Source organism: Capnocytophaga canis (assembly GCF_043187445.1).
GTDB classification, from domain to species: Bacteria; Bacteroidota; Bacteroidia; order Flavobacteriales; family Flavobacteriaceae; genus Capnocytophaga; species Capnocytophaga canis.
Window position 1 is genome coordinate 1,470,857 of the sequence record NZ_CP171121.1, and the last position, 57,671, is coordinate 1,528,527.

Consider the following 57,671-nt stretch of genomic DNA (forward strand, 5'->3'; position numbering starts at 1 on the left):
TAGTAATCACTATTTACATAAACCGATAGATTAATTGTAATTTAAAAATATCGTTATATTTTATATAAGCATAGGAGTATTATTAATCTTTAAAAAATTCATGATTTATGAATTTTATATATAATATGCTCTTAAAAAATATTACTTTAAATCGCAAATAATACAAATACACTTTTATTTAGAATTTCGGAAATATTTTGTTTCAATATTTCGATTTAAAACCATCTAGTACAAAATCTAAACATGAAATAATCATATTTATTATCTTCTTGAATTATCAAATCTTATTTCAAAAAATAGTTCCACGTGGAACATTTTTTTTAAAAAAATACAATACTGTACCTGATTTTTATAAAGAATACAAAAACAAACCGTTTTAAAAGCTGATTCTGTATACAATTTCTTAATAAAATAACAATAATCAATTACAATACGAATAAATTATTAAATAAAATACATCTTATATTTTTAAAAACTGAATTTTATAACATATATACATTTATCATTTTATAAAATATTCTGATTTATATAAATAGTAATTAATAAAATTGTTCCACGTGGAACATTTTACAATAAAATACATCTACTATACTACTTTAAATTTTAGAAATGAAGTATTGCAATTTTATCAATCTCCGTAGAAATAAAGAAATAACAATATCTACATAAACATATATAAAAGCTACACACCAATATAACGAATCACTATTTTTTAGTATACAGTATTTTAGTACTTCTCAAGAAGTTTAATTAATATAATTAGTTTATTATAGAAAAATAAAAAGAATAATAACAATGTTCCACGTGGAACATATTATGATGAATTATAGTAAAACTAAAAAATATACATAAAAATACCATAACTATTTGATTATTAATAATATACAATAAAATATAAAGATTTTTTAGAAAAAATATATTTTCTAAATCAATAAATAGTACCTTTGTGAGTTAATAGGTTTAATTTAAAATGAATATTCTAAAAGTCAAAGATTACAGTGTTTCAGAAGAAGAATTTCAGTTAATTTACAATCCGGAATTGCAACTTTTTAAAACCTCCCCTACTCCTGAAAATCTTGCTAAGTACTACGAAAGTCAAGAGTATATTTCACATACGGATAGTAAAAAAACGTGGTTTGACAAGTTATATCAGTATGTAAAAATAATAAACTTGCGGAGTAAAATTAATGTGATTTCAGATTATAAAAACGAAAATATACGCTTATTAGATATAGGTGCAGGAACAGCAGATTTTATTTTAGCTTGTAAAAAGATTAAAAAATGGAATGTTGATGGCATCGAACCTAATGAAAAAGCTCGAAAATTAGCAATGCAAAAGGGAATAAATTTATTTGAAAACTACGATTCATTTGAAGAAAATTCATTTGATGTAGTTACTCTTTGGCATGTGTTAGAACATATTCCTGATTTGGAAAAGCAAATCAACCTTATAAACTTACTACTAAAAGAAAATGGAATTTTAATAATAGCTGTACCTAATTTCAATTCATGGGATGCAAAACACTATAAGAATTTCTGGGCAGCATATGACGTACCTCGCCATTTGTGGCATTTCTCAAAAACAAGTATTCAAAAAATTTTCACTGCAAAAGGCTTCGAATTGCTGAAAATAAAACCAATGCTTTACGATTCCTTTTACGTATCAATACTTTCAGAAAAATACAAAACAGGAAAGAAAAATTTTATCAAAGGTTTTTTGAATGGATTATATTCAAATTATTACGGAATGACCAAAAATGAGTATTCTTCACACATTTATATACTCAAAAAATGCAAAAAATCATTTTAAAGCTATTTTATAGCATTTCAGTATACAAAAGGTATATTCATATCACTTTTAAAAGAAAATGAATTTTTGATAGGTTTCTGAAAGTCGATTTTTATAGAAAAAATCTATAATTTTAGAATTTATTATAATTAAAATCTATAGTATAAAAATTTTAATCATTTTTCGTTCATATCAAAAAAAAGACGATTTTTAAAAATAAGAAAGGCTCAGAAAATTCCGAGCCTTTTTAAAGAACGCAATAATTAGGATTTTCAATTTCTATCATCTCTCATTATTTTCCAGATCATCGGTTCTTCTATCTATATCTAACAATAGCTTATAGCAAAAAAGAAATTCAAAACTTTATGAAATAAAAAAGCGAGGACTTTCTTAACTCTTATTTATTTTTAGGAAGCCTCTGGTAAGCCAATAACATATAAATAAGAGAAAAAAGCCCACGCCATATAGCGTGAGCGTTTTTGCTACTTATCCTAATGTATTGTTGAATTTACCAGATTCTCCTAAAATAGAATAGTAAGCTAACGCTTTTATGTACCGTAATTGAGGTGCATAGATAGCATTTTTTTTGAAAATACACAAATTATTTTCAAGTATATTTCAAATAAGAAAAAATGCTACCAAAAATTTAGTGTTTTGACAGCATTTTTTGTTTTATAACATCAGTAATGTGGTTTAAAAAATCACTGATTTTCAGTAAATATTTCGTTTAATTTTTCTTTGCTCTCTGGAAAAATACCTTGTGCCAACAAAAAAACTCCAAAGACTAATAAAATGATACTTATCGTTCTTTTAATTTTATAGATGTGAAAAGCAGTAAGTTTATTTTTTAATTGTTTTGCTATCAATATTTTAAGAATATCTATTATAAAATAAATTACTACAATAGAAGTAAAAAACACTAAAATTCTATTAGTATCCATATCCAATTGAGGAGCAAATACGATGATAATTCCAAGCCAAAAACCGAGTACACCAATATTTATGAAATTCAACAAAAATCCTTTCATGAAAAGAGCTAAATAATTCACTCTCTTGATAGACAAGTTATTATCCGTACTCTCTATTTTATTTTTTTGATGAAAATCTTTTTTGAGTTTTATATAAGAAATTAATCCATAGGAAATCATAATGAGCCCACCGATAATAAACAAAAGTGGGTCATCTTTCACTCGCTGAAGCAAACCACTGGTAGTAAAATAAGCAACCAAAATAAAAACTATATCAGCCAAAATGACGCCTCCATCAAAAGCTACAGCAGCTCTAAATCCCTTAGTTATAGCCGTTTCCAGCAAAACAAAGAAAACAGGACCAATGGTAAAAGCTAATATCACACCCAAAGGCAAAGCAAGTAATACATCTGAAAACATTTAATTTTTTGAGAATTATTTTTGATTAGCTCCTTGAAAATCAAGGAAAAACATTTTAACATACAAAACGACTAACAAAAATAAAGAAAAAAGAAGAAAAAGCAAAAAAATAAGGGAAAAACTTTGTAGCTTCTCCCCTATTCCATTTCGAATTATTCAACTTTATTCAGACTTCGTTTGTATTTATACAAAACGTAAAGAAAAATTAAATTTCCTACCAAATATCCCATCAAAACATAGATATTCCCCACCAATTGGTCTGGAAAAATGAACCAAATCAAAAAGGTAGCCAAGTAGAATATCAAAAAAGACAATCCAAATTTCTTTCTTATCAACTCATTTCTTGTTTCCATAATGGTAAAAATTAATTATTGAAATTCAAGTGAATATATCTAAAATGACGATACACTCGCAAAATTATAACAAAAAAATTCAAATAACAAAATTTTTATACATATTTCTGAAAAAAAAACTATAAAATTCTGATTCATATATTTTTAAATAACGAACTCAATTTTATAAACAGATTCATTTACCAAATTTTTAAGTAATTTTTCGTCATAAAAATTAAGTCGTAAACTTTCCGATGCCGTTGATAACCTAATGGAAACCAATCTTCTACGTTTTTGAAAATACGATTGTTTTATTTTTACTTCCTGAATTTTATCTACTTGTAAATAGGTGGTTGTCAAATCCCAAATACCACTTTTGAGTATAATAAAATCATCTTTCAGGAAAAGTTTTTCATTTCTGTATGAAATATAAATGAGCAACAAAACAACAAAAAATAGAAATATTGGAATATAAGTAAAATGCAATATATCAATAAAATACATAGTTAAAATAATCATCAAAAGAGCAAAAAACAAATACATTGCCCGAATGATAACTTTCCGAAAACTTGGGCGATAAAATTCTTTTACTTCTTCAAAATCCTTATCGTATATAAATCGAAATAATTTTCTCATTTCCAAAGCATTGATACCAGGAATCAGTAAACCTTGTGTCTTTTTCTCTTTGTTTTTGGAAGAATCAATCTGTGAAATTCGTACCTCAAACAAATTCATCAACTTTTGAAAATAATTCTGCTGAAAATGAATCATCTGCACTTTTTTCGGCGGAACTGCTACAATGTGTGAGTTTAAAAGTCCGTATGAAGCTAACAATCGGTTGTTTTTAATTTCTATTTTGTAATTATAATACGTTAATAATGTGCGAATTAAATTAAAAACAATAACAAAAAGTATCAAAATAAACAAGAAAAAAATCCAAAAAAATGTGGCTGAAATTGTATTTGAAAATTCAGATATTTGATTGAAAAAATCGGAACGTTTTTCGTAAAATATATCAGTAATAAAATCAATTATCTGATATGAAAAAGCAAACATTAACGACAATGTGTATAAATAATTTTGTGTAATTCCAATTTTAAATAAAGTTAAAATACTTATTCTCAGTGAAGTAAAATTTTCATTTGTTTCTAAATTTTCATCAGTAACTCTATCTTTTCTAATTTCGGAAAGAATTTGCTTTTCTGTCAAAATATCCTTGATAACCAAAGCCTTATGATAATCTATACCATTAATCGATATTTCTACTTTATCACTTCCTGCCGTGTCTATATCCACTTTGTAAAGTCCTACAATTTTATGTATAAACTTCTGATTTAGATGTACTTCGTGAATTTTATCAAATTTAACCACCGTTTCCGATTTGTTCAACCAACCTTCACGGATAATCAATTCATCTCCAATAATTTGATACGAGAAATATTTGTATTTTATATATTGAAAAATGAAGATAAAAACACTGATTACTAAAAATATACCTAAAAAAATTAAGAAAAATTGAAATTTATCATCAGAATTATTCCCTTTTTTGAAAAGAAATATGGCGAAAACTCCCCAAAAGATTTTGAAATTACTCCAAAAAGCTTTTACCAAAGCCAACCAAAAAGCCTTTTGTGAAAGTTTATTCGGAATTGAAAAATCATAATTCATCTGATTCATTTTCAATAGCTTCTATACGATTTAACAAAAAACTCTTCCAGCGTTCAGCTTCCTGTAAAGACAATCCAGGGATAGAAATATCACCATTGGAAGAAGCCGTATACAGACATAAAGTAGCCATTCCCAAGCGTTTAGCATACCAACCCTGCTTGATAGTAATGTGTTGCAAACGAACATAAGGAATTATCTGTGTTGCCTGAAAAACAATGCCAGATTTATAAATAGCATCGTGCTGACGAAAAGCATATTTTTTATATTTATAACTTATTGAAATATAAATTATTAAAAATAAAAAAATTAGAAAAACAGCAGCAAAAATGTAGTATTTTTCTACCGTATCGAAAATGAAAAATATTCCCAATAAAAATGCTAATCCAATCACTCCAAAAATAAAAGCATTCATCCGAGCTATTTTTTTATAGTCGGAATGTAGATTAGTTAATGATATTTGCTCATAATCAGGAATTTGGTTGATAGTTACTAAATCGTTCATAAGTAAATTTTTTCAGAAAGTAAAGACAAAGGTAAAAAAAATTGCGAGATTATCGTAAAATCTCGCAATTTTTATTATTTATTTTTTAGATAATAATTCTTTGAGAATCAAATCAAAATTATCTGATTTAATAAAATTTTGTTTCTTTTTATTAACTTGAATAACTGTTAAAAATCCCATTTCAGACAAAAGTTTTAAATCAGTTCGTGCAGTGTAATTAGAAACCTGAAATCTTGATTCTACTTCTTTGATAGTCATTATTCTGTCTGAATCATCATTGAATATTTTTAAAATTTCTGCCATTCGCTCATTAACACCATCTATTTTCAAAAATTGAGCAGATTGCATCACTTGTCTCTGTTTTTTAGCAATATATTGCTTCAATTCCTCAAAAGATTTTTCCATTGCCTTTATGTGATAAGTTATAAAATAACTTAAATCATTATTATCTATTTCGGTATATAAGTATGCCTTTTCATATTGATTTTTCGTATTTTTTATTACCTTTGAGATGGTGAGATATTCTGTAAGCCAATACCCTTTTTTTAGCATATACCAATAGAAAATAGCTCTTGCGGTTCGTCCGTTTCCGTCAACAAAAGGATGAATCCACCCTAACATAAAATGTAAAATACAAGCCTTCAAAATAGGATGAATGAAATTTTTATCCTCTTTATTAAAAAAAGTAAACAAATCATCAAGTAAATTAGGAATTTCTGTAAAAAAAGGAGGTGTATGAACTACTTCAGAGTTAGAATAATTGACCACGTAAATATCATTAGTATCTCTTAATTTTCCTTCATACAATTCATTATCTAATGTATCGTTTGTTAACAACTTATGCAGGTACAAAAAATTTTCTAATGAAATTTCTTGTTCCTTATTGGAAACGATATACTTCATAGCCAAAAAGTTATTAAAAATCATCTGTTCAGATTTATTTTTTGGTTTTTTCTGTTGCTGAATCATTTCCTTTGCTTTTTGTCGGGTGGTATTAGCTCCCTCCATTTGGCTACTTGAAATGGATTCTTCAATAAGCGAAGAAATAATAAATTTATTTTTATCGGTATCGGCTATACCTATGTTACTACCCAATATTCCACCAAAATACATATCAAAAAAATGCAAATTTTTTTGTATGTAATCAGTAATAACATACGAAAATTGATAGTTTCCAAATTTTACAAATTTCGACTTGATAAAACGATGTCTCTTGACAAGCTCCCAAAGTTTTTCAGCCGGTAAATTTGTCTTTTTATATTTTACTTTGTCCCAATACAGATAATCGTCTTGTATTTTTTGTAAAATATCTTCATTTTCAGCCTTTAACATTAAATAGATTATTTCTATATCTGTGTTTTCTACATCAAAAAAAGGTGGTTTCTCTAACATAATCTGCCTTTAATAAAGTACAAAAATAATAAAAATTGCGAGATTATCGTAAAATCTCGCAATTTTTATTATTAATTAATTCCTTAGTCAAAAAACTTACTGCACCAACTCAAAATCCAATTGTTTTTTGAGTAAATCAGTATTTTTAACGCGTACAACTACTTCATCTCCAAGTTGATACATATTTTTGGTAACCTCCCCTACCAAAGCGTATTGCTTCTCATCGAAAATATAATAATCGTCCTTAATATCACGGGTTCTGACCAAACCTTCGCATTTGTTTTCCACAATTTCCACATAAATTCCCCATTCGGTAACGCCCGAAATAACACCCGCAAAATGCTGATTCTTATGATTTTCCATATATTTCACCTGCATATACTTAATCGAATCACGCTCGGCAGACGAAGCCAAATTCTCCATTTGGGAAGAATGTTTGCATTTCGTTTCGTAAAGTTCCTGTTTTTCAGAAGGTTGATTGTCCAAATACTTCTGCAACAATCGGTGTACCATCACATCAGGATAACGACGAATGGGCGAAGTAAAATGCGTATAGAAATCAAACGCCAAACCATAATGACCAATATTATCCGTTGAATATGAGGCTTTTGCCATAGAACGAATGGCAAGTGTATCCACCAAATTCTGTTCCTTTTTGCCTTTTACTTCTTCCAAAAGCGAATTCAGCGAGTGGGTAATGCTTTTCTTATCCTTCATATTGATGCCATAACCGAAACGAGAAATCACGCCATTGAGCTGCATCAATTTTTCGTCATCAGGCTCATCGTGAACACGATACACAAAAGTTTTTTTCTGTTTGGCGATGAATTCGGCTACTTTTCGGTTTGCCAAAAGCATAAATTCTTCAATGAGTTTGTTGGCATCTTTACTTTCTTTGAAATATACGTGCGTTGGATTATCGTTTTCATCTAAATGGAATTTTACTTCAATTTTGTCAAAAGAAATCGCTCCTAATCGCATTCGTTTGGTACGCAGTTTTTTAGCCAAATCGTCCATAAGTAAAATGGCTTGAACTACATCTTTTGGAACAGAATAACTTCCTTCTTTACGAATTGAAATTTCAGAAGGCATTTGAAAATCAGATATTTCTACTTTTTCTTGCTTCTCTCCTACTCCTGCAAAATTTTCGATGATTTCTTGAGCTTCCTCATACGCAAAACGATGGCCGGAAAGCGTTACAGTTCGTCCGAACCACGTGTTTAAAATTTCCGCCTTTTTGTTCATCTCAAAAACCGCTGAAAATGTGTACTTTTCTTCATTCGGACGTAACGAACACGCAAAATTAGAAAGCACTTCGGGAAGCATCGGCACTACTCTATCCACCAAATACACGGAAGTGGCTCGATTGTAGGCTTCTTCATCTAAAATAGTTCCTTCTTGGACATAATGCGACACGTCGGCAATGTGTACGCCAATTTCGTAATTTCCGTTTTCCAAAATTTGGAACGAAAGTGCATCATCAAAATCTTTGGCATCTTTCGGATCAATAGTGAAAGTCAGCACGTTACGCATATCACGGCGTTTGGCAATTTCCTCAGCGGTGATGGAGGTATCCAATTGTTTTGCAAAGGCTTCCACTTCGTGCGGAAACTCGTAAGGCAAACCATATTCTGCCAAAATGGAATGCATTTCGGTGGATTGTTCACCAGGTTTTCCAAGAATTTGCTCAATCACCCCGAAAGGCGAATTGGATTTTCCTTCCCATTTTTCGATACGAACGATGACTTTATCGCCGTTTTCAGCTCCGTTAATGTCATTTTTCGACACAAAAATATCAGTGTACATTCGGTGGTCGGTTGGCAAGACGAAAGCAAAATTTTTCTGCATTTGTACCACACCCACAAAACGCATTTTTTTGCGTTCAATAATTTTTGTAACCTCGCCTTCCAATTTATTTCCTTTTCGGAATCGAGGAAAAATATAAACTTCCACCAAATCCCCGTGAAGAGCTTTGTTGAGCATATTGGAAGGAACAAACACATCTGTTTCTAACTCATCTACAATAACATAGGCATTTCCTCGAGAGGTAATATCTACCGTTCCTGTATAGTAATTCTGACTTGGAATGGCTTTGTATTTTCCGCGTTCAACTTCAAGGATTTTCTTTTTTTCTTTGAGTTGTACTAATCTTTTTATGAGTAGATTACGTCCGGAAGCATCAGTAATGTTCAATTTTGCTGCAATTTGTTTGTAGTTAAAACTCTCATTCTGATTGGTTTCCAATACGGAAAAAATACCTTTTGTAAGGTCGTGTTTTTTAGCTTTAGCTGTTTTCTTTTTTTGTTTAGACATAAATAATCAATAATTTTGCTCTTTATAAAATTACGTTCTGTGTTTTAAACAGAATTGATTCCAAAGATAAAAATAAAAATAGAAACTACAATTTTGAAGTTATCTTTAACATATTCTGAATTTTATTTTTTTTTGATGTTTTCAACAATTCAATTTAAAGAATAAAAAAATATTTTTTTTAAATAAAAAATGGGTTATTATTATTATCCTGTTGAAATGCTGAAAAAATAAAATATCTAATATTTGCTTTTTCGAGTATTAGTAGTTTATAAATAGTTATTAACAACTTTTATTTATTTAATTATATTTAAAATCAGCTATTTATATATTATTGTTAATAACTCATTTTTGAAATAAACAACCTTTTTTTGATAAGTTTCAGATTCAAAAATTGTTGATAACTATAGGAAAAGTATGCATATTTTTTCTACAAATAAATTTGTTTTTTTGGGTGGTATAGCTGTATATACAACTTGTGCAAAAAAGCAAATTTTATAATTGATTTTTGTTCTAAAAGTTATTCACATTTAAGAATTTTTTAGCTCTTTCATTATCAATGTTTTTTGAAAAATGACTAACAATTCTATTAAAATCTGTTGAAAGGCTCATTTTTACAGATTTCTTTTCCAATTACTATTTATTAATCAATATGATGCACATTATTTAGCAGAAGAAATAACATCATTTGTGAAGTAAACCCGATAAGCCAACCTATCAATGAACTCAAAAGTGTTTGTGCGGTCAAGTACATACGTGAAGAGGCTACAAAACCACTGATAATTACCCATAAAATGATCAGGTATGTTAAATCCATTTGGTAAAAAATACTTAGAAATACCGTAAAACCTGTAATTCCGCCGATTAGAGTGGTGAAAATACTAATTATAAATTTAAAAAAATGTAATAAAACTACTAAAAAACAGCTTATAGAGAGTTGCATCATATAAAAATACAACATTGGAAAAGAATCTAATGTGGTGATTTTTAGAGCTATGACTAATAAAATACTTATGTATCCGTAGAGCATCCATTTTCTGTTTTCATTTTCAATTTTGAAAGGAGATTTTATCCAATTAAACATATAAATGATTGCATATACTAATGTGGGAGCTACCAAAGAAACGGAAACCAACATTGTCCACATGGATTTAATTTCATCAGCAGGTTGATAGATGGAAGTAGTAAGGAAAAAAATAATACTTCCATATGCTGGAAACCATATCGGGTGGAACAAAAAAGAAACCACCGTTGCAAAATATTTCATTGATTGTAAATTTTTGGTGTAAAATTAGAAAATTTTATTTTGTTTACGAAACTTCGTTAAACATATCTTTGGCTTCGTTCAAAATTTTTACGGGATGAGTTGTTTTAGTGAGTGATGGTTAGTAATTAGGGAATATGTGGTCAGTGGTTGGTGATATATGTTTTTGTATTTGAAATAAGTTAAGAAATGGATAAACGTTAATTATTAGTTAAATTTCAGTATTAAAAACCATCTAAAATTAATTCTTTTTAGCAAAAAATGACCGTTCATACACGATTTTGAACCGTTCATGCATTTTGTTAACAAAAGTTAATATATTTCTCTTTTTAGTGAATTTTTATATCATGATAGGGTGAACAATTTTTCAGTCTGTTAGGTTTATGTCTTTTGGTACTTTGCCAAAGTTTTTAAGACTTTGGCAAAGTACTTTTGAAAATAATCTTAGGACGAGACAATCAGTTCTTAATTGTTAATTCGTCATTAACAACCACATCTTTTCCGTTGATGTTCAGTTGTAAAGATGTTCCTTCGAGCGAAAGTTTTGTTTCTTTTGGTGACACTGAAACTTTAAGGATTTGTCCTCGGAAATTCACTTTAAACGAATAACTTTTCCATTGCGATGGAATTTGCGGATTCAGATGTAACATTCCGTTTCGCATACGCAAACCGCCAAAGCCTTCCACGATGCTCATCCACGTTCCTGCCATTGAGGTAATGTGCAATCCTTCGTGAACTTCTTTGTTGTAATCGTCCAAATCGAGGCGAGAAGTACGCAAATAGAACGTGTAAGCGTGTTCCATTCTTCCCAAAGAAGCCGCCAAAATGCTATGTACGCACGGAGAAAGTGACGATTCGTGTACCGTGAAAGGTTCGTAAAAATCGTAATGACGAGCCAATTCTTCCTTCGTGAAATGGTCTTCAAAGAAATAGAATCCTTGCAATGTATCAGCTTGTTTGATGTAAGGTGAACGCAAAATCCTGTCCCACGACCAATGCTGATTGATAGGACGTTCTTTTTTATCCAACTCTGCCACTGTGATGAGTTCTTTATCCAAAAAGCCATCTTGTTGCAGATAAATATTCAATTCTTCCGAATACGGATAATACATATTTTCGGCAACCGCTAACCATTGCTCTATTTCGTTTTCGGAAAGATTGGTTTTCTTCCAAACTCGCTCAAAATCATCACTATAAGAAGTTTTCACTTTATCCAAACATTCCTTAGCATATTTGATACACCATTGAGCGATGTAGTTCGTATAGAAATTGTTATTGATATTATTTTCGTATTCATTAGGCCCTGTTACTCCGAGAATTACGTATTTATTCTTATCCTTTGAAAAGGTCGCTCTTTGGTGCCAGAAACGTGCAATTCCGATAAGTACTTCCAAGCCCATTTCAGGAACGTACGCAAAGTCATTCGTGTAACGCACATAATTGTAAATCGCAAACGCAATAGCTCCGTTGCGGTGGATTTCCTCAAAGGTGATTTCCCATTCGTTATGACATTCTTCGCCATTCATCGTTACCATTGGGTAGAGTGCTGCTCCGTTTTTGAAACCTAATTTTTCAGCATTTTCGATAGCTTTCCCCAATTGGTCATATCTATATTTCAACAAATTACGAGCCACTTCGGCGTTTTTAGTCGCCATATAGAAAGGCAAACAATAGGCTTCGGTATCCCAATAGGTACTTCCTCCATATTTTTCACCTGTAAATCCTTTCGGACCAATATTCAAACGAGCATCTTTACCCGAATACGTTTGATTCAATTGGAAAATATTGAAACGAATTGCTTGTTGTGCTTTTACATCGCCTTCGATAGTGATATCCGCCATTTGCCAAACCTCAGCCCAATCTTCTTTCTGTTTTTTCAATAATTCGTTGAAGCCTAAAGCAGTAATTTTCAGCAATAATTGTTCCGTTTCTTCAATCAATTTTTCTTTCGGGTGATTAAATGAAGTTACATATCCTGCGTACTTTTCAAATTGAGCGGTTTGATTCTTCTCTGCCGAAGTTTCATATACGAAACCGATGTAGTTCTCTTTTTGATTTACCTTTTGAATGTTAGAAACTACGCCATTTACTTCCAACCGATTTTCCATAAAGGTACAAACACGAAAGGCTGTCTTCTTGGTTTCCGCTACGATAAAACCTCTGTTTCCTACTTGCTTGACATCGAGTGTATTCCAGAATTTTTCTTCCCAGTTTGTATCGTGATTTTCAATAGAGCTATCCAAATACGACTCAAACGTAATAGTAGCTTTTTCGGTAAGAGAAGTAACCTCATAACGAATTACACCCACTTCATCGTATTGCAATGAAAGAAAACGAGTTACGTTGACCTGAATTTCCATTCCGCTTGGGAGTGTCGCCACAAACGAACGCGTGTAAACACCCTCTTTCATATTTAGTACGCGTTTGAAATTTCTGACCGATTTGCACGTATTCAAATCCAATTCCTCTCCGTTGACTTTCACACGAATACCTATCCAACTTGGAGCGTTTAACACTTTGGCAAAATACTCCGGATAGCCGTTTTTCCACCAACCTACTTTGGTTTTGTCGGGATAATAGATACCTCCGATATAACTTCCTTGAAAGGTTTTTCCTGAGTAATGTTCCTCGAAATTAGCACGTTGCCCCATCGCTCCGTTACCCAAACTGAACAAACTCTCGGACTGCATAACGCGGTCTTTTTCAAATCCTTCTTCTATGATGCACCAATTATCCGGCACGATATAATCTTGATTCATTCTATGTATGATTTTATTTTTTTAATATTGTAAAAAAGATGACTATAATTTATTATTTTCCACTACTTCTATCAATTATGGAATGATAATTTTTTGAGAAATAAATCTGTGTTTATCCCAAATCAAATACCATAATGTATTCCTCCTCGTTTTCTTTAACAATACGAAAACCCATTTTTAAGTACATTTCGGAGGCGTAATTAGCTTTTTGTACCGAAAGAGAGGCTTTTTTATAACCTTCGGTTGCGAGTTTATCCAACAAATATCTAAACAATTTTGTTCCAATTCCTTGACTTCGATATTCCGAATAAAGCGAAATAGAAAGTGAGGGCGTTTGGTCGTCAATATGTCCGTAATCGTTGATAATTCTTGCCCACGCCGCACCAATTATCCGTTCCGAAGCTGTTGCTACTACGGCTACATCACCTTTTTGTGAGCCAAAATCAGCAAAATAGATGCGTAGTTCGGGGTGAAAGACAATGTCACGCGGTGGCGGTGCAACGCCTTCAGGTAAAAATATGGCTTCGTACAAAAAATCCTGCAATAATGAATACTCACTCGGATTCATCGGACGTATATTTATTACTTCTTCCATAAAAATAAATATTTTATTATTTTCTATTTAGAAATAATCATCACAAACGTACATTCACAAAATTTCTAAACAAAACTCATTAAGCACAATATTATTTTTTATCAGTTATGAAGTCATAATTTGCTAAACGATGTTACTTTCTATCTGTTATGAAGTCATAACTTACCAAACGATGTTACTTTCTATCAATTATGAACTCATAATTTGCAAAACGATGTTACTTTCTATCTGTTATGAACTCATAATTTGCCAAACGATATTACTTTCTGTCAATTATGAAATCATTATTTAGCAGAAGGAAAAGAAACTTATCATTTCCTTATTGATTTAAAATCGCATCAAAACCAGAAAAAACCTCATCGGCTTGATGTAGCACGTCTGCACTTCCAATTCCGATAGCTTTCATTCCTGCCGTTTTGGCCGCTTGAACTCCTGCTTCCGAATCTTCAAAAACCACGCAATCTTCATTTTGCACACCTAATTTTTGAGCTGCAATCACAAAAACTTCGGGGTCGGGTTTGGCTTTGCTAACGTCATTTCCATCAACAATGGCATCAAAATACGAAATGATTCCGAGCTTTTGCAAAATCGGACGAGCATTTTTACTTGCCGATCCCAAAGCAATCTTTATATTTTTTTGCTTCGCCTGTTCCAAAAATGTTTTTACCCCAGGTAAGATATCGTTTTCGTTCATTTGAGCTACGTAGCTTAAATAGTCTTCATTTTTACGTGTTGCTAACTCGTTAAATTTTTCTTCGGAAACAGAAACACCTGCCCAATTCAATATTTTTTGAAGCGAATCAACACGGCTTACGCCCTTAAGCTGTTCGTTGAGTTCGTGTGTGAGTTCAAACCCAAATTCTTGTCCAATTTTCTTCCACGCTATAAAGTGAAATTTTGCTGTATCGACAATAACGCCATCTAAATCAAATATATATGCTTTCATTTTAAGTATAAATTTAAAAGTTTTAAGAAACAAGTACCGAGTTACAAGGATAAAGTATAAAGTACAAAAAAACAAGTTACAAGTACTATCTGCTAATTGCTAATCACTATTTGCTAACTACTAACCACTATTTACTAATCACTAATCCCTATTGCCTATTTTCTATTGCCTACTTTATAGAATCTTTCACTCCAAGAGTCAAAAATCCTGATAAAATCATCGCTACACCTCCTACAACTAACGCATATACAGGTTCGTTGTTAAACAAATTGTGTACGATAACTCCCAAAATTGTTGCGGCAACTATCTGTGGAAGTACAATAAAAAAGTTAAATACCCCCATATAATACCCCATTTTATCCGAAGGCAATGCCCCAGAAAGAATTGCGTACGGCATTGAAAGGATACTCGCCCAAGCAATTCCTACACCAACCATCGAAACGATAAGCATATTCGGGTCACTTATAAAATACACCGAAATAAGCCCTAATCCTCCCAATAACAAGCAGATAAAGTGAGCAACCTTACGGCTAGTAGCTTTTGCCAAAACAGGGAGTAAAAATGCCACCAATGCCGCTACCCCGTTGTACACAGCGAAAAGCAACGTAACCCAATCTGCCCCTTCGTTGTACAAAGGTGATGAAGTATCCGTAGTTCCATAGATACGCCCCGTTACTGTTGCCGTAGTGTAAATCCACATTGCAAAAAGCGAAAACCACGAAAAGAACTGAACCAAAGCCAGTTGCTTCATCGTTTTGGGCATATAAAGCATATCGGTAGTGATAGAAATAAAGCCATTCTCTTTCACCTTTCTTTTATGTAAATAAGACGTAAATAAGAACGAAAATCCTAACATTGCCAGTCCGATAGCCAAAATGTACAACTCTTTTTCCATTTTGAAAAAATAAAGAAAAACTGTTGAAATAACCCCCACAACAGCAAAAATTGCTCCGTAAAAGTTTAGTTTTTTTGCTTTTTCTTCAGAAGAAACTTCGTTTTTGTAGGTATTGACATCTTTTTTTTCAAAGGCTTCCAGCTCGGCAGGAGAATATTCTTTAGAAGAGAAAACCGTCCATAGTACGGCCACCAGAAAAACGATAGCTCCTGCATAGAATGACCATTTTACCGAATCGGGAATGACCCCTTCGGGAGCTGTATTGCTGATTCCCAGATAATTCGTATAAATATAAGGCAAGGCTGAACCTACCACCGCTCCCACTCCGATGAAGAAACTTTGCATTGCGAATCCAGTAGTACGCTGTTCATCAGGCAGATTATCCCCTACGAAAGCACGGAAAGGTTCCATTGAAATATTGATGGAGGCATCCATAATCCAGAGCGTTCCAGCGGCAATCCACAATGAAGGCGAATTCGGCATAATACACAATGCGATAGAAGAGAGAATCGCACCGATTAAAAAATACGGACGACGGCGACCCAATCGCGTCCACGTTCGATCGCTCATATATCCAATAATAGGCTGAATAATTAGCCCAGTAACGGGAGCAGCAATCCACAAAATTGGGATATCTTCAACTTTGGCTCCTAACGTTTCAAAAATACGAGATGTATTGGCATTCTGTAAGGCAAACCCAAATTGGATACCCAAAAAACCAAAACTCATATTCCATATTTCCCAAAAACTTAATCTTCGTTTTTCCATTGTGAAAAAAATGTTTACTTATGAAGTTAATTACGGAGATAATTGCAAATTACGAATTTAAAATTACGATTTACGAATATTTCCCGTAATTTGTAATTAATCTCTTACAGAGTCAATTACGAATTTGAAATTACGACTTACGAACATTTCTGGTAATTTGTAATTAACCTCTTACAGAGTCAATTACGAATTTAAAATTACGATTTACGAATATTCCCCGTAATTCGTAATTAACTATCGTAATTTGTAATTAATCTCTTACAGAGTCAATTACGAATTTAAAATTACGATTTACGAACATTCCCCGTAATTCGTAATTAACTATCGTAATTTGTAATTAACCTCTTACAGAGTCAATTACGAATTTAAAATTACGATTTACGAATATTCCCCGTAATTTGTAATTAACCATCGTAATTTGTAATTAAACTCTAATATAGTTTTTTTGAGAAGTATGAATTGTTGAGGCAAATGTAATAGTTTTTTTATGGATACACAAAAATAAACCACATTTTTTCTTTCAAAAGTTGTATTTCACCAATGTGCCTATTTTTTTAGTTTAAAAAGAATGATTATTCGGTGTAATTTTTCAGAAAGTATAGCACTACATCTTGTTTATAAAAAGGGAATTTTGACATTTGATTTTATACGGTTTAATCTTGATATTCTATTTCTATTCCAAAGTTAAAGCATTGTTCACGGATTTCGCTATAAAACATCTCTCTCCACGTATTACAATATTTGTCGAAATCATAACTGTATTCACGAAATTTAGATGATTTTCTAATAGCAACCGCATCAAATCGTGGAGGGTTTATTCGTTTTGCTATATAAAATTCGGTAGCATAGACCGAAACCATCACACAAATTCCTTCTTTTGGAAATTCAAGAATCATGGACTTATCCACTTCAATTTCAACACGTTCACCAACTCGTTTACCTACCACCCAATCTTCTGTTCGGATTTTTTCATTTGGTAGATTAGCTATTGTATCATAACTCATTAAATTAACACGAAATGGAATATATAGCGTATCTCCTTCTATTTGTTTATCACGAGATTCTAAAATAATTTTTTTTATAAAGGCTTTTTTATTAGGTTTTTCATTTGGTATATATACAGCTTTCGATTCATACACCGTTGGAAGAAATGAATATTCAATGCGATTTGAACCATGTGTGTAAATCAATTGTATATCAGCTTTTTCCATAATTGTATTCAAAAGTGATTTTTCTGGCAACAATGTTTTTCTCTTTCGCTTTTTAGGGCTTGAAACTTCCACTTCACTCAATACAAAGGTATTTTCTTCTAATACGATTTGTTTATTTTCTGGGAGTTCAATCCTTTTTAAGGTTTTTGTTTGAAAAGAAATATGCTGAATTTCTAATTTTTCAAACGGTTTTTGTGGTATATTAAACTTCCCTTTTTCATCTGAATAGGCAAAAAATACATCATCTAAGAATAAATGAGCATAAGAAACAGCAATCCCTTGTTTGTCCAAAAGCGTGTATTCTTGTGAAAAACTGATGTTTACGAAAATTAAAAACAAAAGATAGATTTTTTTCATACGGTTTATTTTTCGGTTTCTATATCCATACAGAAAATGTAAGGTTGTTTTTCCCAACGTACCTTGCTATGGATATTCCTGCTTAGGAATGATTTTTTTCCACCTTTGGAAGGTTCCATTTTTAATGTTGGTACAGGCTCTATTACCGAACCGCTACGGGTGTAATACAAATTTTTGTCATAATATGATTTGTCCAAGGTTTCCAAAACCACATAAATTCCCTCTTTTGGCATTGTGATGTTTTCGTTGCTAATGTCAATAATTGTCCATTTTTTGTTATCTTTCCTACGAATGACCTCACTTTGGAAAATGACTTTATAGGGCAAACTCGTTAGCGTATCCACCGAATGTAAATTGGCTTTAAAAGGTTGATATTTTAATCCTTTAACTCCATTAAAATCAGCTAATCTGTATTTTAATTTTGTGATTTTCTTTCTTTTATTTTTAAAGGTCGCAGGAATGAACGTTACCGCATAGCTATTCATGTTGAGGTTTGTGCTAAACCCAAATGGTAGCCATTCTTTTTTTTCATTGTGAGTTACTGTAACATCGTCCAGTTTGTAAACTTTTCTTTCCAAAAAATATTTCTTTTCTGACACATTTTCGATTTGAAAATCAATATACCCTAAATGGGTGAAAATCAACTTGGTTTTGGATAAACTACTTGGAATCTGCAAGTTAAAATATCCATTTTCATCGGTTTTGGCGGTGGCGATGTTTTTTCCATCGACTTGAAGCAATACATAAGTATCGGCTATTGGTTGCCCATTTTTCTTGTCCAACACTTGAGTTTGAGCGTTAATATTTGGAAAAATAGCGATTAGAAAAATTGTTAATATATATTTCATTGTTAAACTTCTTATTTTTACTTATTCCAACAATTCCTCCAACTCTTTTTGAATTTCTTGTGAATCAGGTTGTGGAGCGTTTTTGTGTACTAACTTTCCTTGTTTGTCGAAAAGCAAATAACGTGGTATGGAACGCAGATTCAACTCTTTATAAAAATTAGCTTTTGGATAATTCACTGCAAACAGATTATTTCCGTCTATTGCCAATTGTTCTTCGGCTACTACTTTTTGCCATTTGTCAAAATCTGTGTCAATGGAAATATAAACAAAAACCACTTTATCACCATATTTGTGATGCAATTTTTTAGAAAAAGGCATTTGTTTTCGACAGGGGATACACCAACTCGCCCAAAAATCCACGTACACTACTTTCCCTTGATTGGCTTCTAAAAGTTTAGATAGAGTGGTTGTTTGTTTTTGATAATCAATGAAATGTATGTTATTTTTATCTGTAATTAACTCATCAAAATCAAGTAAAAAACTATTTTTTAATTCTGTGATTAGCAACGAATCTTTTGTGACCTTATTGAATTTATCCAATCGAAGTTTAATGTCAGTAAATGAGGTTTTATGTTGCATATTTTTTAAAGACTCATAAAGCAAAAACTCTTTTACGTTTTCTCCGTAGAAATTAGAATCGTAAACCGCATCAAACATAGACAAAGGTTCATAGAACACCTCATAATCACTTGATGTGAGTTTAATGGTAAATTTCTTTGCTGTAAAAGATTTTACATAAGATTGGTAAGCTCTAATTCCTATAATTGAATCGTGTTTTAGATGACTTTCATCATTGATGTCAATATTTTTTGTTTTATGTGAATAGAAATAAGACAATTTTCTTGCATCATAAATAAAAGAGGTTACCAGATTTTGAGCAAATAAAGAATCTAATTTTCGTTCGTTTTCTACTAAGCGTAAACTATCCTTTAAGTGATTTGCTTTTCTTTGTTGTTTATCATTTGAAAACATTACTTGTATGTCAATAGAATCTTTAACATAAATCGGTTCTATATCACCTTGTAAGGCATTTTTGCTTTGATAATATTCTTTGATGTTACGTAAATTTGAAAAATCAACAACAAGTGTATCTCCTGCTTTTAAGTAATAGGTATTACTTATAAAAGGTGAATGTGTTACCTTAGCAATCATTACTTTACTTTCGTTAGTTATTGATATTGTATCTGAATCACCTTTAAAATTTGTATATTTTTGCCTGATAAATGAATTAGGATTAATCACTTCAACAGGAGCATCCAAAGTCAATGTGTAATGGTATTTACTAAAATAATATTTTTCTGTTGGATGAAATTTTTTTAGAATTAAAACTGAACTATTTGTTTTAATTTGTTCCGCAATGGAATTGTTTTGATCACTACAAGAAATTAATATTATCAACGAAATAAATACAATAAATTTTTTCATAAATATAAATTTTAGGAAAAAGCTATTTATATTTTTTTGAGTTCCATACTTAACTACATATCAAATTTCTATGATAGACAGGCTCGGTGTCAATCATTCGTTTGATGAGGTTGTTGAATATATTATTTTTGGATTCAGAACGATTAATTTGGTATGAAAATTCAGTCAAATATCTATCCATATTGAAATCTGAAACTCGGCAATAAATGGCTCTCAACCAACTTTTTACTTGGTATATTATGGTATGTAAAATAGGAAAATTCATCCCTTTATTACTCGGTATTTGTTTGATATTGAAATCTTTAATAGGTCTGTAACCTTTCCAATCATCAGTGGTTACTTGGGCTGATTTGTCAATATATTTATTAAAAATAGTTCGCAATAATTTAGCAGAATAATCTTCTATTTTGTTGGCATATAATCGTTTAACCTTTCTGTCATCGGTCAGTTCGATCCCACAAACTATCTTCTTTTTCTTTGAGTCGTAGCTTTGTCCTTGTTTGCCTTCTTCTTTTCCTCCACTTGAACTTTACCTTTCATTTTATGTAATTCATTGGATTTCATCGCTTCACGAACTTTGTGCATAAACAATTGAGCCGTATCTTCGGTAATTGCGTAACGAACAGACATTTGTAATACAGTGGTTGCACGCATTTGACTTCGTCGAATCTTCGATTTCAAAACAAATAAAAAAGCATTACGAAGTCCGAATTTTACTTTGTGAAAAAGTGTTCCTGCCGTAGGGCTTTCTGTATCAGAACGAATGTTACAAGTTCTTGAAAAATCCTTACGAATTTAGCTTTTTGTATGCCCACATCTACGACATACGAAGCCTTTTTCCCACTTGCAATGAGCTAAATATTTTTCACAATCCAAGTCAGTTTTGAAGCGTTAAGGGAATTCTAAAAGATTTTGACCTTTAAAAATTTCCATAACTAACTGATTTTATGAGTTACAAAAATATGAAAATATAGAGGAACTCAAAAAGTTTTTTTCAAAAAACCTTAAATTTGATTGTCTAACAAACATTTCAAATTAAAAAGCGAAATCCTTGTTGAGTTTATTTTGAGAAAATAAAAACAAAATATTTCCATAAAAAACATCTGATTTTACTGACTTTTGTCAGTAAATTTCGAAAAGTTATCCACACTCCATCGTTTTCGTTTCGGTTTATTTCGTCAAGAAATTTTTCGTAACAAAAAAAGTTGTAGTTTTACAGCCGAGAAGTAAAAATTGTTATATAAAATCGTTTAACTATTAAAGAAATATTTATGAAATCGTTAAAACTACGTATTTTGCTTTTGTTTCTTTTCGTTTCTGTAGGGATGTATGCTCAACAAATCGTAAAAGGAACTGTCAAAGACGCAACCACAGGCGATCCGCTGTTGGGAGTTACGGTAGTCGTTAAAGGGACTTCACGTGGAACAGCTACCGACTTTGACGGAAATTATGAATTGAAAGCCGATCGTGGCGAAGTATTGGTCTTCTCCTCCATAGGTTTTAGAAGTCGAGAAATTACCGTGAACGGAACTGTTTTAAACGTAACGCTCCAAGAAGATGCTCAACAACTCGATGACGTTGTAGTTATTGGTTACGGTGTTGCTAAGAAAAAAGATGTTACCGGTTCGGTAAATTTGGTAAATGAGAAAGATTTTAACAAAGCACCGGCGGTAAATGCCGATCAATTGTTGCAGGGTAAAGTAGCAGGAGTACAAATGACCTCAGCAGGGGGTGCTGTAGGTGAGGGGCAAACCATCCGTGTACGTGGTAATGGTTCGTTATCCTTATCTTCAAATCCGCTTATTGTAATTGATGGCGTGCCTATGAATGACGGAGGCGTTGGAGGATCACGTAGTATCTTTAATTTGGTAAACCCTGAAGATATTGAAAGTATGACGGTACTTAAAGACGCTTCATCAACAGCTATTTTCGGATCACGTGCCGCCAATGGGGTAATTATGATTACCACTAAAAAAGGAAAAGCAGGTCAGGATATGAAAATCAATTTCAATACGAGCTTATCTTTACAAAACGTAAGTGATTATGTAGATGTGATGAGCGCTTCTCAGTACAGAGACCTCATTACAAGCACCGGAAAAGCCAATCTGATAGCTCGTTTAGGAACGGCTGATACCCATTGGCAAAAACAAATCTATCAGACAGCACCAATGAGTAACAGCACTTTGAGTGTTTCGGCAGGTGGGGTAGTGCCTTACCGTGTTTCTGTGGGGCATTCGTATGCCGATGGCGTACTTCGTACCGATAACTTCCAACGTACTACTGCCAAAGTAACATTGACACCAAGTTTGTTGGACAATCACCTAAAATTAGAGCTGAATGCTAACGGAACATTTATGAAAAACCGCTTTGCTGAAAAGGGTGCTATTGGTGCAGCCGTAGGCTATGACCCAACCAAACCGGTTTATGACCCAACTTCACGTTATGCAGGTTATAGTGCGTGGTCAGACTCGGCAACAGGGCTTCTCGGAGGTTTAGCCCCGCTTAACCCAATGGCGATGTTATTCCTTACTGATGACAACTCCAAAGTGTATAACTTCATCGGAAATTTAAAAGCCGATTACAAATTACCTTTCTTTCCTGAGATAATCGCTACGGTGAATGTAGGGTTAGACCACAGCAACGGTAAAGGTGATAGAATCATCGACCCTCGCTATCCCAATTCGTCAAGCAACTTTGCAGGAAATCATAAAGTTTATGATAACAAAACCACTAACAAGTTATTCGATGCTTATTTGAATTACAACAAGGAGGTAAATAATCACAACATCGGTTTGATGGTAGGGCATTCTTATCAATCTTTTGAATTTGACAATCACGAAACCTTTTATGAAACCTTTGTGAATCCGGGGGATAATAAAGAAACACCAAAAATTGATAAGAGCAAAAACGTGTTGATGTCATTCTTTGGTCGTGCCAATTACAGCTACAAAGATAAATATTTGCTCACAGCAACACTTCGTGCTGATGCCTCATCTAAATTAGCAAAAGAGCATCGTTGGGGATATTTCCCATCGGTAGCATTGGCGTGGAACATCGCTAATGAGAATTTCCTAAAAGAAAATGAAACGGTTAATGAGTTGAAATTACGTTTAGGATATGGTGAAGTGGGTAACGTTAACGGATTAGGAGATTATATTTTCTTAACCAACTATACACGTAGTACAAACGGAGCTTCTTATCAGTTTGGCGATAACTTCTACCAAACCTACCGACCAAGTGTAGTAAACACCGACTTGCGTTGGGAAATCGGTAATACGATCAATGCAGGTATTGATTTTGGTTTTTGGCAAAATCGCTTAACAGGAACTATTGATGTATATCGTAAACTGACCAAAGATTTGATTGCACCAAGCACTGTGGATGCCTTCACCAATTTCGGTAACGAAGTAAAAGCGAACATCGGTAATATGGAAAACCGAGGAATTGAGTTCGGCATTGGTTACACGCCTTTCCGTACCGATGATTTCCGTTGGACAATCAATTACAATGTTGCCTACAACGAAAATACATTGAAGAAACTTCCGAAAGTAGAAGACGTTGGAGGTGTCTCAGGAGGAACTGATAATGAAGTTCAACGCCACCAAGAGGGGCAAACTCCATTTGCATTCTTCGTATTCCAACAAGTGTATGATGCTAATGGTAAGCCTATTGAAAACGTATTCGTTGATAGAAACAGCGATGGAGTTATCAATAACGACGACCGCTACTTGTACAAATCACCATTTGCTCCTGTAACAATGGGATTAACGATGGATTTCAACTACAAAAATTGGGATTTGAACATTATTACACGTGCCAATATCGGTAACTATGTGTACAACAACACGCAATCTTCTTTAAGTCAGTTTGAAACAGCTGTTGATGGACAGTACTTGCGTAACTTAATATCAAATTATAACGACACCAAGTTCACAAAACTTAGCGGATTGGGTGTAATAAGTGATTATTTTGTAGAGAATGCTTCCTTCTTTAAGTTGGATAACATCACTTTAGGATACACATTCCCAACTACAAAATACAATATTCGCCTGTACGGAACAATGCAAAATGTATTGACGCTTACTAAGTACAAAGGCTTAGACCCTGAGGTATTTGGAGGAATTGATACAAACTTCTATCCTCGTCCGAAAACCTATTTGGTAGGTTTGAGCGTGAATTTTTAGTCAAAATACAACGAATAAAATTTTTGAAAAATGAAAAGATATACCACATATAAGATATTCGGATTGGCTTTAGCCTTGTCGCTAACGGGCTGTATGAAAGACCTTGATCAGTCGCCTATTGACCCCGATAGCTTTACACAAGTGCAAGTGTTTGCCAATCCAACAGAAGCCAAAAGTGCTTTGGCTAAGGTCTATGCCTCCTATGCCTTAACCGGACAACAAGGACCTCAAGGACAGAGTGATATAACAGGAATAGATGAAGGATATTCACAATTTTCTCGGCTTTATTTCGCCGCTCAAGAGCTTACTACAGAAACCGCTGTAGTGGGGTGGGCTGACCAAACCATTAGAGATTTCCACGCGTTATCTTGGTCTTCTTCCGATATGTTTCTTAACGGATTGTACAACCGCTTGGGGCAACAAATTTCCTTTGCCAATTCATTTATTACCAATGCAGAAGCGTTAAGCTCCGATGCTCAGGTGAGAACATTCATTGCTGAGGCTCGTTTCTTACGTGCCTATTCGTACTATTGCTTGATGGATTTGTTCGCCAACGTGCCATTAGCTACCAAAGTACAAGCTACTTTACCTACGCAAAGCAACCGTCAGGAAATATTCCAATTTGTAGAAAGCGAATTGAAAGCCATTGAGGGCGAGTTGAAAGCTACCAAATCCAACGAGTACGGTCGTGTAGATGCTGCCGCTGCACAAGCACTATTGAGCCGTTTGTATCTGAATGCAAAAACGTGGGTAGGCACCGAGCGTTATGCTGATTGTGTGGCGTATGCCGAAAAAGTAATCAACTCAGGATATGCCTTGCATAATGATTACAGACAATTGTTTATGGCAGATAACGATACCAACGGAGCTCAAAACGAATTTATTTTTGTGTTGAACTACGATGGCATCCAAGCCAATACGTGGGGAGGTGTTACTAACTTGTTGCTTGGGTCTATCGTAGGCTCAATGAAACCGGAGAATTACGGAGTTGTCGAGGGTTGGAACGGATACAGAACAACCAAAGAATTTGTCTCTAAATTTGAGACCAAAACCACCAATGCCAACGGAGAGCCAACAGCGTGGAACGACCAACGAGCAATGTTTTATACCGATGGGCAGTCCTACGAAATCAGCGATATTAGTAAATTCACCGAAGGTTATGCACTGCCTAAGTTTACCAATCGTACTTCAAAAGGAGGCAAAGGAAAAGACCCGTCAGGGAAACACCCTGATACAGATTTGCCTATCATTCGTTTGGCAGAGATTTATTTGAACTATGCTGAGGCTGTAGTACGTGGCGGAGGTGGAAGCAAAGCAACTGCGGTAGGCTATGTAAATCAACTACGCACACGTGCAGGAGCAACCCCTATTACCGAAGCAGAACTTACCGCCGATTTTATCTTAGATGAACGTGCTCGTGAGTTGTATTGGGAAGGATTGCGTCGTACCGATTTGATTCGCTACGGAAAATTCACCACAGCCGACTATCTATGGACATTCAAAGGAGGCGCCATCACAGGGGTAGGTACAGGTGAGCACAGAAATATCTTCCCCATACCGGCAAGTGTACTATTGGCAAATCCGAACTTAAAACAAAACACGGGATATTAATTGTAAAAATAAATGGGTATGAAAAATATATTCAAAGCAGGGACATTATTCGGGCTGCTATTTGTCGCCACATCGTGTGAGAAAGATGAAGAGAAAGCGGTGCTTAATGCCGAAGCTAAAATAGAAATGAGCTTGTCTGCCAATACGTTGGCTTTGGACAAAGAGAAAGGAAGTGAAACAGCACTTAGCGTTTCGTGGGAAACGCAACAGCTGAACCTAAATTTGGGGCATTCGTACAGCATTTTGTTGGAAAGCAACGGAAAAAGCAAAGAGGTATCCGTAACCAAATCGCCATATAGTTTTTCTCACGTTGAACTTAACAAAATTTTACTTGCCAACTTAGAGCTTGCCGCAGGAACAGAGGCAGAAGTAAAAGTAACGCTTAAAGATGCCATTAGTAATACGTATAGTATTCCTACCCAAGCAAAAACGATTAAAATAACACCTTATGCTGACCTTATCGAGCCCACTGAATGGGGTATTGTAGGACACGCAACACCTAATGGGTGGGATGGTCCCGATCTTCCATTTTGGAAAAACCCGACCAATAGCAATGAAAGGATAGCTTATGTGGCTTTGAAAGACGGCGAAATCAAATTCCGTAAAAACAATGCTTGGGCAGAAAATTATGGTGATGACGGGAAAAATGGAAGTCTTGAAAACGGAGGGGCTAACATTCCTGTTACTGCAGGGATATACAAAATCGTTTGGAACATTAACGAAAACACCTACACCATTGAGAAATATACGTGGGGAATTATTGGACACGGAGCCAAAGGATGGGGAGATAACGATGATATTCCATTAGAATATGACGGAACTACCAATACTTGGAAGAAAACAGTTACCCTTGTCAATGGTGAAATAAAATTTCGCTTGAATAATGCTTGGGATACTAACTACGGAGATGATAAAGCTGATGGCGTATTAGAAGCCGGAGGGGCTAACATTCCCGTTACCGCAGGAACATATACCATTACGGTCGATTTCTCAGTAACACCGCCTACATATTCCATCAAATAGGTTTTATAATGACAAACTTCGACTCTTAGGCTAAGCAATTTTGTTAATACGCAGGGCAGAGAGTCGAAGTTTTTTTATACGATGAGGAAGAGGTAATATGTTAAAAATCAGGTAAATGTTTGCTTTGTGTTTTAAAAATATGTAACTTCGGGGTCTGTATGTAATGTTTATGTCTTTCTAAATCCTGAGATTTTATCTTTTTGTAAGGATACAAATCTATAAAATCAGACAGATTTGCATTTTTGTAAGGGTACAAAAGCACAAAATCGGTGGGTTTTACTCTGTTGTAAGCCAACAAGGGTATAAAATCGGGCAGATTTCCGCTTTTGTAAGGGTACAAAAACATAAAATCGGTAGGTTTTGTACTATTGTAATAAATAAAAAGAGAAAAATTACTTTAAAAAGAACAGAAGTAGAAGACAAATTATATAAACTTACCTATAAACATCAAGTAAAAACATAAAAAAATATAAAAATATGATTTCGAAGCATAATTTATCAAGAGTTCGCCTGATGGAATTTGCCCAAGTGATGGCGAATGTAAAAAACTTTTTAGAGAAAGAAGACCTTGCTAATTTGGAACTTACGGCTATTAAAACGGATTTTGACCGAGATTTTAATGCCTTTGAAGCCTCGTTAAAGCCCGTACGAAAGAGCGAGTACACGCAACGAATCACCGAATTGGACAATCAGCGCGATATACTACTGATGGGCTACATTGGGCATTGTAAGTTATTTGTGAATTTTCCGGTGAAAGAGAAAGCTGAAGCTGCTAAAAAATTGGTACTAATCAACGAAAAATATGGTAAATCACCACAGAAGCAATCCTTCCGTGAAGAAACGGCTATCATTCGTAATCTGCTCGATGATTTAGCCGCTACTCAAGTAAAAGCTATGGTAACGCTCATCGGAGCCGAGCAATGGATTGAGCAACTTGCACAAGTTAATGAAGCCTTTGCTTCACTTCACACCGACCGCACCCAAGAGCAAGGAGCCGTTGAGGTGGGCAAAACTCAAACCACTCGTGCCCAAATGCAAACAACATTTACCAAACTTATTACTCTAATCAATGGTTTGACCATCGTAAAAGGAATACAAGCATATCAAAATTTGGTAAATTCTATCAATGAAGAGATAAAAAAAGTAACTCAATAGTCAAGGGAAAAGTTTCAAGTTTCAAGAATCAAGGATAAAGTTAAAAGGATAAAGGATAAAGTTTCAAGTTCCAAGTTCCAAGTTCCAAGTTTCAAGTTTCAAGTTCCAAGTTTCAAGAAACAAGGAAAAAGTAACAAGGGGCAAGAACCGTAATTCGTAATTTGTAACTCGTAATTCGTAATTGATTCTCGTAATTCGTAATTGATTCTCGTAATTCGTAATTTGTAACTCGTAATTCGTAATTGATTCTCGTAATTCGTAATTTGTAACTCGTAATTCGTAATTGATTTCATACTTATGAAAAAAAATATTTTAACAATGGTTTTCGTTAGTCTGCTACTGTTTCAATGCGGTAAAAAGGATAATAACGATGCTCCCACACCGCCACAGGAGGTTACTCCGCTGAATCTCTCGGCAATGGATAACGGCAATCGGGTAATGATGCAGACTTTTTATTGGGATGTAGAACCTCGTGGCGATTGGTGGAATTTGACAGCTACCAAACTCACCGATTGGAAAGCTAATGGCGTAAACCGAATTTGGTTGCCACCTGCCACCAAGGGGCAATCAGGAGGGTATTCAATGGGGTATGACCCGTCGGATTACTTTGATTTTGGCGAATATAACCAACACGGCACCGTAGAGACCCGTTTTGGCTCGCGTGCCGAATTGGAAAATCTAATAAAAAAAGCCCACGACAACGGCTTAGAAGTTATCGCCGATATGGTATTGGGGCATAATTCAGGAGGTGGATTGGAACATAACATCACGCGTGGGAAAGACACTTACACGATGTTCAACGAGCAACACGGCAATGCTTCGGGAAAATTCAACCGCAGTCATTTGGATTTTCATCCGAACGATTACCATTGTTGCGACGAAGCCGCTGATTTCTTTTCGGAACAAGACCTTTGCCATCATAAGGAATATGTACAGAATTGGCTTTGGAAATCGGATGAGTCTGTAGCGAAATACTATAAAAACACGATGAAATTCGACGGATGGCGTTTTGACTATGTTAAAAGTTTTGGCGCTTGGGTAGTAAAAGATTGGATGGCTTCGGTAGGAGGTTTTGCCGTAGGAGAATATTGGGACGGCGACGCTCAAAAGCTCAAAAATTGGGTAGATGAAAGCGGAGGAGTTCCGGCTTTTGACTTTGCGTGTTTCTATAAATTGGAACAGGCTTTGGACAAAAATGATATGCGACACTTAATGGGCAACCAAATGCTTCGAACCATCTATCCTGATAAGGCGGTTACTTTCGTTGCTAATCACGATACCGAGAAAGACAAAAATCTTGATAATGTAATCAGTAAAGAACGAAAACTCTTGGCGTATGCCTATATGCTCACCCATAGCGGCTATCCAACTATTTTTATTTCGGATTACGAAAATGATGAGTTCAAAGCTAAAATACAGAATCTGTTACTCATTCACCGTAGTTTAGCCGTAGGCGAGGAGAAATTCTATTTGGCTTCCGATACCGAATTTATTGATTTCCGTTTAGGCGATGAAAACAGCCCCGGATTGATGCTTTTCCTCAACAGTGGAAATGCCCCTGCTACGCGTACCATTCCTACACATTGGAAAAACAAAACTTTGATAGATTATACCCAACAGAGTGCCACACGTCCTGTCACCGATGCTAACGGAAAGGTAACCATCACGGTGGGAGCAAATAGCTATGGGGTTTGGTCAATTTCAAAATAATTACGGATTTCGATTTTTAAATTACAAATTTCGAATTACAAATTACGAAAGTTAGAGCCGTAATTCGTAATTAATTCTCGTAATTCGTAATTGGTTCTCGTAATTCGTAATTGGTTCCGTAATTCGTAATTGGTTCCGTAATTCGTAATTGGTTCCGTAATTCGTAATTGGTTCTCGTAATTCGTAATTGAATCCGTAATTCGTAATTGAATCCGTAATTCGTAATTGAATCCGTAATTCGTAATTGATTCTCGTAATTCGTAATTGATTCTCGTAATTCGTAATTAATCTCGTAATTCGTAATTAATTCTCGTAATTCGTAATTAATTTAAGTGTTAAGATGAGGAAAGACAATATCATTCAAGAGAAAACGTTTGCTTTTGCAGTTCGGATTGTGAATGTATATCGTTACATGGTTTCAGAACATAATGAACGGGTTTTATCCAAACAATTGTTGAGGTGTGGCACATCGATTGGGGCAAATGTTGAAGAAGCAATTGGAGCACAGTCTGATAAAGATTTTTGGAAGTGTTGTAAAAAGTATGATACCTTTAATAAAATGGATATTTCTGTCAGGCTGAGCGTAGTCGAAGCCCTGTAATTACGAGGCTTCGACTACGCTCAGCCTGACAATCAAAACTACCATCATACTTTTTATAACACAACCAGATTTTTTATCAAAGATAAGTATTGCTTATAAAGAAACTCGAGAAACGATATATTGGCTACGATTATTAGAAGCAACCGATTTTCTCACAGAAGAACAAAGTATCAGTTTACTAAACGACGCCAAAGAAATAGCTAAAATCATTGGAAAAATACAAATAACAATTAAAAATAAACTAAAAGCATAATAATGAATTGCGAATTTTAAATTACAAATTTCGAATTACGAATTACGAAAGTTAGAGCCGTAATTCGTAATTGATTACCGTAGTTCATAATTAAATAAAAAAAGTTGTAATGAAAAAAATATCTATTATCCTTTGTTGCCTTTTGGGGTGGCAATCTCAAGCACAAAACACACAAATTTCGCCTGATGGTAATGTAAAAGTTACCTTTGAGCTAAATCCGTCAGGAAAACCTTTTTATAAGATTTGGTACAAGAATCAGGAAGTAATCAAGCAAAGTTATATGGGCTTGGAGCTTAAAAACACTACTGATTTAATTGCTGATTTTAAGGTTATTAAGGAAGAAAAATCTACTTTTGATGAAACGTGGCAACCTGTTTGGGGCGAAGAAAGCCATATTCGTAATCATTATAACGAGCTTTTGGTGTCGCTTCATCAAAAGACTTCAGATCGTTTTATGAATATTCGTTTTCGAGTGTATAATGATGGTGTAGGTTTCCGTTATGAGTTTCCTGAGCAGAAGCATCTGACCTATTTTACGGTGGTAGAGGAATGGACGGAGTTTGCAATGACGGGCGACCACACAGCGTGGTGGATAGTAGGCGATTACGATACCCAAGAGTACGACTATACCGAGTCAAAACTCTCTCAGATACGCCTATTAAATCAAGGAGCCATCAATCATAACGCCTCACAAACACCGTTTTCACGCACAGGAGTGCAAACTTCTCTAATGATGAAAACTGATAGCGGACTTTATATCAATCTACACGAAGCAGCTTTGGTAGATTACTCGTGTATGCACTTGAACCTCAATGATTCTAATTTCGTGTTCCAATCGCATTTGACTCCCGATGCTACGGGCGATAAAGCGCATCTACAAGCTCCTTGCCACACCCCTTGGCGTACCATTATGGTTAGTGATGATGCTCGTAATATTTTGGCTTCACGACTGATTTTGAATCTAAATGACCCTTGTGCGTACGAAGACACTTCGTGGATAAAACCTGTGAAATACATCGGTGTTTGGTGGGAAATGATTTCAGGAAAATCTTCGTGGGCATACACCGATGAGTTACCTTCTATTCAACTTGATAAAGTAGATTATACAAAATTAAAGACTAACGGAAAACACGCCGCAAATAACCAAAACGTACGTAAGTACATCGACTTTGCAGCACAACACGGCTTCGACCAAGTGTTAGTAGAAGGTTGGAATGTAGGTTGGGAAGATTGGTTTGGACATAAAAAGGATTACGTGTTTGATTTTGTAACTCCTTATCCTGATTTTGACCTCAAAGCCTTGAACGAATATGCCCATTCCAAAGGAGTAAAACTGATGATGCATCACGAAACCTCTTCTTCTGTAAGAAATTACGAACGACATATGCATAAAGCGTATCAGCTTATGAATGACTACGGTTATAATGCTGTAAAGAGTGGCTATGTAGGTGATATTGTGCCACGAGGCGAACATCATTATGGGCAATGGCTTGTAAATCATTATTTGTATGCCGTAACCGAGGCAGCTAAATACAAAATTATGGTTAACGCACACGAGGCAGTGCGTCCTACGGGGCTTTGTCGTACTTATCCGAACCTTATCGGAAATGAGTCGGCTCGTGGAACCGAATTTGAATCTTTCGGAGGAAATAAACCCTTCCATACCACCATACTTCCGTTTACACGTTTGCAAGGCGGGCCAATGGATTACACTCCAGGAATTTTTGAAACCCAAATTTGGAACGTAAATCCTGACAACGGAAGCTATGCACGTAGTACCTTGGCAAAGCAATTGGCTCTATACCTCACAATGTATAGTCCGCTACAAATGGCAGCTGATTTGCCTGAAAATTACAGTAAATATTTAGATGCCTTTCAATTTATTAAAGACGTTCCTGTAGATTGGCAAAAAAGTATCTATTTAGAGGCAGAACCTGGCAGATATATTACCGTGGCTCGTAAAGATAAGCATAGTAACGATTGGTACATCGGTTGCACAGCCAATGAAAACGGGCATACATCGAAACTAAAACTCAATTTCTTAGATAAAAACAAGAAATATGAAGCCACCATCTATGCCGATGCCAAAAACGCACACTATAAAAACAATCCTAAAGCGTACACTATTACCAAAAGAAAAGTAGATGCCAACACCACTCTTACCCTCGTAGCTAAAGAAGGCGGTGGGTATGCTGTGAGTATCAAGGAAATCAAATAGACTTACTACCAAGTATGAATTACGAATTTCAAATTACGAATTAGAAAGACGTGATGACATAAAAAACAATCGGGGCAATATAATTCTGCTGAATGTAAAATCCATAGAATTGTAGGTTGTGTTATAAAAAGTATGATGGTAGTTTTGATTGTCAGGCTGAGCGTAGTCGAAGCCCTGTAATTACGAGGCTTCGACTACGCTCAGCCTGACAGAAATATCCACTTTATTAAAGGTATCATACTTTTCACAACACTTCCGAATTGTATTGTCCCGATTGTATATAAAAGAACGTAAGTTGTTTTAAATCAACTATTCTTCTTCTTCGTTTAATTCATCTTCATCAAAAGAGTCATCATCGGAGTTTTGAGTTTCTATATCTGCTTTTGATTTCCCCTTTTTTCCTTTTTTAGGAATAATTTCATCATTATTTTTCAGGAACTCTTTGATTTTATTCTCCAGTTCTTCGGTCAGTTCAGGATTGTCTTTCAGTAGAGTTTTTACAGTATCCCGCCCTTGTCCAAGTTTTGTACCTTGGTAACTGAACCAAGAACCGCTTTTGGTGATGATGTCAGCATCTACACCAATATCAATAATTTCCCCTATTTTTGAAATTCCTTCCCCGAAAATGATGTCGAACTCAGCAGATTTAAACGGAGGAGCAACTTTGTTTTTAACTACCTTAACGCGGGTACGATTTCCGACTATCTCACCATTTGAATCCTTGATGCCTCCTCCACCCGCTTTACGGATGTCCAAACGAACAGAGGCATAAAACTTCAATGCATTCCCCCCTGTTGTGGTTTCTGGATTTCCGAATGTGATTCCAATTTTGTCACGTAATTGGTTGATAAATATTACAATACAATTTGCTTTATTAATACTTCCTGTAATTTTTCGCAATGCCTGTGACATCAATCGAGCGTGAACTCCCATCTTAGAGTCTCCCATATCGCCTTCGATCTCACTTTTCGGTGTTAAAGCAGCGACTGAATCCACTACGATCAGGTCTACCGCATTCGAACGAATTAACGCATCGGCTATTTCCAAAGCCTGTTCACCGTGGTCAGGCTGTGAAACAATCAGATTATTGATGTCTACTCCCAATTTCTGAGCGTAAATACGGTCAAAAGCGTGTTCTGCATCAATAAATGCAGCTGTTCCCCCAGCTTTCTGTACTTCTGCAATAGCGTGTAGCGTTAAAGTGGTTTTACCAGACGATTCAGGCCCAAAAATCTCAATAACTCGCCCTTTTGGATATCCTCCAACACCTAAAGCAACATCCAAACCTACGGAACCTGTCGAGAAAGTTTCAATCTCCTCAATAGGAGCATTTCCCAATTGCATCACTGCCCCTTTCCCGAAGGTTTTATCTAATTTTTCAAGTGTCAGTTTCAAAGCATTTGCTTTTGCTTCTGCTGCACTCAATTCCTTTGTATCTTTCTTTGCCATATTTATATATTTTCTTACAAACTGCTAATATACGTTTTATTTTTATTACGCAAAAACATATTAAAAAAATTACGAATTACAAATTACGAATTACAAATTATGAAAGCTATAAGCGTAATTCGTAATTTGAAATTGGTAATTTTACTTACAAGATTGATTTCGTTCCTGATGGAATTTTAAAAGGAAAATTTACTTTTTCATTCAAACGAATGCTTTTAAATGATAGTTCTATTTCGGTTTTTTGTAATTCTCCATCCACCATTCTTCGTACGTTGATTTTAATAGTATCAGGAAACAAGACATTGTCTACTTTCTGATATGTATAAGTCACTTCAGATTTTTCTTTTGGATTCTCAGTATTTGTAATTTCAAGGAAACCAATGCGATATGTTTTCGGAGTGATTCCGTAAATGGTTTTTAGGGTGTTTATGTTTTCGGACTGTAAAATATAGTTTTGAGAATCAATAAGTATTATTTTAGTGTTTGAAGTATCTTGATCATAGATATATTGTCCCAATAGCAATCGTTGTAAGTTTTCAAAATTCACTTCAAAACCTAACAAATCGCTGATATGTGAAAAATCGCCATCAAAGTGTGTATTTTCTAAGCGGTTGTAGTAACTCGCTTTTTCGGGAGTGACAAAAACTTTAGCAACTCCCAAAGGAGCTGAAAACCAAATAGCTTTATCTTTTTGCATACGAAAACTCAAAGCGGGGAGCGATGACATATTTCCTTCACTACCGTGAGCCAAAGAAATACTGCCGTTCACTGTAACGAATTTAGGAAAGGCATTACTATGATGTTGAATCAGGGTTCCGACCTTCATTTTTCGGTCAACTTCACCTGCTGAAACGGTACTTTTCTTTGATTTACAAGCAAAAGTCAATAGACCTAATGCTACTAAAAAAACTATTTTTCTCATTCGTATTTATTTTTTACCAGTACTTCCGAAGCCTCCTGTACCACGAATTGTTTCCGAAAGTTCTTGAACCTCAGTAAGTGTTGCTTTTTCATATTTAGCAAAAACCATTTGTGCAATGCGTTCGCCGTTTTCAATTACGAAAGGCTCATTGGAAAGATTTACCAAGATAACTCCAATTTCTCCTCGATAATCCGAATCAATGGTTCCTGGAGCGTTCAAAACCGTGATACCGTGTTTGGCGGCAAGTCCGCTTCGCGGGCGGATTTGTGCTTCGTATCCTTTTGGCAATTCTAAAAACAATCCTGTTTTCACAATCACTCGTTCCAGTGGAAGTATTGTGATAGGAGTGGTTACAAAAGCGTGAATGTCCATTCCTGCAGCTTCTTCCGTCTGATAATTTGGCAATGGATTGTTTGATATGTTTTTTATGTTTACATTCATGTGGTTTAATGTTTTAAACTAAAGGCAAAGGTACAGTTTTATTTTGATTACTTATACAAAGAATCGTTACTAAAAACACATACTATGTTAAAAAAATGCATATTTTTTCATGTCATAACTAATTGATATTCTTTTCTTTCTTAGGATGTATTTTTTAAAAAGATAAAAAAAAGAAAATAGCTTTGTATCAAAACGAAAAAAATTGTACCTTTACGCCTCGAATTATAATTAATCAAACAGCTTATGAAATTAAAATTTTTAACATTGTTCGCGTTTGTGTTCAGTTGGTGTTTAACACTTTCTGCACAAATGGTGTCAGTAAAAGGAACCGTTACTGACGAGGGTAAAGTGCCACTACCAGGCGTAAGTGTTTTGATCAAAAACACTACTCGTGGAGTAGCTACCGATTTTGATGGTAAGTACGAAATCAAAGCAAATCGAGGAGATGTGCTTGTATTCAGTTACTTAGGCTTCGTAACACAAGAAAAAACAGTGGGAGCAGGTAGTTCACAGACTATCAACGTATTACTTGTTGAAGAAGCAGAGCAGCTTGGAGAAGTTGTAGTTACGGCCTTGGGGGTTAATAAACAGGCCCGTTCGGTTGGATATGCAACCACCAAAGTTGCAACCGCAGAGATTGAGAGGCTAAACGTTATCAACCCAGTAAACGCTCTACAAGGAAAGGTGGCAGGGGTTGCCATCAATACTACAGGTGCCTCAGGGGTAACATCAAGTGCAGGGATCACCATTCGTGGGGCGAAGTCGCTCGACAAAAACAACTCTCCCATCTTCGTAATTGATGGAATGATCATCCAAGAACGTTTAACAAGTCCTACCGATGGAACTGACTGGGGGTCTCAATTAAAAAATTTGAATCCTGCTGATTATGAAAGTATTACTGTACTAAAAGGAGCTGCCGCTACCGCTCTTTATGGGTCGCGTGGAGCTAATGGTGCTATCGTAATTGTTTCAAAAGGAGGTAAATTTGGAAAACAAGGGTTGGGAGTTGAGTTTTCTCAATCCATTGAAACAGCAAATATTTATCGCTCTCCTATGAAACTTCAAAACGTTTACGGAGCAGGACATCCTCTGAACGGATATGAGGGCGGTTTTTTAGGCGATGGCTCCCTACAAAACACTCCCAATAGCTTCGGTCCTAAAATGGAGGGGCAACTCGTAAATCAGTATATGCCAGGTGGACAACAAACTCCTTTTGTTGCACATCCTGACAACTGGCAAACCTTATACCAAAATCCGTTTAATCAGACCTATAACGTAGCTATCAATGGCGGAAGTGAAAATTCATCATTCCGTTTGTCATACTCCTATATGGATAATAATGGAGTTTTTAAGCGTAATAACTTCAATCGTAATACCGTTGCTTTTAGAGGTTTGATGAAATTAAACGACATTTTTTCAATGGAAGCAGGGGTTAACTACGCTTTTTCAAAAGCACAAAACGGAGCTAACCAAGGAGGTTGGGATTGGGACAATAACCTGTCTATGTTAAGCACCTTATGGACACCACGTAACTTTGATATGGATGCTTTCGTAGAAAACTATCGTGATAAAGAAACCCAAGCCGTTGAAACAGAAACGCCTTGGGGCAGATTGAGAGGATATCTACACAGACGAGATTTAAATCTAAATCAAAGAAACGAAAATTCATTACTGACCAATCTGACTCTACGAGCGAACATTGCTCCTTGGCTAACTGCCAGTGTAAAAGGGAATTACAACTATTATGGTATTTCAAAGATGGAAAAATGGTATGGAGCAGGAGCTTTTTATGGACCTACAAAAACAGGAGGATACTCCCGAGGGGGTGAGGTTTATGGTTCCTATAACTTCTTAGGTATGCTGCAATCCAATGATAATAAAATCAATATTGCAGGAGAAGAAATTACCTTAGACGCTATCGTTGCCACCGAACTATATGGCAATTTAGAATCTCACTCTTGGCATAAAGCAACAAAAGGCGGATTGGTAGTTCCTGCTTTGTTTGCCTTTTCGAACTCGGCGGAAACTATTATTCCTACATTCGGATACACCCCCGCTAACAATAAAGTATTCGGGGTTTCAGGAATCTTAAATTTGGGATGGCGCGATCAACTATTTTTGGAAGTTACAGGGCGTAATGATTGGCTTTCTTCTTTAACGTACCCGAACTATATGATAGGCGGGAAAAATAATTATTCGGTGTTCTATCCATCAGTAAACTCTTCGTGGGTTTTTACCGAAACTTTCCAAATGCCTGATTGGTTCTCGTTCGGAAAAATAAGAGCTTCTTGGGCAGAGGTAGGTATGGGAACAGGTGCTTATGCTACATCCAAAGGATACGGAATTTTTAGACAAGAGTCACAGTTCGATGCTCAAAGAAACAGCGTATTGGTTGCCCGACCCAATTTAGGAACAGCTTGGAATAACGATTTGAAACCTGAAATTCAGAGTTCCATAGAGTTAGGTACTGATTTACGTTTCTTTAACGAACGGCTGAATGTTGATTTTGCTTATTACAAAACCAATACACGAAACCAAATTTTGTCGGTAGGAGCTTCTATTGAATCGGGTGCATCTACACAGCTAATCAATGCAGGAAATATTCAAAATCAGGGAATTGAGCTTCAAATTGAAGGTACTCCAATAAAAACAGATAATTTTAGATGGACCATTGGAACTAATATCACCAAAAACAAAGGAAAAATCATAGATCTTCACCCCAATGTAAAAGAATGGCAATTGATGTGGCAATATGATGGAGGTCCAGAAATTTGGGCATATGAAGGTGGTGATTATGGTGTACTTGCTACATCGTACAACTCGCCTTATGGTTCTTCAATATACCGCTTTAATAACCCCGATAATGCTAACGACCCGCGTAACGGAAAACCTGTCATCTATTACAGAGGTGCAGGAGGTTCTCCTAATAAAGCATATGTTTATTCATACGTAACCAACAATCAGAAAGGTATTAAAGATCGTGTTGTATTGGGGAAAGTGGAAGCCGATTTCTATTTGAATATTAATACTTCTATTGCTTATAAAAACTTTGATTTGTATGCGTTGATTGATGGACGTTTTGGAGGAAATTTTCATTCAAATGCTTCTGTATATGCTACTGGTGCAGGAGCGTTAGAATCCACTCTACAAGGGCGTGATGCCGAACACGGAGGGTTGCCACGCGTTAATTACAAAGGAGAAACTGTATATGATGCGATCAATTTAGATGCCGTTTTTGATGAAGATGTTAAGGCACCTTTGGCTAGTGATCCAAACCAAAGAATTGATGTAGGAGGGCTTACTTATCGAGAGGCTCTTGATAAGGGTATAGCTCCTATGATGGCAACTACACACTATGCATACAATATGGGTTGGGGGTCACCCAATGAGTTGCATCTACAAGAAAACACTTGGTTGATGCTTCGTGAGATTTCGGTGGGCTACCGTTTTGATGATGAAGTATGCAAAAAATTAGGTGCGAATTATTTGCGCGTAGGTTTAACGGCTCGTAATTTAGGAGTTTTGATGTCTAAGTTACGCGATGGGCTAAATCCTGAATCTATTTCAAGTAACAATCCGTTAACACCTATGGTTTTGGGAGGCGTTCCCTATTCAAGAACGTTTTCGTTTAATTTAACCGCTAGATTCTAAAAAAGTATAAAAATGAGAACCATAAGAAATATATTTACTGGGGTATTTGTTGCTACAATACTCACGGGGTGTTTGAAAGATTTTCAAGAATTAAACACCAATAATGAAGAATTGACCTCTGTTGATCCTCGCAATGTGTTTACAGGGGCTACGGAGAATTTCAATAACAGCACACGTGCTCACCTATTGAATAAATATGATGGTGTGTTACAAATTATGCAGTATATTGTGTCATCGTCAGGAGGTCGTGAAGGGCTTTATTTTGAGTCTTCTGCAACAAATCGCCCTTCCATTTTTACGCCCTACTATGATGATTATTACCGAACTATTGGGTTGAATTTAAGGTATTTAACAAATACCGTTATTCCTAACAATACGGAAAAAACCAAGTATCAAAATTTGGCAGCCATCGCTAACATCTTGGAGGTGTATGAGGCTTGGTTGGTTTTTGATGTGAATGGTGCAGCACCTTATCATCAGGCTTTTATGAGAAGTACTCACGATATTGTAAAGCCTAAATATGATTTATACCAAAAAGGTATTGACGGAGAACCTATGTATAAATTCTTCGATAAGAAAGTCAAAGAAAATGTGGCTGTTCTGCAAAGTAAATTGAAAGACCAACACGAATTGGGTAACAATGATTATTTCTATAAAGGAAACATTGATAACTGGATAAAATTTGGTAATACGTTACGTATTAAAATGGCACAGCGTGTTGAGTTGGCAGATACGGAGTTCTATAAAAAAACGATTGACGATGCTTTGGCTAGTGCAGGGGGGATTATCGCTAACAATGATGAATCGTGTGTGTATAACCATCCAAATGACCATAATAACAACACCGATGATATGCAAAAATTGACCTCAGAGTATTGTGCTTCAAGGGCTTTTGTTAATTTCTTAAAAGCATACGATGACCCTCGTTTGCCTTTGCTTATTCGTAGAAACGGATTTGGTTTAGGGAATAATAACAAAATAAATGACGACAATGCTAAATCATTAGAAAAGCATTTCCCTGATTATCCAACGAAATACCCTAAATTCTCAGAGCGGTATTTTGGGATTTCAGCAAATCCTGATAGTTCAAGTACAGCTTGGTCAAGACATTCTTATTTTGAGTTTAAATACAAAAATGACGCAGGAGTAGATGTTGTATTAAACATACGTCATAATAGCCAAATCGAAAGTCGATTTTACATAAAAAACGGAGGAAAAGTATCTCACTCGATAACCGCTCGTGACAAAGAAGACGCCAAATATGATGCACCACAAACCAGTATCAGTTTGTTTACACCTCTAATCACTTATTCTGAAACTTGCTTTATGATGGCTGAAATTGCCCACAAAGCAGGAGGAGCAAAAGGCGGAAAAACTGATTTGGATTGGTTTAAAGAGGGAATCAGAGCCTCAATGCAACAATACCAAACTTGGGCTACAAAAATGGCAGTTCCTTCGGCGATGAATGCCGATAGTGATAACTATAATCCTATCACAGAAGATAAGATTAATGCCTATTTGGCTCGACCTGAATTTCAATCGGTTACACTCGAAAAAATCATCTCGCAACAATGGGTAAATCTATTTATGAGACCTGAAGAAATGTGGGCTACATGGAAACGTACAGGCTTACCTGCTTTTAAAGAAGACCCTGTACCAACCCAAGGTGTTGCCTATTTCGAAAAAGTAACCAAAGCAGGAAGTGATTTGGTAATACCCAGACGAGGAGTTTTACCTACACCCAATACCGAGAATATTGATAATTTCAATGCGACTGTTGAGGAACTCAAAAAGGACCCTGCCTATGGTGCACAAGAAAACCACACCGAAGGAAGAATATGGTGGGATAAAAAACAATAAAATTTTTAAAACGTAATTACAAAAAAACTGTTCGATTTTTTTCGAGCAGTTTTTTTTTACTTGTATTTAATGTAATTGTACTTGTACTTGGAGGTTGAATCTAAGATTAACTGTGATAAAAAAAATTTGGAAGAAAACGAAAAAATAACTACCTTTCGCCTGTCTATTAGTAAATTCAAAAATATGTATAAAAGAATCATTCCCTTAGGATGTGTGCTTTTGGCAGTATCTTGTTCTGAAAAGGTTAAAGAACAAGAAGTTAAGATTAACTATCCACAAACCAAAAAGGTAGATACCGTTGATGTTTATTTCGATACAAAAATTGAGGATCCTTACCGTTGGCTCGAAGATGATCGCAGTGAAGAGACTGCCAATTGGGTAAAGGCTCAGAATGAGGTTACCTTTGGTTATTTAGAGAAAATACCATATAGAAAAACGATTAAGCAACGTTTAGAAAAACTTTGGAACTATGAGAAAGTTGGAGCTCCGTTCCAAGAGGGAGATTATATCTATTACTACAAAAATGACGGACTTCAAAACCAAAGTGTTCTTTATCGCAAGGATAAAGACGGCAAAGAAGAAGTTTTCTTGAATCCTAATGAGTTTTCAAAAGATGGAACAACTTCTTTGGCAAATCTTAGTTTTACTGAAGATGGAACACTTCTAGCGTACCAAATTTCCGAAGGAGGTAGTGATTGGCGAAAACTTATCGTCATGAATGCTGTAACTCGGGAAATTATTGGTGACACCTTGGTGGATGTAAAATTCAGTGGCATTTCTTGGAATGGAAAAGAGGGATTCTATTATTCAAGTTATGACAAACCCAAAGGAAGTGAGCTCTCAGCGAAGACCGATACACATAAACTGTTTTACCATAAACTAAATACACCACAAAAGGAAGATAAACTTATTTTTGGTGGCACTGCAGACCAAAAATACCGTTATATTTCTGGCTATGTGTCTGATGATGGGAACTATTTGTTCGTGTCTGGAGCAAATTCAACTTCAGGGAACAAATTGTTTGTTAAAGATTTAAAAAATCCAAAATCGACTTTTGTAGCAATTACTGAAAATTTCGATAATGATACCCAAGTAATTAACAACAAGGGTTCAAAACTTTATTTGGTTACAAACTTAAATGCTCCTAACAAACGTTTGGTAAGTGTGGATATTTCTGATCCAAAACCTGAGAATTGGAAAGATATCATCCCAGAAATTGATAATGTACTATCAGTTTCATTAGCAGGAGATTATATCTTCGCTCGTTATATTGTAGATGCAGTTTCTAAAGTAAAACAATATGATTATGAAGGAAAACTTATCCGTGAGATAAAATTGCCAGGTGTGGGTTCAGCAGGAGGATTCAACGCTAAAAAAGATGAAAAAGAAACTTATTTTTCTTTCACAAACTACAACACACCAGGTAAAATTTATAAAATGAATTTAGATTCAGGAGATTATCAATTATACTGGGAGCCTAAAATAGACTTTAATTCCGATAATTTCGAATCCAAGCAAGTGTTTTATATCTCCAAAGATGGTACAAAAGTTCCGATGATTATCACCTATAAGAAAGGAATCAAACTTGACGGGAAAAATCCTACCATACTGTACGGTTACGGAGGATTCAATGTAAGTTTAACACCTAATTTCAATATTTCCAATGCCGTATGGCTTGAAAATGGAGGAGTTTATGCTGTTGCCAATTTGCGTGGAGGTGGTGAATATGGAAAAAAATGGCATGATGCAGGAACCAAAATGCAGAAACAAAATGTGTTTGACGATTTTATAGCTGCAGCTAACTATTTAATTACCGAGCAGTATACATCAGCTAATCATTTAGCAATCAGTGGAGGTTCAAACGGAGGGTTGCTAGTAGGAGCAACCATGACTCAACGTCCAGATTTGTTTCGAGTAGCATTACCAGCGGTAGGTGTGTTAGATATGTTGCGTTACCATACCTTTACTGCAGGGGCAGGTTGGGCATATGATTATGGAACAGCAAATGACAGCAAAGAAATGTTTGATTATTTAAGAAGCTATTCACCAGTGCATAACGTTAAATCAGGAGTGGAATATCCAGCCACTATGGTCACTACCGGTGATCATGATGATCGCGTGGTACCAGCACACAGCTACAAGTTCGCAGCAGAGCTACAAGCTAAACAAAAAGGGACAAACCCAGTACTTATTCGCATTGAAACCAACGCAGGACATGGTGCGGGAACTCCTGTTAGTAAAATCATTGAACAAGCAGCTGATGTACAGTCCTTCATTCTGTGGAATGTTGGAGTGAAAGATATCAAATCAGTGGGGAATTAACTCTAAATATAATACTAGAGAACCATAAAACTTCCTCTTTAGGATCGTTTTTAGAAGATTTTTTTCTGAAAAGGGAGTTTTATCCTAATGGATAAATAGTTAAAAAACAATTTTTGAATCTGTAAAAATAACGTATTTTTTTCGTATAAATACAATATAAAAAAAATATATTTTTTTTGAAAATAGATATTATAATTGGTGATTTGACTAAAGAAAATATGATATTTCTTAAATAAATACTTTTTTTTGGTGTAAAGTAGATATTATTAAACATTTGTAAATATAGTGTTAAACTTCAAATTCAACATTCAATAAACTAAAAATAATGTTGTGAGTTTGAAAATTATTGTCTACGTTTGCAGTCCAAACTGTAAAGTTAATTTAAACAATGTTTATGGCAAGAAGATTATTAATAATGTTAACGATACTCACCTTAGTCTATTCCTGCAAACGTGGAGGAGGAGATCATAAAGGAGAGCTTGTTGGCGTTAAAGGAAAAAGTTGGAAACAACCGAGACCTTATGGAATGACCTTGGTTCCAAGTGGTTCTTTTATTATGGGTAGCTCTGACGATGATAAAACAGGTAGTCTAAATGCACCTGTTAAGACTGTGAGTGTTGGGTCTTTCTATATGGACGAAACTGAGATTACAAATAGTGAATATCGTCAGTTTGTCAATTGGGTTCGCGATTCTATCATTAGAACAAATCTCGCCGAATTAGCAGATCAAGTAGGTCAAACGCAAGGTAATGGGGGTGTTGGTGAGTACGCATATCTAAATACAAATACAGAAAACATGAATGCGTATCAGCAATATATGTATAACACATATGGAGACCAGCAGACAAAGAAACTTAATAGAAAAGTACAATTGATTTGGGATACAAACAAGTTTCCCGATGAGTACTATTCAGAAGTTATGGATAAAATGTACCTCCCGATAGAGGAGTCTTATAACGGAAAGCGTATCATGGATGTTGAGAAATTCGTATTCAAATATCAATGGTTGGATATGGAAAAATCAGCTCGTGCAAAAGGAAATCGTAAAGATTTTGTCAAGGAAGAACTAGTCAAGGTATATCCTGACACAACAGTTTGGATTCGAGACTTTGCGTACTCTTATAATGAACCAATGCACAATCAATATTTTTGGCATGAAGCCTACGGAGAATATCCAGTTGTTGGGGTTACATGGATGCAAGCAAAGGCTTTTTGCGAATGGAGAACCCTTAATAAAAACTCATATTTAAAAGCTAAAGGAGATGATGAGATAAATTCATTTCGTTTACCCATTGAGTCAGAGTGGGAATACGCTGCTCGTGGAGGTCTGGAAGGAGCTACTTATCCTTGGGGAGGTCCTTATACAACGGACGATAGAGCATGTTTCTTAGCGAACTTTAAGCCATTACGAGGTGACTACGCATCCGATAACGCGCTTTATACAGTCGAGGCAAGGTCATATGAGCCTAATGGATACAATCTCTACAACATGGCAGGAAACGTTTCAGAGTGGACAAACACCACTTACGATCCAAATTCCTATGAGTATATGTCAACCATGAACCCCAACGTAATTGATGAGAAGAATAGACGTAAAGTTATCAGAGGAGGTTCTTGGAAAGATACTGCCTACATGTTGCAAGTAAATACACGCGATTTCGAATATCAAGATTCTGCTCGTAGTTACATAGGTTTCAGAACAGTGCAGGATTTTATGGGTGTTTCTGAAGGGCAACAAGCTAAAACAGCTCGTGGATTTAGATAGGAATCAATAAATTATCAATAAAACAAACTAATCAACATTTAAAAATTTTATCTTATGGCAAAAGGAAATTCAACTAGAAAAAAAATCTTTAATATGGTTTACAGCTTAGGTGCTGCTGTCGTGATCATCGGAGCGTTGTTTAAGTTGACACACTGGACGATAGGTCCACTTAATGGTACCATATTATTGGCACTTGGATTAGGTACAGAGGCTTTAATTTTCTTCATAGCAGCATTTGAGCCTGTTGAGGAAGAGGTGGATTGGTCTTTGGTTTATCCTGAATTGTCAGGAGGAGCTCCTCGTCAAAACTTAGCTACTGCTCAAGTAGTCACTAAAGAAGACAAGGCTTTGAAAGAATCTCTTTCTGAGAAACTAGATGGTATTTTGGCAGAGGCTAAAATTGATGCGAATTTGATGCAATCATTAGGTAAATCAATTGAAAATTTCGCGGGTGCAGCTAAAGAAATAGCTCCTGTAACTACTTCAATGACAGCTACTCATAAATATGGTGAAGAGCTTTCAATTGCTGCATCTCATTTAGAATCATTAAACAGTTTATACAAATTACAATTAGAAAGAACAGAGAATCAGGTAGCAGCTCAGGCTGGTGTTGTTGATAATCTCAATTCATTGAATCAACAAATGGTATCATTCCAAGATAATTTGAAATCCTTGAATAAAGTTTATGGAGGAATGTTATCTGCTATGGGTAAATAATTGTTAACTAACTAATTAAAAATTAATAACTTATGGCAGGAGGAAAATTAACCCCCAGACAAAGGATGATTAACCTTATGTATTTAGTTTTCATAGCTATGTTGGCATTGAACATGGGTAAGGAAGTTTTAAATGCATTTGGATTAGTTAACGAGAAATTTGAGGCATCGAATGTTAGAGCAAACGCAGCGAACATTGCAGCTATAGAGACGCTAGGAAATAGTGCAAGAGAAAATCCTGAGCAGTACGGAGAAGTGTACGAAAAAGCAAAACAAATGCGTGAATTGTCTGACGAATTGTACAGTTTTGTTCAAGAAATTAAAGACGGATTGAACAAAGAGATTGGACAAGAGGACAAGGGTGTCATGGAAAAAGATTATCAAGCAATGGATAAATCCGAGTACACGGACGATTTGTTTTTCAAAGGCGAGGGTTATAATGCTAAGGGACAGGAATTTGTTGATAAAATTGACAGTTACAGAGAAAAAGCCTTGGCTCTTTTAGGAGATGATCCTCGATACGCTGAACTTGTTGCAAAAATTAAAGCAAATTTTAATACCGAAAGCGTTAAAAAAGCAGATGGAACGATAGAAAAATGGTTGGATTACCACTATAAAGGGTTTCCTTACATCGCAACATTAGCAAAACTTTCGATGATGCAATCTGATATCAGATCTAATGGACAAGAGTTCTATGGTATGATGTTAGAAGGTAATTTGAAAGCTCAGATTTCGATGACTAACTATACCACTTTACTGGAACAAGGAAAAGGGGCGTACTATCAAGGAGAAACTTTTGATGGAGCTATTGTTTTGGGAAGAAAAGATGCTTCAACAAAGCCAAATGAAGTAGAGTTGTCATTGGATGGTAGAAAATTATCAGCAAATGAGTTTGATATTCAGGATGGAAAAGTGAAGTTGAAAGTGAATGCAGGAAATGCTGGAGAACATAGAATTACAGGTAATTTACACTTTGATCAAGATGGAAAACGTATTTCTGTTCCTGTAGATCAAACATTTTCAACAATTCCAAAACCTAATGCAGCTGTAATTTCTGCTGATAAGATGAACGTAGTGTATCGTCCGTTGGAGAATCCAATTACAATTTCAATGCCTGGGGTTGCTGATAACAAAGTTACGGCTTCAGCACCTGGATTATCTAGAAAGTCAGGTACAAGTTACGTTCTGAAACCAGGACAAGGACGGGAGGTAACAATTAATGTAGTGGGAGAAATTGATGGACAAAAATTCTCTTCATCACGTCAGTTCAGAATTAAAGACGTTCCTCGTGCGGTAACCGTACTTGCTGGACAATCAGGAACTGTTAAAATGCCTAAGGCGAACTTAGCAGCAATGCCTGTGGGAGCAACCATTGAGGATTTTGATTTTGAATTGAAGTATACGGTTACGTCATTTAAAGTTTCTGTTCCAGGACAACCTTCTGTTCAAGTGAATGGAGATAGAATGAATGAACAAGCTAGGGCTGCAATCGGTAGAGCAAGAAAAGGAGATATTATTCAAATTTTTGATGTTAAGGCAAATATTCAAGGTGCAGCTGGATATGTACCACGACCACCAGCTCCGATTTCAGTTGAAATAACAAACTAAAATAACAATTAATGAAATTTCAATCAAAAAACGTAGTTCTTTTTGTAGCGTTTGTTTTAATTGCTAATCTTTCTTCAGCTCAGGCGAATTTGCTTAATGCTAAAAAGGTGGAAGATATTGGTAAGAAAACAGAAGCTCAAATTGATGCAGACAATGATAAACCATTACCTTACGGGTATGTCGATGAGAGAGATATTCTTTGGTCTGTGGAAACTTGGGAAATTATAGACCTGAACGAACGAGTAAATTTTCCGTTACTTTTCCCAATAGATACCTTGGATGTAAGTACTTATCGTCGTCCGTTGTTTGATGTTATTATGAAAAACGTTAAGAATGGTAAGTTAGACATCTACAGAGATTCTCATTTTGCTGAGAAGATAACATTGGAGAGTATCAAAGCCAGTTTAACTAAAGAGGATTTGATGGATGCGGGTTACGACCAATTGAACGCAGGTGAACAGGTTTCTGAGGAGTATAAAATTCGTCGTGATTTAACTGCGGGTGATATTGCTCAATACCGCGTGAGAGGTTGGTGGTACTTTGACAAACGTCAAGGAGAGCTCAAATATCGGATTTTAGCAATTGCACCAGTGGCTCCAGATGTCAACTTTATTGATTCAGAAGATGCTCAGGCTTCTTTGATTGAATTGTTTTGGATATTCTACCCACAAGCAAGAGAGATTCTGCATGAGGCTAAGACTTTCAACAGAAAGAATGATGCTAAACCAATTTCCTTTGATCATTTGCTAAATGCAAGGATGTTTAGCGGAGTTATATATAAGGAAGCAAACGTTTATGGTGACAGACCAATCAACGAGTATTTACCGGGTAATTCGTTATTCCAGCTCTTAGAATCTGATAAAATAAAAGAGAAAATCAGAAGTAGAGAGCACGATATGTGGGCAAACTAATATTAAAAAATAAATTTTATAAAAAACTGTTTTGAAGCACTGAGTTGTTTCGGAACAGTTTTTTCTATTGAGGATAAATTCGATTATTGTATGTTTGATTTTATTGTTGTTGGAGCTGGGTTGGCAGGTGTTTCTTTTGCCCATATGTTAGAAAATGAGAACAAGACGTTTTGTATTATCAACAATCATTCACAATTGGCGAGTTTGGTGGCAGCAGGGGTGTATAATCCAGTTGTTTTAAAGCGCTTTACTCCTATATGGAAAGCCGATGAACAGGTAGATTTGTTACACGATTTTTATGACCAAATGGAACAAAAGTTGAGCAAAAAAATACGTATTGAGCAATCTATACTTAGAAAATTTAATTCAATTGAAGAACAAAATAATTGGTTTCACGCTTCTGATAAACCAATTTTGTCAAGATATTTGAATCCAAGTATTTTACCAGAGAATAATACACATATTAAAGCTCCCTTTGGGTTTGGAAAGGTTCAATACACGGGAAGGCTTGATGTGAAAACATATTTGACTGAATCTATCAATCGATGGAGGGATGAAAATATATATCACCATAGAAATTTTTTCTATGAGGATTTACATATTGAGGACGATGTTGTTTACTATCAAACCATTTCGGCAAGGCATATTGTTTTTTGTGAGGGTTATGGAGTACTTAAAAATCCGTTTTTTCAATATTTACCTATGAAACCATGTAAAGGAGAAACTTTGACTTTTTACGCCCCTGATTTGGATTTGAATGAAATTCTAAAAGGAGATGGTGTAATTATACCAATAGGGGAGGGGGTCTACAAAATAGGAGCTACATACGAATGGGATGACCTGAGTGATACCATCACTGAAAAAGGTCGTAAGGAATTGGTTGATAAATTAGAAAAACTGATTTCGTGTAGTTATGAAATTATTGAACAGGAAGCCTCCGTACGTCCGACAGTTTCGGACAGAAGACCTTTAGTAGGAAAGCATCCAAAGCATGACAATATGTGGATCCTCAATGGACTTGGCACACGCGGGGTAATGAACGCTCCGTATGTAGCGAAAGCACTTTATCAAACTGTTTTTGAACAAACTGAATTGCTCAAAGAAATGGACGTAGTCCGTTATCGGAAGTTTTGGAAATAAATAATTAAAAATCAGATATTTATCTATATCAATACTTTTGATAAAATAAGAACTTCTTTTTTTGAGCAATTTTCTTGAGCCTATGACTTAAAAAATTGAGTAAAACATTTTGTATGTAATAAAAAAGCATTAACTTTGGGAAGTGATTTTTTAATCTTTTAAAAGAAATAGATTATGTTCAAAGAAAATAAGAAGGTTATGGCAGAGAATACAGCAGCAAGTAGTAACAGAATAGTTACGGATACAAAATTTAAAGGAGAGATAGTATCTAAAACCGATTTTAGAATTGACGGGGAGGTGGAAGGAAATTTCCAAACCAGTGGAAAATTGGTAGTAGGAAAAACGGGAATAATCAAAGGTACAGTGATTTGTGAAAATGCAGATGTTGAGGGAAGAATAGAAGGAACGCTTCGAGTGAATAGTGTTTTAACTTTAAAATCAACTGCTGTTATTGAAGGAGATGTAACCGTTGACAAACTTTCCATAGAGCCTGGAGCAGTGTTTAATGTATCATGCACCATGAAAGGAAGTAATAGACCAACTAGTTTAAATGAAAAACCGACTACCGACAAAGCAATTAAATAAGTGGATACGATTCTCCCAAACGGGGTTGCAAATGGCAGTAACTATTGTTGCTTGTTGTTTTTTAGGAGTTTGGTTGGATGAAAAGTACGTGAGTTTACAACCTCTTTTTACTGTGCTTTTCTCTCTTTTGGGAGTTTTTGTTGCTATTTATTCTGTGATTAGGCAAGTGAAGAATTTTTCTGAAGACTAACCTATGAAGAATTTTGTACGTTTTTTTCTGACAGTCTGTGTAGTAATCGCACTGACCCAGTTTCTTATGGATTTACTGATCAAGCAGTATGCTTTGAATCTTTTTTCTTCTGTTGAGAAAATTTGTTTGTTTCACTTGATATTATCATTAGGGGTATTAACCATTATTTATACTGTACACAGGCTACGTCCAAAATATACTTCTTTTGCTTTTTTGGGGACAGCTTTTCTGCGTATGGGAACCATGGTTGCTTTCGTATTACCTTTAGCTAAAGCTGTGGAGCAAACTCCAATCACAGATGTTATATTTCTTATGGTACCATATTTTATTCTAACCACCATTGAAGCTATTTTTACCGTAAAACTTATTCGAAACGCAACCTAGAATGGTTGTAATAAATTCATAAAGTAAAATAACGAAGTTGTCACTTGTTTTTATAAAACTGATAATCAGAGTATTGTATATGAAAAAAATCTATATAATGAAGTTATTTGGTCTATTCTTTTTTGTATTTATGGTAGGAGCAAATGCTCAACAGATTTCAGTAGTTCCTCAACCAAACGAGGTTTTTTTTCGAAAAGAGAAGTGTCGTTTGGATAAGACTGTCATTTTTGAAATCGACAAGACTTTTGATTCATTACAAGAAGAACTATCTCTTCTTTTCCCAACAGATTATAATTCTTCTAAATCTACTCTAAAAGTTTCTGTTAAGCAAGATCATTCTATCAACAATCAAGAAGGTTATATTCTTGATATTCAACCTAAAGTGATTATTATTAAGTCCAAAGAAAAGGCAGGTGCTTTCTATGCAATTCAGACTTTGAAGCAATTGGTAGCACAGTCAAAATACAATCGGTCAAATTTCATAACCTGTATGAAAATCAATGACGCACCTCGTTTTGCTTATCGAGCATTGATGGTTGATCCTGCACGACATTATTGGAAGATGGAAGATCTGAAAAAATACATTGATGCAATGGCTCAATACAAATTTAATTTTCTGCATTTACATCTTACGGATGATCAAGGGTGGCGTATTGAAATTAAAAAATATCCGAAATTGACAGAGATTGGGTCTAAAAGAACAGATTTCGAGGGAGATAAACGCAATAACGAAGGGTATTACACACAAGATCAAATGAGAGAATTAGTGCAATATGCATTGCAACGCAATGTTCAAATTATCCCAGAATTTGACGTTCCAGGTCATAGTGATGCCGCTATTGCAGCCTATCCGGAGTTAAGCTGTAATGATACGATCATTAAAGTACGTAACGTTGCAGGGGTTTCTAAAAATCTGCTTTGTGTGTCCAAAGAAAACGTTTTTAGGTTTATTGATGATGTGATTACGGAACTTTCGGATGTGTTTCCGTGTCCGTATTTCCACATTGGAGGGGATGAAGCACCGCTTGATAAATGGATTGAAACCCCATCGGTACAAGAGTTAAAGAAAAGATTACAAGTTACAGATAACCACCAATTGGTTAGCTATTTCTTTTCAAGAGTCAATGAGTCATTAGTCAAAAATGAAAAACAACCTTTAGTATGGTTAGAGTTAGAAACACCTGAATATCCAAAAAACAGCATTATGTATTTATGGCGTTATAACACAACACCTGAAGTTTTAGAAAGAGCTAAAAAAGATGGCTTCAAAGTCATTTGCTCCCCTGGTGAATATGCATATTTCGATTATCCACAATGGAAAAATGACCTGCCTAATGTTGGTTGGATGCCTACTTTGACTTTGCAACGCGTATATGAGTTCAATCCGTCATTTTCTTTAAATAAAGAGGAAGAAAAGCAGTACATCTTTGGTGTGGAAGCCACCCTTTGGGGAGAAAGTGTAAAGGATTTGTTCAGAGCGTTTTATATGACATTCCCCCGAGCATTTGCTATGGCAGAAGCAGGTTGGACAGAAATGCCAAATCGTAGCTGGGAAAATTTTGTCAAAAAATTAGATTTTCAACTGGACTATCTGTTGAAGCAAGGAGTGAATTATCGTCCCCCTGTGGAATTGTATAAAGATAGGTAGTGATACAAAGAGAATAAAAACCATAATTTCATGACACAATCTGCCCACGTATTTTTACAAGAATATTTTTGTAGTCAATGAATAAATAACTACCTTTGTAGTCTAAAGAACAATCAAACCATTTTTCAATTATGTACGGAGAAATAAAAAAGCATTTACAAACTGAAATAGAATCAATTAAAGAAGCGGGTCTTTACAAGAAAGAACGCATTATTACATCAAAACAAGGTGCTGAAATCAAGATTTCAACGGGAGAGGAGGTGATTAACTTTTGTGCTAATAACTATTTAGGACTTTCCTCACATCCCGAAGTAATTCAAGCTGCCAAAGATGCTTTAGATTCACATGGCTTTGGTATGTCTTCCGTCCGTTTCATTTGTGGAACTCAGGATATCCACAAAGAATTAGAAAAAAAAATAGCAGACTTTTACGGAACTGAAGATACCATATTGTATGCTGCAGCTTTCGATGCTAACGGGGGGGTGTTTGAACCTTTATTCACCGAAGAAGATGCAATTATTTCTGATGCCTTAAATCACGCATCTATCATTGATGGTGTTCGCTTGTGCAAAGCAAAACGTTTCCGCTACGAAAATAGTAACATGCAAGATTTAGAAGCTAAACTTCAGGAAGCAAATGCAGCAGGAGCGAGATTTAAAATTATAGTTACCGATGGGGTTTTTTCGATGGATGGTGTGGTTGCACCTCTAAATGAGATTTGTGATTTGGCTGATAAATACGATGCTTTGGTAATGGTAGATGAATGTCATGCAGCAGGTTTTATCGGAGCTACAGGGAAAGGAACTATGGAAGCTAAAAACGCTTTAGGTAGAGTCGATATTATTACAGGTACGTTAGGAAAAGCCTTAGGCGGTGCGATGGGAGGTTACACCACAGGTAAAAAAGAAATTATTGAAATTTTACGTCAACGTTCGCGTCCGTATTTATTTTCCAACTCATTAGCACCAGCTATTGTGGGAGCTTCTATCAAGGTTTTTGATTTGATTTCTAAAGACACATCGCTTCGCGATAAGTTGGAATGGAATACTAACTATTTCAAAAAAGGGATGAAAGCAGCAGGATTCGACATTGTGGAAGGCGACAGTGCAATAGTACCAGTGATGCTTTACGATGCTCAAGTGTCTCAAATTATGGCAGATGAATTGCTAAAAAAAGGAATTTATGTGATTGGATTTTTCTATCCGGTAGTTCCAAAAGGAAAGGCTCGTATACGTGTACAACTCTCAGCAGCACACTCTAAATCACACTTAGACAAAGCAATAGAGGCCTTTACAGAGGTAGGGAAGTCTTTGGGAGTAATTTAAATATCGAAAAAAGCAAAAAAAATTCGTGAAAAGCATAAAAAATAAAAAAATATAGTTATATTTGCACCCAAAATAAAGTAGTAATCAAAATTCATTTTTAAGTATGAAGAAAATCAAAGTAACTTTAATTGCCTTAGCAGCTGTTTTTTCGGTAGGTGTTCAGGCACAAGATGAAAGCAATCCTTGGCAAATAGGATTTGGAGTTAACTCAGTAGATATCCGTACACCAAGTACTTTTGGAGAACTATTGAAAGATTGGGCAGGACCAAGCGACATCAACGTTCTTCCAGCTGTATCTCGCCTTTCAGTAGGTAGATATATCGGAAGTGGTGTTTCTGTTGAAGTTTCAGGATCTTTGAACAAAATCGAAAAAGGTTTCGGATATCACAAAGGAGGACAAAAAGTAGACAAGTCTTTCTGGGCTATCGACGCAAGAGGTAAATATCACATAAATACGTTGTGGGAAGGAGCAAGATGGTTTGATCCTTATGCACAAGTAGGGGTAGGTTACGCTAACATCGACAAAGAAGGAGAATTCAAATTTTTAGGAGGTGCTGGAGCTAACTTCTGGTTTACTCAAAATATCGGTTTGAATGCTCAGACTACTTACAACCACATGCCAAAAGGTGAAGTAGGTTTAGACTATGCTCAACACTCTTTAGGTGTTACTATCAAATTTGGTAGCAAAGACACTGACGGAGACGGAATCATTGATGAGAAAGATGAGTGTCCAGAAGTAGCTGGTCCAAAAGAATTAAACGGATGTCCTGATTCAGACGGAGACGGAATCGCTGATAAAGATGACGCTTGTCCAAACGATGCAGGTTCAAAAGATTTCAACGGATGTCCTGATTCAGACGGAGACGGAATCGCCGATAAAGATGACGCTTGTCCAAACCAAGCTGGTCCAAGATCATTGAACGGATGTCCTGATTCAGATGGAGACGGTGTAGCTGATAAAGATGACGCTTGTCCAAAAGTAGCTGGTCCAAAAGAAAACAAAGGTTGTCCTTGGCCAGACACTGATAAAGATGGTGTTTATGACAAAGATGATGAGTGTCCGCAAGTAGCTGGTCCTGCATCTAACAAAGGTTGCCCAGAGGTTACTGAAGAAGTACAAAAAACATTGAATGAGTATGCTAAAACTATCTTGTTCGAAACAGGTAAAGCTTCTATCAAACCTCAGTCAGCTGCAGTATTAGAGCAAATCGTTAGCGTATTGAACCAATATCCTAACTCTAAATTTACAATTGAAGGACATACTGACAGCACAGGTAACAAAGCTAAAAACCTTACACTTTCACAAGAAAGAGCTGATTCAGTAAAACTTTACTTGGTTCAAAGAGGTATTTCTGATACACGTTTATCTTCAAAAGGATACGGAGTTGAGAAACCAATCGCAAGCAACAAAAATGCTAAAGGAAGAGCTTTAAACCGTCGTGTTGAAATCAACTTAGTAAAATAATTTGATAAAATAGACTATAAAAAAGGTTGCCAAATGGCAGCCTTTTTTGTTTCTTTATGAGGAAGGTTGGTTATCAGGTAGAAACTTCGGAAATTAGTATTAAAACATATCTCCGTTTAATAATACGTTTGATAGAAATATTAAAAATACCATTTCCTAAGCTTTTTGGTTCAACATTTTCCGACGTTATAAAAATCGAATAAATAAACAATTGTTTTGAGCTATATTTTAATGGCTATACTAAAATTTTTGTGAAGATTATTAAATCTGTATTTTTTGATTTTTAAAAATTTGTGTTCATTCTGTACATTTGTGGTCAAATTCAAACCACAAATACACACAAATTTTCACAAATATGCTTTCAATAAACTAAAATCACTAAAATTATAAGGACTATTTTTTTGAAAGGTCACCACAAAAATTTTACTAATGCCATTTTTTAATAAAACAACTCTTATTACACCAGGCAAATATTTTGATTAACTTTTGGTTTTAAAAACGATTCTGTAATTTACTTCTAAAAAGATCACCTATCACAAATTTTTAACAGAAGTATTTCTTTGTAATGTGAATTACGAATATTGGCACAAATTTTTCATTCTCCCTCGTTTCGCAATTCGTTTTTTTTGTCTAAATTTGTCGTTTAAATCCATAAATCAAATGATACATTTCTTTAAAAATCCGAAGCAGAATTTATATGCGGTGCAAACTACCGAAAACTTATCCGAACAAACGATTTCTAAACTAAATTGGCTTTTTGGTGGAGCTAAGAAAATTGAGCAGGAAGTTCTTAAAGGATTTTTTGTAGGTCCCCGTGCAGCAATGATTACCCCTTGGAGTACAAACGCTGTCGAAATTACCCAAAATATGGATATCCAAGGAATTATTCGCATAGAAGAATTTAACGAAGTATCCGAGGATTTTACTGATTTTGACCCAATGCTCTTCCAAAAATATAACGGACTTAATCAGAATATTTTTACCATAAATATTACACCCGAACCTGTTTTAGAAATTAATAATATCGAGGAATACAATCAAAAAGAAGGATTATCGTTAAGCGCTGAAGAAGTAGAATATCTTAACAATTTATCAAAGAAGTTAGATAGAAAACTCACTGATTCTGAGGTTTTTGGGTTTTCTCAAATTAATTCGGAACATTGTCGTCATAAGATTTTTAACGGAACTTTTATCATTGATGGAGAAGAAAAACCAAGTTCTCTTTTCAAGCTAATTAAGAAAACTTCTGAAACAAATCCCAACGAAATTGTTTCTGCTTACAAAGATAATGTTGCTTTCATTCAAGGTCCTGTGGTAGAGCAATTTGCTCCCAAAACTGCTGATAAACCTGACTTTTTTGAAACTAAAAAATTTGAGTCTGTTATTTCGCTCAAAGCAGAAACGCATAATTTTCCAACGACCGTTGAACCATTTAATGGAGCTGCGACAGGTTCTGGTGGGGAAATTCGCGACCGCTTGGCAGGAGGGCAAGGCTCATTGCCACTTGCAGGAACAGCGGTGTATATGACTTCGTATTCTCGATTGGAAGAAAATCGCCCGTGGGAAAAGGCGATAGACGAACGCAAATGGTTGTATCAAACTCCGATGGATATTCTTATCAAAGCTTCAAACGGAGCTTCTGATTTTGGAAACAAATTCGGACAGCCACTCATCGCAGGTTCGCTCTTAACCTTTGAACACGAGGAAGATGCGAAGAAGTTGGGATTCGATAAGGTAATTATGTTAGCTGGTGGTGTAGGATATGGAAAGAAATCACAAGCTATAAAACATCAGCCAAAAGAAGGAGATAAAATCGTAATTTTAGGTGGAGAAAATTATCGCATTGGTATGGGAGGGGCTGCTGTTTCAAGTGCTGATACAGGAGCGTTTGGTTCTGGAATTGAACTAAATGCAATTCAGCGTTCTAATCCTGAAATGCAAAAACGAGCTGCCAACGCCATCCGAGCAATGGTAGAGGCTGATGAAAATCCGATAGTCTCCATTCACGACCACGGGGCAGGTGGACATCTGAATTGCCTTTCTGAGCTTATTGAAGAAACAGGTGGAAAAATTAATTTGGACAAA

The 57,671-nt window shown here is 35.3% G+C and carries 42 protein-coding genes and 1 pseudogene (1 of these 43 cut by a window edge); 24 read left to right on the forward strand and 19 right to left on the reverse strand.

The window, feature by feature from the left end:
* Positions 1-970 precede the first annotated feature (970 nt).
* Positions 971-1,810, forward strand: a complete 840-nt coding sequence (locus ACF3OB_RS06255; RefSeq protein ID WP_095912116.1) for a class I SAM-dependent methyltransferase — start codon at positions 971-973, stop codon at positions 1,808-1,810.
* Positions 1,811-2,490: 680 nt separating this feature from the next.
* Here the strand turns inward: ACF3OB_RS06255 and ACF3OB_RS06260 are convergent.
* The 15 genes and pseudogenes from ACF3OB_RS06260 to ACF3OB_RS06330 all read right to left on the reverse strand — a co-directional run bounded on the left by ACF3OB_RS06260 (position 2,491) and on the right by ACF3OB_RS06330 (position 21,325).
* A complete protein-coding gene (locus tag ACF3OB_RS06260) occupies positions 2,491-3,177 on the reverse strand; it encodes a LysE family translocator (protein WP_042005761.1) in 687 nt (228 codons plus the stop codon).
* Positions 3,178-3,329: 152 nt separating this feature from the next.
* Positions 3,330-3,530, reverse strand: coding sequence for a hypothetical protein (locus tag ACF3OB_RS06265; protein ID WP_095912115.1), 201 nt, complete (start codon positions 3,528-3,530; stop codon positions 3,330-3,332).
* A 144-nt stretch (positions 3,531-3,674) separates the two neighbouring features.
* Complete coding sequence (locus tag ACF3OB_RS06270; RefSeq protein WP_392447109.1) at positions 3,675-5,186, reverse strand: PH domain-containing protein; 1,512 nt, start codon at positions 5,184-5,186, stop codon at positions 3,675-3,677.
* A complete protein-coding gene (locus ACF3OB_RS06275) occupies positions 5,167-5,679 on the reverse strand; it encodes a PH domain-containing protein (protein WP_392447111.1) in 513 nt (170 codons plus the stop codon). The genes ACF3OB_RS06270 and ACF3OB_RS06275 overlap by 20 nt, the downstream gene beginning before the upstream one ends.
* A gap of 78 nt (positions 5,680-5,757) precedes the next feature.
* Entirely contained in the window at positions 5,758-7,071 is a 1,314-nt protein-coding gene (locus tag ACF3OB_RS06280; protein ID WP_392447113.1) for a Fic family protein, read from the reverse strand.
* Between the two features lie 96 nt (positions 7,072-7,167).
* A complete protein-coding gene (rnr, locus tag ACF3OB_RS06285) occupies positions 7,168-9,384 on the reverse strand; it encodes a ribonuclease R (RefSeq protein WP_392447115.1) in 2,217 nt (738 codons plus the stop codon).
* 640 nt (positions 9,385-10,024) lie between these two features.
* Positions 10,025-10,648, reverse strand: coding sequence for a hypothetical protein (locus ACF3OB_RS06290; RefSeq protein WP_232751795.1), 624 nt, complete (start codon positions 10,646-10,648; stop codon positions 10,025-10,027).
* Positions 10,649-11,103: 455 nt separating this feature from the next.
* The gene (locus ACF3OB_RS06295; RefSeq protein WP_392447117.1) at positions 11,104-13,404 is read right to left on the reverse strand and encodes a glycoside hydrolase family 65 protein; all 2,301 of its coding nucleotides are present in this window, start codon (positions 13,402-13,404) and stop codon (positions 11,104-11,106) included.
* A 112-nt stretch (positions 13,405-13,516) separates the two neighbouring features.
* Positions 13,517-13,999, reverse strand: coding sequence for a GNAT family N-acetyltransferase (locus ACF3OB_RS06300; protein WP_392447119.1), 483 nt, complete (start codon positions 13,997-13,999; stop codon positions 13,517-13,519).
* Positions 14,000-14,318: 319 nt separating this feature from the next.
* Entirely contained in the window at positions 14,319-14,945 is a 627-nt protein-coding gene (gene pgmB, locus ACF3OB_RS06305; RefSeq protein WP_095912108.1) for a beta-phosphoglucomutase, read from the reverse strand.
* Between the two features lie 169 nt (positions 14,946-15,114).
* Positions 15,115-16,608, reverse strand: a complete 1,494-nt coding sequence (locus ACF3OB_RS06310) for an MFS transporter (protein WP_392447121.1) — start codon at positions 16,606-16,608, stop codon at positions 15,115-15,117.
* A 653-nt stretch (positions 16,609-17,261) separates the two neighbouring features.
* Entirely contained in the window at positions 17,262-18,176 is a 915-nt protein-coding gene (locus tag ACF3OB_RS06315; protein WP_392447123.1) for a hypothetical protein, read from the reverse strand.
* A gap of 5 nt (positions 18,177-18,181) precedes the next feature.
* Positions 18,182-19,024: a hypothetical protein gene (locus ACF3OB_RS06320; RefSeq protein WP_392419857.1), complete on the reverse strand. Its 843-nt coding sequence runs from the start codon at positions 19,022-19,024 to the stop codon at positions 18,182-18,184.
* A gap of 21 nt (positions 19,025-19,045) precedes the next feature.
* Entirely contained in the window at positions 19,046-20,449 is a 1,404-nt protein-coding gene (locus ACF3OB_RS06325) for a TlpA family protein disulfide reductase (protein ID WP_392447125.1), read from the reverse strand.
* A 49-nt stretch (positions 20,450-20,498) separates the two neighbouring features.
* Positions 20,499-21,325, reverse strand: a pseudogene (locus ACF3OB_RS06330) (IS1595 family transposase).
* Between the two features lie 395 nt (positions 21,326-21,720).
* Between ACF3OB_RS06330 and ACF3OB_RS06335 the strand changes: the two are divergent.
* From ACF3OB_RS06335 to ACF3OB_RS06345, 3 genes are read left to right on the forward strand one after another with little or no spacing between them, the layout of a single operon-like run.
* Positions 21,721-24,633 (forward strand): SusC/RagA family TonB-linked outer membrane protein, encoded by a 2,913-nt coding sequence (locus ACF3OB_RS06335; protein ID WP_392447127.1) that lies wholly within the window; start codon positions 21,721-21,723, stop codon positions 24,631-24,633.
* A gap of 30 nt (positions 24,634-24,663) precedes the next feature.
* Positions 24,664-26,244, forward strand: coding sequence for a RagB/SusD family nutrient uptake outer membrane protein (locus tag ACF3OB_RS06340; RefSeq protein ID WP_392447129.1), 1,581 nt, complete (start codon positions 24,664-24,666; stop codon positions 26,242-26,244).
* Between the two features lie 18 nt (positions 26,245-26,262).
* Positions 26,263-27,267, forward strand: a complete 1,005-nt coding sequence (locus ACF3OB_RS06345) for a SusE domain-containing protein (protein ID WP_095894471.1) — start codon at positions 26,263-26,265, stop codon at positions 27,265-27,267.
* A 100-nt stretch (positions 27,268-27,367) separates the two neighbouring features.
* Here ACF3OB_RS06345 and ACF3OB_RS06350 read toward each other — a convergent pair whose 3' ends face one another.
* Positions 27,368-27,613 carry a hypothetical protein gene (locus ACF3OB_RS06350; protein WP_042348654.1) on the reverse strand — a complete coding sequence of 82 codons (246 nt, stop codon included), beginning with the start codon at positions 27,611-27,613 and terminating at the stop codon, positions 27,368-27,370.
* A gap of 131 nt (positions 27,614-27,744) precedes the next feature.
* Between ACF3OB_RS06350 and ACF3OB_RS06355 the strand changes: the two genes are divergently transcribed.
* The 5 genes from ACF3OB_RS06355 to ACF3OB_RS06375 all read left to right on the forward strand — a co-directional run bounded on the left by ACF3OB_RS06355 (position 27,745) and on the right by ACF3OB_RS06375 (position 33,204).
* Positions 27,745-28,422: a DUF6261 family protein gene (locus ACF3OB_RS06355; protein ID WP_232745154.1), complete on the forward strand. Its 678-nt coding sequence runs from the start codon at positions 27,745-27,747 to the stop codon at positions 28,420-28,422.
* Between the two features lie 297 nt (positions 28,423-28,719).
* Complete coding sequence (locus tag ACF3OB_RS06360; protein WP_042344035.1) at positions 28,720-30,132, forward strand: alpha-amylase; 1,413 nt, start codon at positions 28,720-28,722, stop codon at positions 30,130-30,132.
* A gap of 340 nt (positions 30,133-30,472) precedes the next feature.
* On the forward strand, positions 30,473-30,733 hold the full coding sequence (locus tag ACF3OB_RS06365; RefSeq protein ID WP_392447133.1) for a four helix bundle protein: 261 nt from the start codon (positions 30,473-30,475) through the stop codon (positions 30,731-30,733).
* Between the two features lie 115 nt (positions 30,734-30,848).
* Entirely contained in the window at positions 30,849-30,986 is a 138-nt protein-coding gene (locus ACF3OB_RS06370) for a hypothetical protein (RefSeq protein ID WP_392448761.1), read from the forward strand.
* A 109-nt stretch (positions 30,987-31,095) separates the two neighbouring features.
* On the forward strand, positions 31,096-33,204 hold the full coding sequence (locus ACF3OB_RS06375) for a glycoside hydrolase family 97 protein (protein WP_392447134.1): 2,109 nt from the start codon (positions 31,096-31,098) through the stop codon (positions 33,202-33,204).
* A 309-nt stretch (positions 33,205-33,513) separates the two neighbouring features.
* On the opposite strand, the gene recA is transcribed toward ACF3OB_RS06375, so the two are convergent.
* From recA to dut, 3 genes are all read right to left on the reverse strand, one after another.
* Positions 33,514-34,653 (reverse strand): recombinase RecA, encoded by a 1,140-nt coding sequence (gene recA / locus ACF3OB_RS06380; RefSeq protein ID WP_392447136.1) that lies wholly within the window; start codon positions 34,651-34,653, stop codon positions 33,514-33,516.
* A gap of 145 nt (positions 34,654-34,798) precedes the next feature.
* Entirely contained in the window at positions 34,799-35,575 is a 777-nt protein-coding gene (locus tag ACF3OB_RS06385; protein WP_392419863.1) for a DUF4292 domain-containing protein, read from the reverse strand.
* A 6-nt stretch (positions 35,576-35,581) separates the two neighbouring features.
* Positions 35,582-36,016, reverse strand: a complete 435-nt coding sequence (dut, locus tag ACF3OB_RS06390) for a dUTP diphosphatase (protein ID WP_042344032.1) — start codon at positions 36,014-36,016, stop codon at positions 35,582-35,584.
* A gap of 243 nt (positions 36,017-36,259) precedes the next feature.
* Between dut and ACF3OB_RS06395 the strand changes: the two genes are divergently transcribed.
* The 15 genes from ACF3OB_RS06395 to purL form a co-directional block, all read left to right on the forward strand.
* Positions 36,260-39,667 carry a SusC/RagA family TonB-linked outer membrane protein gene (locus ACF3OB_RS06395; RefSeq protein WP_392447138.1) on the forward strand — a complete coding sequence of 1,136 codons (3,408 nt, stop codon included), beginning with the start codon at positions 36,260-36,262 and terminating at the stop codon, positions 39,665-39,667.
* Between the two features lie 12 nt (positions 39,668-39,679).
* Entirely contained in the window at positions 39,680-41,527 is a 1,848-nt protein-coding gene (locus ACF3OB_RS06400; RefSeq protein ID WP_392419866.1) for a SusD/RagB family nutrient-binding outer membrane lipoprotein, read from the forward strand.
* Between the two features lie 183 nt (positions 41,528-41,710).
* Positions 41,711-43,849 carry a prolyl oligopeptidase family serine peptidase gene (locus tag ACF3OB_RS06405; protein ID WP_042346642.1) on the forward strand — a complete coding sequence of 713 codons (2,139 nt, stop codon included), beginning with the start codon at positions 41,711-41,713 and terminating at the stop codon, positions 43,847-43,849.
* 388 nt (positions 43,850-44,237) lie between these two features.
* Entirely contained in the window at positions 44,238-45,614 is a 1,377-nt protein-coding gene (gene gldK, locus ACF3OB_RS06410; RefSeq protein WP_042344029.1) for a gliding motility lipoprotein GldK, read from the forward strand.
* A 54-nt stretch (positions 45,615-45,668) separates the two neighbouring features.
* The gene (gene gldL, locus ACF3OB_RS06415; RefSeq protein WP_042007222.1) at positions 45,669-46,331 is read left to right on the forward strand and encodes a gliding motility protein GldL; all 663 of its coding nucleotides are present in this window, start codon (positions 45,669-45,671) and stop codon (positions 46,329-46,331) included.
* Between the two features lie 32 nt (positions 46,332-46,363).
* Positions 46,364-47,938 (forward strand): gliding motility protein GldM, encoded by a 1,575-nt coding sequence (gene gldM, locus ACF3OB_RS06420; RefSeq protein ID WP_042007223.1) that lies wholly within the window; start codon positions 46,364-46,366, stop codon positions 47,936-47,938.
* 11 nt (positions 47,939-47,949) lie between these two features.
* Positions 47,950-48,849 (forward strand): gliding motility protein GldN, encoded by a 900-nt coding sequence (gene gldN / locus ACF3OB_RS06425; protein ID WP_042344027.1) that lies wholly within the window; start codon positions 47,950-47,952, stop codon positions 48,847-48,849.
* A 90-nt stretch (positions 48,850-48,939) separates the two neighbouring features.
* On the forward strand, positions 48,940-49,989 hold the full coding sequence (locus tag ACF3OB_RS06430) for an NAD(P)/FAD-dependent oxidoreductase (RefSeq protein WP_392447142.1): 1,050 nt from the start codon (positions 48,940-48,942) through the stop codon (positions 49,987-49,989).
* A 174-nt stretch (positions 49,990-50,163) separates the two neighbouring features.
* Positions 50,164-50,574 (forward strand): polymer-forming cytoskeletal protein, encoded by a 411-nt coding sequence (locus ACF3OB_RS06435; RefSeq protein WP_042007230.1) that lies wholly within the window; start codon positions 50,164-50,166, stop codon positions 50,572-50,574.
* The gene (locus tag ACF3OB_RS06440; protein WP_082021442.1) at positions 50,540-50,764 is read left to right on the forward strand and encodes an AtpZ/AtpI family protein; all 225 of its coding nucleotides are present in this window, start codon (positions 50,540-50,542) and stop codon (positions 50,762-50,764) included. Before ACF3OB_RS06435 ends, ACF3OB_RS06440 begins: the two co-directional genes overlap by 35 nt.
* Positions 50,765-50,830: 66 nt before the next feature.
* Positions 50,831-51,148, forward strand: a complete 318-nt coding sequence (locus ACF3OB_RS06445; protein WP_042346612.1) for a hypothetical protein — start codon at positions 50,831-50,833, stop codon at positions 51,146-51,148.
* A gap of 97 nt (positions 51,149-51,245) precedes the next feature.
* Positions 51,246-52,796, forward strand: coding sequence for a beta-N-acetylhexosaminidase (locus ACF3OB_RS06450; RefSeq protein WP_392447144.1), 1,551 nt, complete (start codon positions 51,246-51,248; stop codon positions 52,794-52,796).
* A gap of 131 nt (positions 52,797-52,927) precedes the next feature.
* Positions 52,928-54,121, forward strand: coding sequence for a glycine C-acetyltransferase (gene kbl / locus ACF3OB_RS06455; protein WP_392447146.1), 1,194 nt, complete (start codon positions 52,928-52,930; stop codon positions 54,119-54,121).
* 103 nt (positions 54,122-54,224) lie between these two features.
* Positions 54,225-55,586, forward strand: coding sequence for an OmpA family protein (locus ACF3OB_RS06460; protein WP_095912091.1), 1,362 nt, complete (start codon positions 54,225-54,227; stop codon positions 55,584-55,586).
* A gap of 660 nt (positions 55,587-56,246) precedes the next feature.
* Positions 56,247-57,671: the start of a phosphoribosylformylglycinamidine synthase gene (gene purL / locus ACF3OB_RS06465; protein WP_392447149.1), read on the forward strand. The gene runs 2,238 nt beyond the window's last position; only the first 1,425 of its 3,663 coding nucleotides appear in the window; the start codon lies at positions 56,247-56,249; its stop codon lies off the right edge, out of view.

What these genes read in the sequence shown, in the direction of transcription:
- ACF3OB_RS06360 (WP_042344035.1), top strand. Translation starts at nt 28,720, where the DNA reads ATGAAAAAAAATATTTTAACAATGGTTTTCGTTAGTCTGCTACTGTTT.
- ACF3OB_RS06445 (WP_042346612.1), top strand. Translation starts at nt 50,831, where the DNA reads ATGGATTTACTGATCAAGCAGTATGCTTTGAATCTTTTTTCTTCTGTT.
- ACF3OB_RS06450 (WP_392447144.1), top strand. Translation starts at nt 51,246, where the DNA reads ATGAAGTTATTTGGTCTATTCTTTTTTGTATTTATGGTAGGAGCAAAT.
- ACF3OB_RS06460 (WP_095912091.1), top strand. Translation starts at nt 54,225, where the DNA reads ATGAAGAAAATCAAAGTAACTTTAATTGCCTTAGCAGCTGTTTTTTCG.
- ACF3OB_RS06340 (WP_392447129.1), top strand. Translation starts at nt 24,664, where the DNA reads ATGAAAAGATATACCACATATAAGATATTCGGATTGGCTTTAGCCTTG.
- ACF3OB_RS06440 (WP_082021442.1), top strand. Translation starts at nt 50,540, where the DNA reads ATGAAAAACCGACTACCGACAAAGCAATTAAATAAGTGGATACGATTC.
- ACF3OB_RS06345 (WP_095894471.1), top strand. Translation starts at nt 26,263, where the DNA reads ATGAAAAATATATTCAAAGCAGGGACATTATTCGGGCTGCTATTTGTC.
- recA (WP_392447136.1), bottom strand. Translation starts at nt 34,653, where the DNA reads ATGGCAAAGAAAGATACAAAGGAATTGAGTGCAGCAGAAGCAAAAGCA.
- dut (WP_042344032.1), bottom strand. Translation starts at nt 36,016, where the DNA reads ATGAATGTAAACATAAAAAACATATCAAACAATCCATTGCCAAATTAT.
- ACF3OB_RS06275 (WP_392447111.1), bottom strand. Translation starts at nt 5,679, where the DNA reads ATGAACGATTTAGTAACTATCAACCAAATTCCTGATTATGAGCAAATA.
- ACF3OB_RS06430 (WP_392447142.1), top strand. Translation starts at nt 48,940, where the DNA reads ATGTTTGATTTTATTGTTGTTGGAGCTGGGTTGGCAGGTGTTTCTTTT.
- ACF3OB_RS06320 (WP_392419857.1), bottom strand. Translation starts at nt 19,024, where the DNA reads ATGAAATATATATTAACAATTTTTCTAATCGCTATTTTTCCAAATATT.
- ACF3OB_RS06290 (WP_232751795.1), bottom strand. Translation starts at nt 10,648, where the DNA reads ATGAAATATTTTGCAACGGTGGTTTCTTTTTTGTTCCACCCGATATGG.
- gldM (WP_042007223.1), top strand. Translation starts at nt 46,364, where the DNA reads ATGGCAGGAGGAAAATTAACCCCCAGACAAAGGATGATTAACCTTATG.
- ACF3OB_RS06335 (WP_392447127.1), top strand. Translation starts at nt 21,721, where the DNA reads ATGAAATCGTTAAAACTACGTATTTTGCTTTTGTTTCTTTTCGTTTCT.
- ACF3OB_RS06310 (WP_392447121.1), bottom strand. Translation starts at nt 16,608, where the DNA reads ATGGAAAAACGAAGATTAAGTTTTTGGGAAATATGGAATATGAGTTTT.
- ACF3OB_RS06280 (WP_392447113.1), bottom strand. Translation starts at nt 7,071, where the DNA reads ATGTTAGAGAAACCACCTTTTTTTGATGTAGAAAACACAGATATAGAA.
- ACF3OB_RS06375 (WP_392447134.1), top strand. Translation starts at nt 31,096, where the DNA reads ATGAAAAAAATATCTATTATCCTTTGTTGCCTTTTGGGGTGGCAATCT.
- ACF3OB_RS06435 (WP_042007230.1), top strand. Translation starts at nt 50,164, where the DNA reads ATGTTCAAAGAAAATAAGAAGGTTATGGCAGAGAATACAGCAGCAAGT.
- ACF3OB_RS06350 (WP_042348654.1), bottom strand. Translation starts at nt 27,613, where the DNA reads ATGTTTTTGTACCCTTACAAAAGCGGAAATCTGCCCGATTTTATACCC.
- ACF3OB_RS06255 (WP_095912116.1), top strand. Translation starts at nt 971, where the DNA reads ATGAATATTCTAAAAGTCAAAGATTACAGTGTTTCAGAAGAAGAATTT.
- ACF3OB_RS06365 (WP_392447133.1), top strand. Translation starts at nt 30,473, where the DNA reads ATGAGGAAAGACAATATCATTCAAGAGAAAACGTTTGCTTTTGCAGTT.
- ACF3OB_RS06270 (WP_392447109.1), bottom strand. Translation starts at nt 5,186, where the DNA reads ATGAATCAGATGAATTATGATTTTTCAATTCCGAATAAACTTTCACAA.
- gldN (WP_042344027.1), top strand. Translation starts at nt 47,950, where the DNA reads ATGAAATTTCAATCAAAAAACGTAGTTCTTTTTGTAGCGTTTGTTTTA.
- gldL (WP_042007222.1), top strand. Translation starts at nt 45,669, where the DNA reads ATGGCAAAAGGAAATTCAACTAGAAAAAAAATCTTTAATATGGTTTAC.
- ACF3OB_RS06315 (WP_392447123.1), bottom strand. Translation starts at nt 18,176, where the DNA reads ATGAAAAAAATCTATCTTTTGTTTTTAATTTTCGTAAACATCAGTTTT.
- kbl (WP_392447146.1), top strand. Translation starts at nt 52,928, where the DNA reads ATGTACGGAGAAATAAAAAAGCATTTACAAACTGAAATAGAATCAATT.
- ACF3OB_RS06395 (WP_392447138.1), top strand. Translation starts at nt 36,260, where the DNA reads ATGAAATTAAAATTTTTAACATTGTTCGCGTTTGTGTTCAGTTGGTGT.
- ACF3OB_RS06300 (WP_392447119.1), bottom strand. Translation starts at nt 13,999, where the DNA reads ATGGAAGAAGTAATAAATATACGTCCGATGAATCCGAGTGAGTATTCA.
- gldK (WP_042344029.1), top strand. Translation starts at nt 44,238, where the DNA reads ATGTTTATGGCAAGAAGATTATTAATAATGTTAACGATACTCACCTTA.
- pgmB (WP_095912108.1), bottom strand. Translation starts at nt 14,945, where the DNA reads ATGAAAGCATATATATTTGATTTAGATGGCGTTATTGTCGATACAGCA.
- rnr (WP_392447115.1), bottom strand. Translation starts at nt 9,384, where the DNA reads ATGTCTAAACAAAAAAAGAAAACAGCTAAAGCTAAAAAACACGACCTT.
- ACF3OB_RS06405 (WP_042346642.1), top strand. Translation starts at nt 41,711, where the DNA reads ATGTATAAAAGAATCATTCCCTTAGGATGTGTGCTTTTGGCAGTATCT.
- ACF3OB_RS06295 (WP_392447117.1), bottom strand. Translation starts at nt 13,404, where the DNA reads ATGAATCAAGATTATATCGTGCCGGATAATTGGTGCATCATAGAAGAA.
- ACF3OB_RS06325 (WP_392447125.1), bottom strand. Translation starts at nt 20,449, where the DNA reads ATGAAAAAATTTATTGTATTTATTTCGTTGATAATATTAATTTCTTGT.
- ACF3OB_RS06260 (WP_042005761.1), bottom strand. Translation starts at nt 3,177, where the DNA reads ATGTTTTCAGATGTATTACTTGCTTTGCCTTTGGGTGTGATATTAGCT.
- ACF3OB_RS06355 (WP_232745154.1), top strand. Translation starts at nt 27,745, where the DNA reads ATGATTTCGAAGCATAATTTATCAAGAGTTCGCCTGATGGAATTTGCC.
- ACF3OB_RS06265 (WP_095912115.1), bottom strand. Translation starts at nt 3,530, where the DNA reads ATGGAAACAAGAAATGAGTTGATAAGAAAGAAATTTGGATTGTCTTTT.
- ACF3OB_RS06400 (WP_392419866.1), top strand. Translation starts at nt 39,680, where the DNA reads ATGAGAACCATAAGAAATATATTTACTGGGGTATTTGTTGCTACAATA.
- ACF3OB_RS06385 (WP_392419863.1), bottom strand. Translation starts at nt 35,575, where the DNA reads ATGAGAAAAATAGTTTTTTTAGTAGCATTAGGTCTATTGACTTTTGCT.